This is a genomic window from Streptomyces sp. NPDC001514 (assembly GCF_053597075.1).
Genome location: NZ_JBSFHO010000015.1, coordinates 110472 through 167108, shown reverse-complemented (window position 1 = coordinate 167108; position 56637 = coordinate 110472). Strand labels below are relative to the sequence as shown.

52 protein-coding genes and 4 tRNA genes (2 of these 56 running past the window's edge) are annotated in these 56637 nt (G+C 69.8%); 37 read left to right on the top strand and 19 right to left on the bottom strand.

Going from position 1 to position 56637, the window contains the following annotated elements:
* The 6 genes from ACWCXB_RS18330 to ACWCXB_RS18305 form a co-directional block, all read left to right on the top strand.
* A protein-coding gene (locus ACWCXB_RS18330) for an NADH-quinone oxidoreductase subunit 5 family protein (RefSeq protein ID WP_450723984.1) crosses the window boundary here: on the top strand, window positions 1-1958 show its 3' portion. It extends 34 nt beyond the left edge of the window; 1958 of the gene's 1992 nt are visible here — the last part of the coding sequence; its start codon lies off the left edge, out of view; it ends in the stop codon at window positions 1956-1958.
* Window positions 1959-1961: 3 nt separating this feature from the next.
* The gene (locus ACWCXB_RS18325) at window positions 1962-3539 is read left to right on the top strand and encodes an NADH-quinone oxidoreductase subunit M (protein WP_450723982.1); all 1578 of its coding nucleotides are present in this window, start codon (window positions 1962-1964) and stop codon (window positions 3537-3539) included.
* Entirely contained in the window at window positions 3536-5080 is a 1545-nt protein-coding gene (locus ACWCXB_RS18320; protein ID WP_450723980.1) for an NADH-quinone oxidoreductase subunit N, read from the top strand. The genes ACWCXB_RS18325 and ACWCXB_RS18320 overlap by 4 nt, the downstream gene beginning before the upstream one ends.
* A gap of 113 nt (window positions 5081-5193) precedes the next feature.
* Window positions 5194-5652: a large conductance mechanosensitive channel protein MscL gene (gene mscL, locus ACWCXB_RS18315; protein ID WP_450723978.1), complete on the top strand. Its 459-nt coding sequence runs from the start codon at window positions 5194-5196 to the stop codon at window positions 5650-5652.
* A gap of 155 nt (window positions 5653-5807) precedes the next feature.
* Entirely contained in the window at window positions 5808-6671 is an 864-nt protein-coding gene (gene htpX, locus ACWCXB_RS18310; protein WP_450723976.1) for a zinc metalloprotease HtpX, read from the top strand.
* Window positions 6668-7060 (top strand): YccF domain-containing protein, encoded by a 393-nt coding sequence (locus ACWCXB_RS18305; protein WP_450723974.1) that lies wholly within the window; start codon window positions 6668-6670, stop codon window positions 7058-7060. Before htpX ends, ACWCXB_RS18305 begins: the two co-directional genes overlap by 4 nt.
* A 45-nt stretch (window positions 7061-7105) precedes the next feature.
* Here the strand turns inward: ACWCXB_RS18305 and ACWCXB_RS18300 are convergent, their stop codons facing one another.
* Window positions 7106-8353, bottom strand: coding sequence for an APC family permease (locus tag ACWCXB_RS18300; RefSeq protein WP_450723972.1), 1248 nt, complete (start codon window positions 8351-8353; stop codon window positions 7106-7108).
* A gap of 103 nt (window positions 8354-8456) precedes the next feature.
* Between ACWCXB_RS18300 and ACWCXB_RS18295 the strand changes: the two genes are divergently transcribed.
* A complete protein-coding gene (locus tag ACWCXB_RS18295) occupies window positions 8457-8726 on the top strand; it encodes a GlsB/YeaQ/YmgE family stress response membrane protein (protein ID WP_262006772.1) in 270 nt (89 codons plus the stop codon).
* Window positions 8727-8745: 19 nt separating this feature from the next.
* Here the strand turns inward: ACWCXB_RS18295 and ACWCXB_RS18290 are convergent, their stop codons facing one another.
* The 3 genes from ACWCXB_RS18290 to ACWCXB_RS18280 all read right to left on the bottom strand — a co-directional run bounded on the left by ACWCXB_RS18290 (window position 8746) and on the right by ACWCXB_RS18280 (window position 10595).
* Window positions 8746-9429, bottom strand: coding sequence for an alpha-ketoglutarate-dependent dioxygenase AlkB family protein (locus ACWCXB_RS18290; protein WP_450723970.1), 684 nt, complete (start codon window positions 9427-9429; stop codon window positions 8746-8748).
* Entirely contained in the window at window positions 9426-9938 is a 513-nt protein-coding gene (locus ACWCXB_RS18285) for a methylated-DNA--[protein]-cysteine S-methyltransferase (protein ID WP_450723968.1), read from the bottom strand. The genes ACWCXB_RS18290 and ACWCXB_RS18285 overlap by 4 nt, the downstream gene beginning before the upstream one ends.
* A gap of 168 nt (window positions 9939-10106) precedes the next feature.
* Window positions 10107-10595: a YajQ family cyclic di-GMP-binding protein gene (locus ACWCXB_RS18280; protein WP_450723966.1), complete on the bottom strand. Its 489-nt coding sequence runs from the start codon at window positions 10593-10595 to the stop codon at window positions 10107-10109.
* 203 nt (window positions 10596-10798) lie between these two features.
* Between ACWCXB_RS18280 and ACWCXB_RS18275 the strand changes: the two genes are divergently transcribed.
* Window positions 10799-10880, top strand: a tRNA-Tyr gene (locus ACWCXB_RS18275).
* Window positions 10881-11197: 317 nt separating this feature from the next.
* The gene (locus ACWCXB_RS18270; RefSeq protein WP_450723964.1) at window positions 11198-11365 is read left to right on the top strand and encodes a hypothetical protein; all 168 of its coding nucleotides are present in this window, start codon (window positions 11198-11200) and stop codon (window positions 11363-11365) included.
* Window positions 11366-11435: 70 nt separating this feature from the next.
* Here the strand turns inward: ACWCXB_RS18270 and ACWCXB_RS18265 are convergent, their stop codons facing one another.
* Window positions 11436-13202 (bottom strand): serine/threonine-protein kinase, encoded by a 1767-nt coding sequence (locus ACWCXB_RS18265; RefSeq protein ID WP_450723962.1) that lies wholly within the window; start codon window positions 13200-13202, stop codon window positions 11436-11438.
* Window positions 13203-13875: 673 nt separating this feature from the next.
* Here ACWCXB_RS18265 and ACWCXB_RS18260 point away from each other — a divergent pair.
* The 3 genes from ACWCXB_RS18260 (at window position 13876) to ACWCXB_RS18250 (ending at window position 16537) form a co-directional block, all read left to right on the top strand.
* On the top strand, window positions 13876-14001 hold the full coding sequence (locus tag ACWCXB_RS18260) for a hypothetical protein (protein ID WP_450723960.1): 126 nt from the start codon (window positions 13876-13878) through the stop codon (window positions 13999-14001).
* A 197-nt stretch (window positions 14002-14198) separates the two neighbouring features.
* Entirely contained in the window at window positions 14199-15524 is a 1326-nt protein-coding gene (locus ACWCXB_RS18255; RefSeq protein ID WP_450723958.1) for a PP2C family protein-serine/threonine phosphatase, read from the top strand.
* Between the two features lie 71 nt (window positions 15525-15595).
* Window positions 15596-16537, top strand: a complete 942-nt coding sequence (locus tag ACWCXB_RS18250) for a HEAT repeat domain-containing protein (protein WP_450723956.1) — start codon at window positions 15596-15598, stop codon at window positions 16535-16537.
* Window positions 16538-16707: 170 nt separating this feature from the next.
* Here ACWCXB_RS18250 and ACWCXB_RS18245 read toward each other — a convergent pair whose 3' ends face one another.
* The 6 genes from ACWCXB_RS18245 to ACWCXB_RS18220 form a co-directional block, all read right to left on the bottom strand.
* The gene (locus ACWCXB_RS18245; RefSeq protein ID WP_450723954.1) at window positions 16708-16890 is read right to left on the bottom strand and encodes a hypothetical protein; all 183 of its coding nucleotides are present in this window, start codon (window positions 16888-16890) and stop codon (window positions 16708-16710) included.
* A gap of 139 nt (window positions 16891-17029) precedes the next feature.
* The gene (locus ACWCXB_RS18240; RefSeq protein WP_450723952.1) at window positions 17030-17635 is read right to left on the bottom strand and encodes an alkaline shock response membrane anchor protein AmaP; all 606 of its coding nucleotides are present in this window, start codon (window positions 17633-17635) and stop codon (window positions 17030-17032) included.
* Between the two features lie 10 nt (window positions 17636-17645).
* On the bottom strand, window positions 17646-18302 hold the full coding sequence (locus ACWCXB_RS18235; protein WP_450723950.1) for a DUF6286 domain-containing protein: 657 nt from the start codon (window positions 18300-18302) through the stop codon (window positions 17646-17648).
* A gap of 166 nt (window positions 18303-18468) precedes the next feature.
* On the bottom strand, window positions 18469-18885 hold the full coding sequence (locus tag ACWCXB_RS18230) for an Asp23/Gls24 family envelope stress response protein (RefSeq protein WP_450723948.1): 417 nt from the start codon (window positions 18883-18885) through the stop codon (window positions 18469-18471).
* Window positions 18882-19049: a hypothetical protein gene (locus ACWCXB_RS18225; RefSeq protein WP_450723946.1), complete on the bottom strand. Its 168-nt coding sequence runs from the start codon at window positions 19047-19049 to the stop codon at window positions 18882-18884. Before ACWCXB_RS18225 ends, ACWCXB_RS18230 begins: the two co-directional genes overlap by 4 nt.
* A 101-nt stretch (window positions 19050-19150) precedes the next feature.
* Window positions 19151-19627, bottom strand: a complete 477-nt coding sequence (locus ACWCXB_RS18220; protein ID WP_450723944.1) for an Asp23/Gls24 family envelope stress response protein — start codon at window positions 19625-19627, stop codon at window positions 19151-19153.
* 213 nt (window positions 19628-19840) lie between these two features.
* Here ACWCXB_RS18220 and ACWCXB_RS18215 point away from each other — a divergent pair, with 213 nt between their 5' ends.
* From ACWCXB_RS18215 to ACWCXB_RS18200, 4 genes are all read left to right on the top strand, one after another.
* The gene (locus ACWCXB_RS18215; protein WP_450723942.1) at window positions 19841-20485 is read left to right on the top strand and encodes an RNA polymerase sigma factor; all 645 of its coding nucleotides are present in this window, start codon (window positions 19841-19843) and stop codon (window positions 20483-20485) included.
* 251 nt (window positions 20486-20736) lie between these two features.
* Window positions 20737-21213 carry an Asp23/Gls24 family envelope stress response protein gene (locus tag ACWCXB_RS18210; protein WP_450723940.1) on the top strand — a complete coding sequence of 159 codons (477 nt, stop codon included), beginning with the start codon at window positions 20737-20739 and terminating at the stop codon, window positions 21211-21213.
* Window positions 21210-21593: a hypothetical protein gene (locus tag ACWCXB_RS18205; RefSeq protein WP_450723938.1), complete on the top strand. Its 384-nt coding sequence runs from the start codon at window positions 21210-21212 to the stop codon at window positions 21591-21593. Before ACWCXB_RS18210 ends, ACWCXB_RS18205 begins: the two co-directional genes overlap by 4 nt.
* Before the next feature lie 350 nt (window positions 21594-21943).
* Entirely contained in the window at window positions 21944-23572 is a 1629-nt protein-coding gene (locus ACWCXB_RS18200) for an FAD-dependent monooxygenase (protein WP_450723936.1), read from the top strand.
* 42 nt (window positions 23573-23614) lie between these two features.
* On the opposite strand, the gene ACWCXB_RS18195 is transcribed toward ACWCXB_RS18200, so the two are convergent.
* From ACWCXB_RS18195 to ACWCXB_RS18185, 3 genes are all read right to left on the bottom strand, one after another.
* Window positions 23615-24133: a GyrI-like domain-containing protein gene (locus ACWCXB_RS18195; RefSeq protein WP_450723934.1), complete on the bottom strand. Its 519-nt coding sequence runs from the start codon at window positions 24131-24133 to the stop codon at window positions 23615-23617.
* Between the two features lie 56 nt (window positions 24134-24189).
* The gene (locus tag ACWCXB_RS18190) at window positions 24190-24846 is read right to left on the bottom strand and encodes an SDR family oxidoreductase (RefSeq protein ID WP_450723932.1); all 657 of its coding nucleotides are present in this window, start codon (window positions 24844-24846) and stop codon (window positions 24190-24192) included.
* Between the two features lie 138 nt (window positions 24847-24984).
* Window positions 24985-26220, bottom strand: coding sequence for an amidohydrolase family protein (locus ACWCXB_RS18185; RefSeq protein ID WP_450723930.1), 1236 nt, complete (start codon window positions 26218-26220; stop codon window positions 24985-24987).
* A 309-nt stretch (window positions 26221-26529) separates the two neighbouring features.
* Between ACWCXB_RS18185 and ACWCXB_RS18180 the strand changes: the two genes are divergently transcribed.
* From ACWCXB_RS18180 to ACWCXB_RS18155, 6 genes are all read left to right on the top strand, one after another.
* Window positions 26530-26602: transfer RNA gene (locus ACWCXB_RS18180), tRNA-Thr, on the top strand.
* Window positions 26603-26649: 47 nt separating this feature from the next.
* Window positions 26650-26722: transfer RNA gene (locus tag ACWCXB_RS18175), tRNA-Met, on the top strand.
* Between the two features lie 89 nt (window positions 26723-26811).
* Window positions 26812-26976: a 50S ribosomal protein L33 gene (rpmG, locus tag ACWCXB_RS18170; protein ID WP_028427720.1), complete on the top strand. Its 165-nt coding sequence runs from the start codon at window positions 26812-26814 to the stop codon at window positions 26974-26976.
* A gap of 157 nt (window positions 26977-27133) precedes the next feature.
* Window positions 27134-27586: an FAS1-like dehydratase domain-containing protein gene (locus tag ACWCXB_RS18165; protein ID WP_450723929.1), complete on the top strand. Its 453-nt coding sequence runs from the start codon at window positions 27134-27136 to the stop codon at window positions 27584-27586.
* Between the two features lie 5 nt (window positions 27587-27591).
* Window positions 27592-28020: a MaoC family dehydratase gene (locus ACWCXB_RS18160; protein ID WP_450723927.1), complete on the top strand. Its 429-nt coding sequence runs from the start codon at window positions 27592-27594 to the stop codon at window positions 28018-28020.
* Between the two features lie 92 nt (window positions 28021-28112).
* Window positions 28113-29168, top strand: a complete 1056-nt coding sequence (locus ACWCXB_RS18155; protein WP_450723925.1) for a UDP-N-acetylmuramate dehydrogenase — start codon at window positions 28113-28115, stop codon at window positions 29166-29168.
* Between the two features lie 44 nt (window positions 29169-29212).
* Here the strand turns inward: ACWCXB_RS18155 and ACWCXB_RS18150 are convergent, their stop codons facing one another.
* A complete protein-coding gene (locus ACWCXB_RS18150) occupies window positions 29213-29848 on the bottom strand; it encodes an NAD(P)-dependent oxidoreductase (protein WP_450723923.1) in 636 nt (211 codons plus the stop codon).
* A gap of 95 nt (window positions 29849-29943) precedes the next feature.
* On the opposite strand from ACWCXB_RS18150, the gene ACWCXB_RS18145 reads away from it, so the two are divergent.
* Complete coding sequence (locus ACWCXB_RS18145; RefSeq protein ID WP_450723921.1) at window positions 29944-30555, top strand: TetR/AcrR family transcriptional regulator; 612 nt, start codon at window positions 29944-29946, stop codon at window positions 30553-30555.
* Window positions 30556-31262: 707 nt separating this feature from the next.
* On the opposite strand, the gene ACWCXB_RS18140 is transcribed toward ACWCXB_RS18145, so the two are convergent.
* Both ACWCXB_RS18140 and ACWCXB_RS18135 read right to left on the bottom strand, forming a co-directional pair.
* Window positions 31263-32291, bottom strand: coding sequence for an adenosine deaminase (locus ACWCXB_RS18140; protein WP_450723919.1), 1029 nt, complete (start codon window positions 32289-32291; stop codon window positions 31263-31265).
* Window positions 32292-32527: 236 nt separating this feature from the next.
* Window positions 32528-33754 (bottom strand): pyridoxal phosphate-dependent aminotransferase, encoded by a 1227-nt coding sequence (locus ACWCXB_RS18135; RefSeq protein WP_450723917.1) that lies wholly within the window; start codon window positions 33752-33754, stop codon window positions 32528-32530.
* A 281-nt stretch (window positions 33755-34035) separates the two neighbouring features.
* On the opposite strand from ACWCXB_RS18135, the gene ACWCXB_RS18130 reads away from it, so the two are divergent.
* From ACWCXB_RS18130 to tuf, 13 genes are all read left to right on the top strand, one after another.
* Window positions 34036-34108, top strand: a tRNA-Trp gene (locus ACWCXB_RS18130).
* A gap of 106 nt (window positions 34109-34214) precedes the next feature.
* Window positions 34215-34502 (top strand): preprotein translocase subunit SecE, encoded by a 288-nt coding sequence (secE, locus tag ACWCXB_RS18125; RefSeq protein WP_450723915.1) that lies wholly within the window; start codon window positions 34215-34217, stop codon window positions 34500-34502.
* A 74-nt stretch (window positions 34503-34576) separates the two neighbouring features.
* The gene (nusG, locus tag ACWCXB_RS18120; RefSeq protein WP_450723913.1) at window positions 34577-35485 is read left to right on the top strand and encodes a transcription termination/antitermination protein NusG; all 909 of its coding nucleotides are present in this window, start codon (window positions 34577-34579) and stop codon (window positions 35483-35485) included.
* Window positions 35486-35646: 161 nt separating this feature from the next.
* Window positions 35647-36081 carry a 50S ribosomal protein L11 gene (rplK, locus tag ACWCXB_RS18115; protein WP_003956479.1) on the top strand — a complete coding sequence of 145 codons (435 nt, stop codon included), beginning with the start codon at window positions 35647-35649 and terminating at the stop codon, window positions 36079-36081.
* Between the two features lie 80 nt (window positions 36082-36161).
* The gene (rplA, locus tag ACWCXB_RS18110; RefSeq protein ID WP_450723911.1) at window positions 36162-36884 is read left to right on the top strand and encodes a 50S ribosomal protein L1; all 723 of its coding nucleotides are present in this window, start codon (window positions 36162-36164) and stop codon (window positions 36882-36884) included.
* Between the two features lie 439 nt (window positions 36885-37323).
* The gene (rplJ, locus tag ACWCXB_RS18105; RefSeq protein ID WP_450723909.1) at window positions 37324-37854 is read left to right on the top strand and encodes a 50S ribosomal protein L10; all 531 of its coding nucleotides are present in this window, start codon (window positions 37324-37326) and stop codon (window positions 37852-37854) included.
* A 113-nt stretch (window positions 37855-37967) separates the two neighbouring features.
* Window positions 37968-38351, top strand: coding sequence for a 50S ribosomal protein L7/L12 (gene rplL / locus ACWCXB_RS18100; RefSeq protein WP_361115027.1), 384 nt, complete (start codon window positions 37968-37970; stop codon window positions 38349-38351).
* Window positions 38352-38900: 549 nt separating this feature from the next.
* Window positions 38901-42386, top strand: coding sequence for a DNA-directed RNA polymerase subunit beta (rpoB, locus tag ACWCXB_RS18095; protein WP_450723907.1), 3486 nt, complete (start codon window positions 38901-38903; stop codon window positions 42384-42386).
* A 96-nt stretch (window positions 42387-42482) separates the two neighbouring features.
* Window positions 42483-46397: a DNA-directed RNA polymerase subunit beta' gene (locus ACWCXB_RS18090; protein ID WP_450723905.1), complete on the top strand. Its 3915-nt coding sequence runs from the start codon at window positions 42483-42485 to the stop codon at window positions 46395-46397.
* Between the two features lie 393 nt (window positions 46398-46790).
* Window positions 46791-47162 (top strand): 30S ribosomal protein S12, encoded by a 372-nt coding sequence (rpsL, locus tag ACWCXB_RS18085; RefSeq protein ID WP_003948652.1) that lies wholly within the window; start codon window positions 46791-46793, stop codon window positions 47160-47162.
* A 2-nt stretch (window positions 47163-47164) separates the two neighbouring features.
* Window positions 47165-47635 (top strand): 30S ribosomal protein S7, encoded by a 471-nt coding sequence (rpsG, locus tag ACWCXB_RS18080; RefSeq protein ID WP_450723903.1) that lies wholly within the window; start codon window positions 47165-47167, stop codon window positions 47633-47635.
* Window positions 47636-47674: 39 nt separating this feature from the next.
* Window positions 47675-49801 carry an elongation factor G gene (fusA, locus tag ACWCXB_RS18075; protein ID WP_450723901.1) on the top strand — a complete coding sequence of 709 codons (2127 nt, stop codon included), beginning with the start codon at window positions 47675-47677 and terminating at the stop codon, window positions 49799-49801.
* A gap of 153 nt (window positions 49802-49954) precedes the next feature.
* On the top strand, window positions 49955-51148 hold the full coding sequence (gene tuf, locus ACWCXB_RS18070) for an elongation factor Tu (protein ID WP_450723899.1): 1194 nt from the start codon (window positions 49955-49957) through the stop codon (window positions 51146-51148).
* A 118-nt stretch (window positions 51149-51266) separates the two neighbouring features.
* Here tuf and ACWCXB_RS18065 read toward each other — a convergent pair whose 3' ends face one another.
* Complete coding sequence (locus tag ACWCXB_RS18065) at window positions 51267-53360, bottom strand: PIG-L family deacetylase (protein ID WP_450724013.1); 2094 nt, start codon at window positions 53358-53360, stop codon at window positions 51267-51269.
* A gap of 306 nt (window positions 53361-53666) precedes the next feature.
* Between ACWCXB_RS18065 and ACWCXB_RS18060 the strand changes: the two genes are divergently transcribed.
* Complete coding sequence (locus ACWCXB_RS18060; protein WP_450723897.1) at window positions 53667-54641, top strand: phenylalanine 4-monooxygenase; 975 nt, start codon at window positions 53667-53669, stop codon at window positions 54639-54641.
* Here ACWCXB_RS18060 and ACWCXB_RS18055 read toward each other — a convergent pair.
* Window positions 54601-56637, bottom strand: partial view of a poly(A) polymerase gene (locus ACWCXB_RS18055; protein WP_450723895.1) — the 3' portion only. It continues 1194 nt past the right edge of the window; the window shows 2037 of its 3231 coding nt (coding positions 1195-3231); its start codon lies off the right edge, out of view — the gene reads right to left on this strand; it ends in the stop codon at window positions 54601-54603. The two genes, ACWCXB_RS18060 and ACWCXB_RS18055, sit on opposite strands and share 41 nt — an antisense overlap.

Sequence of the window (56637 nt, the reverse complement as noted above, 5' to 3'; positions counted from 1 at the left end):
TCCTTCCGTTCCTCGGCGCAGCCGCCGGCCTGCTCCTCGGCCGGACCGCACCCGGTTTCGTCCGCCCCCTGGCCGTCCTGCCGACGCTGGCCGCCGCCGTGCTCGCGGCCCTCGTCGCCGTGCGCCAGGGCGGCGGCAAGCCGATCGTCGCGTCCACCCAGCTCACCCCCACCGGCTCGATCCCCATCGACCTCGCCCTGTACCTCGACGGCTTCGCGGTGCTGGTCGCCGTCCTCGTCGGGGTCATCGCGTCATGCGTGCAGATCTACTCGACGGCCTATCTGCGCGACGACCCGCGCTACCCCTCGTACGCGGCGCTCGTCTCCCTCTTCACCTCCGCGATGCTGCTCGTCGTCTACTCCGGCGACCTGATGGTGCTGCTGGTCGGCTGGGAGATCATGGGCATCTGCTCGTACTTCCTGGTCGGGCACTACTGGGAGACGCCCGAGGCGCGCGCGGCCTCCCTGAAGGCCTTCCTGGTCACCAAGCTCGGCGACGTCCCCTTCCTCTTCGGTCTCTTCGCGCTCGCCGTGGACGCCGGAACGTTCCGCATCACCGGAATCCTCGGCGCCGTCGCCGCCGGCGCCATCGACCACCCGACGCTCGTCGCGCTGCTGCTGCTCGCGGGCGTCGCGGGCAAGTCCGCGCAGTTCCCGCTGCACACCTGGCTTCCCGACGCCATGGCGGGCCCCACTCCGGTCTCCGCACTGATCCACGCCGCGACGATGGTCGCCGCCGGTGTGTACTTCGTGGCCCGGCTCCTCCCTGTCTTCGCCGCGTCCGCGACCGCTCTGCTCGTGCTCGCCGTGATGGCCGCCGTCACGATGGTCGGCTCGGCGCTCGCCGCCCTCGCCCAGGACGACATCAAGCGGGTCCTCGCCTACTCGACCATCGGCCAGCTCGGCTACATGTCGGGCGCCCTGGCCGTCGGTGACCGCGGCGCCGCCGTCTTCCACCTCCTTGCGCACGGCGCGTTCAAGGCAGTGCTCTTCCTCGCCGCCGGCGTGATCATCCACGCCGCCGGCACCAACTCGCTGTCCGCCATGTCCCGCATGAGCGGCCTGGCCAGGCGGATCCCCGACGCGTACTGGACGATGACCATCGCCCTGCTCGCGCTCGCCGCCATCCCTCCCTTCGCCGGCTTCTTCTCCAAGGAGGCCGTGCTCGTGGCCGCCGAGCACACCGCTCTCGGCGAGTCCGCGTTCGCCCCGGCCGGGGCGGGCTGGACCGTCCTGGTCGCAGGACTGCTCACCGCCCTCCTCACCGCCGCCTATGCGACCCGCCTGTGGCTGCTTGCGTTCCGCGGCCACGGCGCCGAGGCCCCCGACCACGGCAGGCAGCCCCTCGCCATGAACGCGGTGCTCTGGGTGCTCGCCGTCCCTTCTCTCGGCTTCGGCCTGACAGCGGCGTACCTCGACGACTGGTTCGACGGACGGGCCCTCAGCCCGTCGCTCACCACCGCCGTCCTCGGCACGGGTGTCGCCCTCGTCGGCGGACTGCTCACCTACGGCGCCTGGCGGCACACCACGGCCCTCGCCGCCCGCGCCCGTGCCGGAGCGCCCGCCGTGGAGCAGCCCCAGCTCGTCGCCCACCCCGAAGCCGAGCCCGGCCTGGTAGAGGCGGAGGCCCTGCACATGCCGCACCCGCTGGCCGATCCCGCCGACCCGGGCCGGCTGCTGCTCGGCCCGCTGCACCGCCCCGCGGCCGCCGGCTTCCACCTCGACGCCGTCTACCGCACCCTCTTCGTCCGCCCCGTCCAGGCCGGCGCCGAGCTGGTCCGCTTCCTGGACCGCGAGGTCGTCGACACGTACGTACGCGGCGCAGGGACCGGCACCAACTGGCTGGGATGGCTCGTCCGCCGCGCCCAGACCGGCAATGTGCAGACCTACCTCAGCGCCCTGCTGGCCGGCTCCGTCGTCCTGGCGATCGCCGCCGTACTCGTCGCCGCCGGAGTGTGAGCCGTGATCGATATCAGCGAATCCGTGATGCAGTTCCTTCTCGCGTTCATCGTCGTCGGCCCGCTCATCGGCGCCGCCGCGGCTCTCCTGCCCGCCCCGCCCGGGCTGAAGGGGAAGTCCCCGGACCAGGCCGTGCTCCGCCACGGAGTGACCGTCACCGGCGCGGTCCTCGCCGCCGCGATCGTCCTCGCGCTCGGCTTCGACCACGACCAGCCGTCGAAGATGCAGGCCACGACGGACATCAGCTGGATCCCGGCACTGGACGTGCGGATCCACCTCGGCACCGACGGCATTTCCCTCCCCCTTCTGGTCCTGACCGCGCTGCTGACCTTCCTCTGCGCGCTGTACAGCTACTACAAGATGCCCGCGGGCCCGTCCCCGAAGGCCTTCGTCGCCCTGCTGCTCGTCCTCGAGTCCGGCACCCTCGCCACCTTCGCCGTCCTCGACCTGCTGCTCTTCTTCCTGGCCTTCGAGATCGTCCTCGTCCCGATGTACTTCCTCATCGCCCGCTGGGGCGGCGAGGGGCGCCGGGCCGCGGCCTGGAAGTTCATCCTCTACACGTTGCTCGGTTCGGTCGTCATGCTGCTCGGCCTGCTCCTCGTCGGAGTCAAGGCCGGCACCTTCGACATGGTGGCACTCGCCACTGACAACGGCCGGGGACTGAGCACATCCGTGCAGGTCATCGCCGTTCTCGCGATCGGGATCGGCCTCGCCGTGAAGACCCCGATGTGGCCGCTGCACAGCTGGCTCCCGGATGCCCACACCGCAGCCCCGACGGTCGGCTCGGTGCTCCTCGCCGGCGTCCTGCTGAAGATGGGTACGTACGGATTCGTCCGGATCATCCTGCCGATTGCGCCCGACGGCATGCAGGTCTTCGCCCCGTATCTCGCGGCCTTCGCCGTCGCCGGGATCATCTACGGATCGCTCGCCTGCCTCGCCCTCGCCAGGCCGGGCTCGAAGGGCGACCTCAAGCGCCTGATCGCGTACTCCTCCGTCGGCCACATGGGCTTCGTGCTCCTCGGCATCGCGACCATGACCCCGACCGGCGTCAACGGCGCGCTGTTCGCCAACATCGCGCACGGCCTCATCACCGGCCTGCTCTTCTTCCTGGTCGGAGCGCTGAAGGACCGCACCGGGACCACGGACCTCGACGCCCTGGCCCAGCAGACCGGCGCCGCGCTGTACGGCCGCGCCCCGCACTTCGGCGGACTGCTCGCGTTCTCCGCGGTCGCCTCGCTCGGCCTGCCCGGCCTCGCCGGGTTCTGGGGGGAGATGCTTGCCCTGTTCGGCGCCTTCGAACCCGCCGCCGGCCTCAGCCGCCCGGCCTTCCTGACCTTCATGGCGATCGGCGGCCTCGGCACGCTGCTGACGGCCGCGTACCTCCTCGTCGTCGTCCGACGCGTGTGCATGGGCGGCGAAAGGCCGACCGGCGAGGTGAAGATCGCCGATGTCCAGGGGTACGAGTTCGCCGCCTGGACGCCGCTCGTCGCCCTCACCGTCCTCGCCGGACTGTGGCCCGCGGTCCTCCTCGGTCTCACCGACCCGGCCGTGCAGAAGCTCCTCGCAGGAGGAAAGGCATGACCCCCCTGGCCACCGCCGCCACCCAGAGCCTGTCCGCGCCCGTCGTCCAGTCCGTCGACTGGCTCGCGATCGCCCCGCCCACCATCGCCGCGCTGGTCGGCATGCTCATCCTGGTCGCCGACCTCTTCGTACCGGAACGGCACAAGCCGCTCCTCGGCTACGCGGCCATCGCCGGTCTCGCCCTGTCGGTGCTCTCCCTCGCCCCGCTGCGCAAGGGCGACCGCTCCACCTTCTGCCTCACCACGGCCCCGGACGCCTGCAGCTACACGGCGGACCACTTCGCGCTGGTCATCCAGTTCCTGGTGCTCGGCGGCGCACTGCTCACGGCGCTGCTCTCGGTCACGGAGACCAAGGACCGGCTGCCGGCCGGCGAGTACTGGTTCCTGCTGCTGTCCTCGGCCGCTGGAGCCGCGCTGCTGCCCGCCTCGCGGGACCTGGCCACGCTCGTCGTCGCCCTCGAAGTGGCCTCGCTGCCCGCATTCGCCCTGGTGGGCATGCGGCGCGGCGACCGGATGTCGAGCGAGTCGGCGCTGAAGTTCTTCCTCTCCTCGGTGACCGCCACCGCCGTGATGCTGCTCGGCGTGAGCTTCGTGTACGCGTCGACCGGCACCCTGCACCTCACCCAGATCGCCACACGGCTGGACGACGTCCCGGGTCAGCTGGAGACCCTCGCCCAGGTGGGCGTCGCGCTCACCCTCGTCGGCTTCGCCTTCAAGACGGCCGCCGTCCCGTTCCACTTCTGGGTGCCCGACACCTATGTGGGCGCGCCGCTGCCCGTGGCCGCGTACCTCTCCGTCGTCGGCAAGGCGGTCGGCTTCTCCGGGCTCATCCTGGTGACCGTCGTCGCCTTCCCCGCGTACGCGGACGTCTGGGGCCCGGCCATGGCCATTCTCGCGGCTCTCACGATGACCGCGGGCAATGTGGCGGCTGTACGCCAGTCGGCCACGCGCGCGTTCAGCGCGGTCAGGCTCCTCGCCTGGTCGTCGGTCGCGCAGGCCGGCTACATCCTGGTGCCGATCGCGGCCGCCGCGTACTCCAGTGACGACCAGATCGGCTCCACGGTCGCGTACGCACTGATGTACGCCATCGTCAACCTCGGTGCCTTCGCCGTGGTCGCGCTCGTCGCCCGTACCAAGCCGCTGAACAGGATCGCCGACTACCGCGGTCTGTACGCGACCCGTCCGGTGACCGCCTTGGTGATGGGCTTCTTCCTGCTCTGCCTGGCCGGCCTGCCGCCCGGCATCATCGGGCTCTTCGCGAAGGTCACCGTCTTCTCCGCAGCCGTCGACGCGGGTCTGGGATGGCTCGCGGTCGTCATGGGCGCCAACGTCGTGATCGCGCTCTACTACTACCTGCAGTGGACGGCCCTCCTCTTCCGGGCACCCGAGGGCGCGCCCGAGGCGGCAGCGGAAGCCGCTCCGGAGCGGCACAGGGCGCCGGCCCTGGTCACCGCGACGATCGCGATCACGGCCGTAGCGGGCATCCTGCTGTCCGGCTGGCCCCAGCTGGTGCTGCGTTTCGCGGCGGTCAGCCTCTTCTGATCCGTTCCGACCTGGCGGTTCGACACGCCGTGCCCCTACAGGGCACGGTGTTCAGCTACAGGGAACGGTGTTCAGCGGATCTGACATCGGCAAGACACTGAGGAGAGCCAGCGGTGCTGAGCGGGTTCAAGGACTTCATTCTTCGCGGAAACGTGATCTCGATGGCGATCGGTCTGGCGATCGGTTCCGCCTTCACCGCGGTCGTCACCGGGTTCAGCAACGCCTTCATCACCCCGCTGATCGGCCTCGCCACCCGCGGTACCGGCGACTTCGGCAAGGCCACGTTCAGCGTCGACGACGTCACGTTCCCGTACGGACTCTTCGTCAGCGCGGCGATCGCCTTTCTGATCACGGCCGCGGTGCTCTACTTCCTCGTCGTCGTCCCGATGATGAAGGTGCAGAGCCGCTTCACCAAGGACGAGCCCGTCAGCATCAAGGCGGCCCTCCGTGACTGCCCCCGCTGCTACAGCGAGATCCCCGCGATCGCCAGCCGCTGCGCGCACTGCACCAGCGAGGTCGAGCCGGTCGCCGAGGCACTGGAGAGGGCCGGGCTGCTGCCCGCCCAGCGCTGACCCGCCTCGCATCACCCGAACGGCCCAACCCCCCACCTGGAGGGGCGGGGGAACCCGCGGCTCTCGCCTGGCGTTGACCAGTACGGGAGGGTCCACTGGAGAGCGGACCACGACCAGCAGAGGGTTCCCCTGCCGCACCACTTGGAGGGCGTACCGTGCACCGCCGGCACAACGGGTTGAGGACCGCTGTTCTCCTCGGGGGACTGTCCGCCCTCATCATCGTCATCGGCAGTCTCTTCGGCCGTACGGGCCTGATCGTCGCCGTCGTCGTGGCGCTCGGGACGAACGCGTACGCGTACTGGAACAGCGACAAGCTGGCGCTGCGTGCCATGCGCGCCCGCCCTGTCAGCGAATTCGAGGCGCCGGCCCTGTACCGGATGGTGAGGGAGCTCTCCACCCAGGCCCGTCAGCCGATGCCCCGGCTGTACATCTCGCCGACCCAGGCGCCGAACGCCTTTGCCACGGGGCGCAATCCGCGCAACGCGGCGGTCTGCTGCACCGAAGGCATCCTCCGGATACTCGACGAGCGGGAGCTGCGCGGCGTCATCGGCCATGAGCTGAGCCATGTCTACAACCGGGACATCCTCATCTCGTCGGTCGCCGGAGCCCTCGCCTCCGTGATCATGTTCCTGGTCAACTTCGCCTGGCTGATCCCGATCGGCCGCTCGGACGACGACGAGGGCCCCGGTCTGCTGGGCATGCTCCTGATCATGATCTTGGGCCCCCTCGCGGCCTCCGTGATCCAGCTGGCCATCAGCCGCAACCGCGAGTACGAGGCGGATGCGTCCGGCGCCCGGCTCACCGGCGACCCGCTCGCCCTCGCCAGCGCCCTGCGCAAGCTGGACGCGGGCACGAAGCAACTGCCCCTGCCGCCCGAGCCGAAGATCGAGACCGCGAGCCATATGATGATCGCGAATCCGTTCCGCCCGGGCCAGGGCTTCTCCAAGCTGTTCTCCACGCACCCTCCGATGCCCGAGCGCATCGCCCGACTCGAGCAGATGGCAGGTCGCCGATCATGAAGACCATCCTGAACGTCATATGGCTCATCCTGTGCGGCTTCTGGATGTTCCTCGGCTATCTGCTGGCCGGTGTGCTCCTGTGCATCACGATCATCGGCATCCCCTTCGGCCTGGCCGCGTTCCGCATCGGTATCTACGCGCTCTGGCCGTTCGGCTACACGGTGGTCGACCGGCGGGACGCGGGCGCGCCTTCCTGCGTCGGCAATGTGCTGTGGCTGGTTCTCGCGGGCTGGTGGCTGGCGCTCGGCCACATTTTCACGGGCATCGCGCTCTGCGTCACGATCATCGGCATCCCGCTGGGGATCGCGAACTTCAAGCTGATCCCGGTCTCGCTGCTGCCGCTCGGCAAGGAGATCGTCCCGACGGACGAGCCTTTCGCGACGCGGTAGTCCACTGCCCGACGTACGCGCTCGGCCGACGAAGTCGGGGCAGGCCTAGCGGTCGGCGCGCGCCCGCACCCGCACCCGGACTGCGTACGTCGCCGCGCCCGCCGCCAGTACCGCCGCACCCGACACCACCGAGGACAGCGGCAGGGCGAACGCCAGCGCCAGGCACCCCGCAAGCCCGCATCCGGCGAGAACTCGCCACCTGGAACTGAGCGTCCAGGCCGAGGCGTTGGCAATGGCGTAGTACACGAGCACGCCGAACGAAGAGAAGCCGATCGCGCCCCGCACGTCGGCCGTCGCCGCGACCACGGCCACCACCGCGCCCACCGCCAGTTCCGCGTGGTGCGGCACCTGGAAGCGGGGGTGGACGGCCGCGAGCGTACGCGGGAGGTGGCCGTCCCGGGCCATCGCCAGCGTCGTGCGTGAGACGCCGAGGATCAGCGCCAGCAGCGAGCCGAGCGCGGCCACCGCCGCGCCGACCCGCACCACCGGGGTCAGCCACTCCGCCCCGGCCGCCCGGACGGCATCCGCCAGCGGAGCCGTCGTCCGACCCAGCTCGCCCGCCCCCAGCACGGAAAGGACCGCCACCGCGACACATACATACACGACCAGCGCGATCCCGAGCGCCAGCGGAATCGCCCGCGGGATCGTTCGGGCCGGGTCCCTGACCTCCTCGCCGAGGGTGGCGATCCGCGCGTACCCGGCGAACGCGAAGAACAGCAGCCCGGCCGCCTGCAGCCCACCGCCCGCCCCGCTGCCGGAGCCGCCCGCCTCCAGCCGCCCCCAATCCGCAGACGACGACACGAGACAGGAGACGACCACCGCCGCCAGGACCGCGAGCACGACCGCCACGATCGCCCGGGTCAGCCACGCCGACTTCTGAACGCCCCCGTAGTTCACGGCAGTCAGCGCCACCACCGCGGCGACCGCGACCGCATGCGCCTGCCCCGGCCAGACGTATGCGCCGACGGTCAGCGCCATCGCCGCGCACGACGCGGTCTTGCCGACGACGAAACCCCAGCCCGCCAGATAGCCCCAGAACGGGCCGAGCCTCTCCCGCCCGTACACATAGGTACCGCCCGACGTGGGGTAGCGGGCCGCGAGCCGTGCCGACGCCATCGCGTTGCAGTACGCCACAACCGCGGCCAGCCCGAGCCCCACGAGCAGGAGCGGCCCGGAGCCGGCGGCCCCGGCCGCGGGCGCCAGTGCGACGAAGACACCCGCCCCGACCATCGAGCCCAGCCCGATGAGGACGGCGTCGAAGACCCCGAGCGACCGCCGCAGTTCCTGAGTCATGAGCCGCACCCTACTGACCGGCGCAACCGCGCCCCGCTCGCCGGTCGTCTGTGAGAACAGCATCGAACGAGAAATTGCGCACAAAGAAAGGCAGGTCACGGCCATGGGCATCATCAGCTGGATCATCCTCGGGCTGCTCGCCGGGGTGATAGCCAAGATCCTTCTTCCCGGCCGCGACCCGGGCGGTCTGATCGGCACGACGCTGATCGGTATCGCCGGTGCGTTCATCGGCGGCTGGATATCGTCCCGCTGGCTGGACCGGCCGATCACCAAGGACTTCTACGACGGTGCCACGTGGGTGTCCGCCATCGGCGGCGCGCTCGTTCTGCTGATCGCGTACCGGATCCTGTTCGGCCATTCGCGCTCGCGTTAGGCCGCCACGTCGGCCCTGGTCAGTCCCGGAGACCGGTCTCGCGCAGGGTGATGTTCAACCGGCCGGTCAGGCCCAGCGCAGGATCGGCCGTGCCCGGGTACACCTTCGGCACACCGTGGTACGCGAAGCGGGACGCCCCACCGAAGACGAAGAGGTCCCCGGACGCCAGCTCCACATCCGTGCAGGGACGCCCCCTGGTCTCGGTGTTCCCGAAGCGGAAGACGCACGTGTCGCCGATGCTCAGCGACACCACCGGGGCACCCGACCGCTCGTCCTTGTCCTGGTGCATGCCCATCTTCGCGTCGCCGTCATAGAAGTTGATGAGCGCGGTGTCCGGTGTGTACGGCTCACCCGCCGTGCCGCCGACCGCGTCGGCCATCTCGTCGTCCCCGTACGCCGCGTCGAGCGCCTCGCGCCCCAACCTCACGAGCCAGTCCGGGAATTCGGCGACGTGTGCGCCGTTGACGTCGTCGGCTGTGCGCGTGTAGCGGTAGGGCTGCCAGTGCCAGCCCACGCACACCGTCCGGACGGACATCCTCCCGCCGCGCGGCAGCCGGGTGTGCCGGATGGGCACCGGCCCGCGGGCCCAGTCCCGGCAGGCGTCGACGAGTTCCCGCTGCCGCCCGACCGTCAGCCACCCGGGGACATGCACCGCCCCGGGCGCCACGACCGCCCGCTCCCTCGGGAAGAGCCCGGCAGTCACGACACCAGCGCGCCTTCCAGGCCGAGCAGCCGCTCCTTGCGCTCCAGCCCGCCCGCGTAGCCGCGCATCTTGCCGTCGGCGCCGATCACCCGATGGCACGGTCGCACGACCAGCAGCGGGTTCCGCCCGATCGCGGTGCCGACGGCCCGTACGCCGGCACCCGCGGAGCCGACCCGCTCGGCGATCTGTCCGTACGTCACCGTCTCCCCGTACGGAATCTCCTCCAGCGCCCGCCAGACGCGCCGCTGGAAGTCGGTGCTCCCGCCGCCCCGCTCGGCGTACTCGATCGAGAAGCGCGTCAGCTCCCCGGCGAAATACGCCCGCAGCTGCTCGGCGATCTCCTCGAACGCCTTCGGGTCGTGACGCCAGCCCTCCTGGATGACCGCCGCGCCCTTCTGCCCCGGCACGGAGAGCGACGCGAGCGCCGTACCGCCCTGGGCGGTGACGGACTCCTCGCCGACCAACAGCAGCTCACCCAGCGGGCTGTCGACCGTCGCGTACACCGTCATGGCTCTGCCCCCTTCCTCTCCTCGTACCGTGGAGTTCCTTGCGGTGACGAGTCTGCTCCCGCGGCCCCGCGCCGGGCTGGCGGTATTCGGACATCGCATGCGGCGGGGGCGGCGCGGCCGCCCTGGCCACGTCCGCCCCCGAGTGCCGGGAACCGCCTGCAGGTCGATTCAGCGGTAGTTCACGAACTGCAGCGCGAAGTCGAAGTCCTTGCCCTTCAGCAGCGCGATCACGGCCTGCAGGTCGTCGCGGTTCTTCGAGCTGACCCGCAGCTCATCACCCTGCACCTGCGCCTTGACGCCCTTCGGGCCCTCATCGCGGATGATCTTCGCGACCTTCTTGGCGTTCTCCTGGGAGATGCCCTCCTCGATCGAGGCGAAGATCTTGTACTCCTTGCCGGAGAGCTGCGGCTCGCCCGCGTCCAGCGCCTTCAGCGAGATGCCGCGCTTGATCAGCTTGGTCTGGAAGACGTCGAGGATGGCATTGACGCGCTCCTCGGAGTTCGCCTGCATCAGGATCTTCTCGCCGGACCACGAGATCGAGGCGCCGACGTTCTTGAAGTCGTAGCGCTGCGAGATCTCCTTGGCGGCCTGGTTGAGGGCGTTGTCGATCTCCTGCCGCTCGACCTTCGAGACGATGTCGAAACTGGAGTCGGCCATGTGCTGTGGCTCCTTGAAGTCGGTGGCGAATCGGGTGCGTGGACAGACGGCCGGACTCCCGGACCGCTGTGGCAAGCCTAGTCACCCGGGCCCCGCCGAGGCGCTGATCAATCCAGTGGCGAAGCACCCCCGAGCATCAGGTATCGTTTACGTCGTTGCCACGGAGCACCGCCGAAAAGCGGCCGCCTTGGCAGCGATCCCATGGCGGTGTGCCCGAGTGGCCAATGGGAGCGGACTGTAAATCCGTCGGCTTAGCCTACCCAGGTTCGAATCCTGGCGCCGCCACGCGATGTGAGACCCCCGTTGACCTGCGGAAACGCAGGACGGCGGGGGTCTTCTCGTTGCTCGTGGGCGATCTTTCGAGCGGAATCGAAACTGGGTGGCCTGTCTCACTCTGTGCCGCCCGGACCCGGGCGCTGACCAGCGTGTGCGGGCCATACGCGGGCCAAGTGCTGAGGGAGGCGGCTCCGAGCCGAGCCGGAAGCGTCGCGCCTGGTTGGCCACCACAGCAGGCTGTCGGCCGAGAGCGACGGGATTTTCCCTACCTCATCAAGGGCTTGCTTCGCTCGCCGATGCTCCCGGCCCAGGAGGCGCCCTTTCGCATGCAGATGCTCACTGACGATGACGAGCTGAGCCGTACGGGGGAAGCCTTGCTCACCGAGATCACGGGCGTGCACACGACAGACAGCAGGTCAGAATTCGACAAGCGCAGAACCCGCACGCGGGACGGCATCAGCCAGCTGGTGCGGGCCGCCAAAGACCGCCTCTGAAGCGGTCCCGGGCCGTCGCGGGGCTACCACGTGGCGGCTTGCGCCCCTGTACAGCACTGGTTGGGAACGCCTAGCAGCGGGGCAGGGTGCCGCTCTCCTTGGTGAGTTTGGTGCTGTGGGCCCAGCCTTCGGTGTTCGTCCCATCGATACGGGCGTAGATCCACTTGTTGCCGTAGGCGTTGGTGATGAAGCAGTGGTAGTAGAGCTTCACACCGGTCTTGACCACGGTCACGTACTGGCATTCCGCGTACGGCCCGGTGTAGAGGTGGGACGTCTCGGCCAGGTAGCCGTAGCCGTCGCTGCGGTTCTCGTGGCCCCAGCCGGTGCAGGCCGTCGACACCGGGGTGGGCTCCTTCACCGTCGGGCTGGGCTTGGTCTCTGGGGAGGCCGACGGGCTCTCGGTCGGCTTGTCGCCTTCGACGCCGGGCTTCTTCGTGGGGCCCAGCTCCTCGTCCTCGTGACCGTCCGGCTCCTCCGAGGTCGACGGCTTCGAGGACGCGCCGGGAGAACCGGCGGACGACGGGGTGCTGCCCCCGGTCGGCCAGGGGCCGTCCGTGGGGGAGCCGACGCCGGGCGGCTTCGCCTGTGCGCCGTCCGTGGTCGTGCCGCCCTGTTGGGACGTCAGGGCGTAGGTGATGCCGCCGCCTGCGGCGAGGAGAACGACGGCGGCCGCTGCCGCGACGACGGTGCGGTTGCTGCGGCGCCGTGCGCGACGGGCTGCCGTCCGGCTCGTCTCGGGAGCGGGGACTCCGGCGTGGCCCGCGACCGGCGCGCCGTGTTGCGGCAGCGTCGGCGGCAGGTCGGGCTGCGCGTAGCCGGCGTGCGGAGGCTGAGGCTGAGGCTGCGGGGTGGGCTGGGGGAACAGCGGGGGACCGAACCCGGGGGCCGGTGCGGCGGCGGCCGCAGCCCCGGGACCCACCGTGGGAGCGGGAGCGGGAGCGGGTGTCGGCGTCGGAGCGGCGGATGCGAGGTGCACCGTCCCGCCCGAGGCGACGCGCTCCAGCATGCCGCGCGCCTGTTCCGCGGTGGGCCGGTTCTCCGGCTCCTTCGCCATCAGCGCCTGGAGCACCGGCGTGAGCGGTCCCGCCCGGCGGGGCTCCGGCAGGGGCTCGGTGACGATCGCCGACAGGGTGGACCACGCGGACGTGCGGCGGAACGGCGAAGTGCCCTCCACGGCCGCGTAGAGCGTCATGCCGAGCGACCAGATGTCCGACGCGGGACCGGGCTCCCTGCCCTGCGCGCGCTCCGGCGGCAAATAGTCGAGGGAACCGACGAGTTGACCGCTCTGGGTCAGCTTGGCCATGGCGTCGTCGCCGGAGGCTTCCATGCTGGCGATGCCGAAATCGGTGAGCACAACCCTGCCGCCGTGCTCGATCAGCACGTTTCCCGGCTTGACGTCCCGGTGGAGTACGCCGGCCCGGTGCGCGGCGTCGAGCGCGTCCATCAGCTTGGCGCCGATCGCGGCGGCTTCGTGCGGCTCCAGTGTGCCGCGCTCCATCAGCACGTCGTCGAGCGAGGGCCCGTCGACGAGTTCCATGACGATGACCGGGAGGCCCTGCTCCTCGGTCACGTCGTGCACGGTGACCACGCCGCTGTGCCGGATACGGGCGGCGGCCTGCGCCTCCCGCTGCATCCGGGTCCGCAGGTCGGCCAGTTCGGCTGCGGAGGCGTCGGTGAAAGCCCGCAGGACCTTGACGGCGACCTCTCGGTTCAGGAGTTCGTCCACCGCCCGGGCGACCACTCCCATGCCGCCGCGCCCGATCATGGAGGTCACCCGGTAACGCCCGCCGAGTACCTTGCCCGTCAGCTCTCCGCCATGCGCTTCCCCCGCGGTCACCGCACGCTCCGTTCCATCGTTGTTCGTGAACCATCAATCCGAGTCCTCCAGGGTAGATGCAGGGGCGTGAGGGGAAGCCGGCGGCCGTGCGCAGGTATGTGGCTGCCCATCAGGGTTGTCGCCCATGGCGGGCACAGCGTCCCGGGCCGTGCGTCTCGGCTGGCGTCAGATGTCAGAGCCGGGTGCCAACTTCCGCCGTCCAAGGGAAACAGGAAGGGGGCCAAGGAGGCCGGCACCCACTCGATCCTCGACATCTTCCGCGTCGTGGGACCTGACGACGCCTCGGACTACAACACCGTGAGACCCGTAACGGCCGAGGAAGCACGCAAGCTGCTGGGGGCAGACAAGTTGACCCGTGCGCACGTCAAGGATTTCGATGTCTTCCCCCGGTCACGATGGATCGGACGATGCGCAGTGCTGCACGACGACGAGCCCCAAAGAGATCCACTTCTGGGGCCACTCGGGCGACTGAACCGCAAGCCAAGCATGCTAGGGCGCCGCGGAAGGTCGCAGTCCTGGGCCCGCAGCCCGACCGTCTCGCCGGGCCGTGAAGCGGCGTAGTGGATGCACCCGAAGAATGCCCCCAGGTGGGGCGGCTGGAGGAGCGCGGAGTCATCGCGCGCAGCGGTCGGCGCCGGCGTTCCTGCCGTCTGGCCTGAGCGAACAGGCTGTCATGTCCGCATCCTCTGATCTGCCGCCCGACTTGGAGCGTCTTCGCGTGCAGGAGACCTTCCTGATCATCACGTCGGCTCGGGTCCGCGAGCAGATCGCACACCGCGAGCAGCAGGCCTGTTTCTGATCCCGGAGCGTCAAGGGGCGGTGGCCGGCTCGAGGCGATAGACAGGAGGGATGACCGATAGTGAACCGAATGTCGGCGGTTCGGGACAGGCTCAGCCCGAGCGGTGTGACCTGTGTGGGGTCGCCATGCCGGTGGGTGAGGGTGAGTAATGCACGCCCGCCACGTAGGACGGCTGTGCGGCGGCGTCGGGAGCGCCCATGGAACGTGATCAACCGCAACCTCCGAACATTTCTGACCTGCATGGCTTCCTGGACGACCACCTCGACCAGATCTCCGCGCAGCTCCGGGGGCTGGCCCGGACCAGGGACCGGTTGCAGGCGCTGCTGGACGCGGTCATGGCAGTCAGCCGGGAGTTGGAGCTGCCAGTGGTGCTGGACCGGATCGTCAGGGCTGCCATGGACCTGGTCCAGGCCCGCTATGGTGCGCTGGGCGTCCTCGATGAGGAGGGCAAGAGCCTTGCGCACTTCATTCCCGTGGGGCTGAGCGAGCAGGAACGGGCCGACCTGGGCGGTGTCGAGTTTCCGCGCGGGCGGGGTCTGCTGGGGACCCTGATCCGCCGTCCCGAACCGCTCCGGGTACAGGAGATTTCCTCGCATCCGCATTCCGCAGGGTTCCCACCCGGTCACCCGCCGATGCGCAGCCTTCTCGGGGTGGCGATCAGCGTCCGGGGCGAGGTCTACGGGGACCTTTACTTGGCCGACCGGCGTGACGGGAAGCCCTTCGATGCGTACGACGAGAACATCGTCTGTGCACTTGCCGGGGCCGCCGGAGTGGCCATCGAAAACGCGCGCCTGTTCGAGCATGCCCGGGCAGGCAGTGAGCTGTTCCAGCGTCTGCTGCTGCCGACGCTGTCCGACCTGCGACCGTATGAGGGCGCCGCCATCTACCGGCCGGCGACCACCCCGGCACAGGTCGGCGGTGACTGGTACGACGCGTTTCTGCTCCCGGACCGGGCGTGCGCAGCCGTCATCGGCGACGTCTGCGGCCACGACCTGAAAGCTGCGGCGGCCATGGCCCAGACCCGCAACATGCTGCGCGCCCTGTTCTACGACCGCCGCACCCCGCCCAGCGCAGTCCTCACCCAGCTTGACCACACTCTGCACGCCATCACCGACAACCCCGTCACCACCGCCTGCCTGGCCCGCATCGAACCCGAAGGCTCCACCTGGAACCTGCGCTGGAGCACCGCAGGCCACCTCCCGCCCCTGCTCATCACCCCCGGTCGGCGGCCGAAGTACCTGCATGCCGATCCCGGGATCCCCCTCGGAGTGGACGCCGACCAACCCCGCCCTGACCACACCCACCCACTCTCCACCGGCTCCACCGTGGTCTTCTTCACCGACGGACTGATCGAGCACCCCCAGCACCCCATCGACACCAGCCTCGACGCCCTCGCCCAAACCGCGGCCACCCACGGCGACCTGTCCCTGAACGACCTCTGCCAGGCCCTTGTCGACCACCATCCCAGCGACGGCCACGACGACATGGCCATCCTCGCCCTGCGCACACCCCTGCCGACGTAGCCCTTCCGCCGATGCGATCGAGAGGCCCAGGTGGAGCCGGCATGCCTGTCCGGGGCAGCCGTGGACGAGGTGTGGACGGCGGGCCCGCGCGACCTGCGCTCACCAACCTGTCTTTGGATCAGGCTCGACCGGCAGCCGGCCGGGGGACTCGATATGGTCCGGAAAGCGGCGAGGGGGGCGGAGTGGACGACCAGGAATCAGTAAGCGACCTCACCGTGCGCCTTGACGAACTCGCGGCTGGGCTCGCGGACCCGGACTGTGACCTCGACGCCTTGGCGGAGGTGGAGGGGGACCTCATCGCCGCCCGGGAGCCGGACCTGATCCCGCGGCTGGAGGAGCACCTGGCAGCCGCGGTGGAAGCAGGGAACTGGTATGCCCGTGCCGTGCTCGCCGGAATCCTGGCCGAAACAGCCGGCCGCACGTCCCTGGCCGCCCTGTTGCGCGCCTTCTGCCGTGATCTCGGCGACGACCAGGATTCCCTCTCGACGACGCTCTACGTGTTCGCGCAGGAGGACCCGGCCACCGCGCGCGGCATCCTCGTGCCGTGGACCGATGACCCCGACCAGGATCTGCGCAGGGCGGCGATCTGGCTGCTCGGCTTCGTACCTGACCCCGCTGACCTGACCCTGCTGACCCGCGCTGCCCAAGATTCGGACGAGCGGATCCGGACCGCGGTTGTGGGCACGCTCGGCAGTCACGATACGAACCCGGCGGCCGTCGACCTGCTGATGAGCCTGCTGGACGACCCATCCACACAGGTACGGGTCTCCACCCTCAGCTCCCTGGGCTTCCTCCAGCGACCTGAGACCTTGCCGAAGATCCGTCTCCTCGCGGACGACAGCAGCCCTCTCGTCCGCGCCTGGGTCGCCATCGCACTGGGGCGGTTCCCTGCCCCGGAGCCCGGCGATCTTGCGAGCTCGAAGGTGCTTGACCGACTTGGAGCGGACCCGGACCCGTACGTCCGCGAGCAAGCGGCCAACGCACGTCGGCTCACGCCACGCCGCGACCGCTGAACACAGCACTACCCTCGTCCCAAGTGGAGGTGCGCGCAGCTGCGCTTTGGCGGCCGGAGGCGTGCGCTCTTCAGCGGCGGCATGCTCAGGCACCGTCGGCTGTGCGGCCGCGGGGAGGGGTCGGTGTACCGGCTACGACGGACGCGGGAAATCCAACGGGACAAGAGGCCTCACCAGGCGCCCGGAGGCCATGGGCATCGTCGCTGACGGGACGGCCGGCGTAGCGCGGTGATCTGGTTGGTCAGGGACCGGTCATTCGCCCTGCGGGCTGCGGCCGCACGCCGGGCACGGGCGTCGATGAACTCCTCCGGCGGCAGTCCGTACAGCTCCTGCGCGATGCTCTCCAGATCCACGGTCCACCGGCACCCTCCATCCGATAACGGGAGTCTGCCCCTTCATGACTCGTCCTCGTAGCTCGGCGTGCGACGGGAGGCTCGTGTCACGGGGTCGGTAAAGCCGCCGTGTCAGTTTCACGTACCGGCGCGGTGCCGCTTACTCCGCGCGGCGGGGCTTGTGGCCGGTGACGTTCAGGCGTGCTTCGGTGGGCAGGCTCTGCCAGCCACAGGATCGGCGTGCGTCTTCCAGCGGGCCGCTGCAGAGGTCGTGGAGAACGGAGACCGGGGCGCCGTGCGGAGTGAGGGTGAGGTTCACGTGGAGCTGGGGATGGCCTGCGGAACCGGTGATGCGAGCCGTGGCCCGCCGGACGTCGGGGAGGTCGCCTGCCTCGGCGGCGATGGCGTCACTGAGGGCCCGGTCGCGTAGTTCGACGCCTTCGTGCGGGGGCGTGCCGCCCAGAGGCATGGCGCCGGGGTGATGCCGGCGCAGTTGCGCGACCAGCCAGGCCAAGGCGAGTAGCGCGACGAGTGCGAGGGTCGCGATGACCATGGGCCACCACCATCCCTGGCTGCTCCAGCGGGCCCGGTCGGCGGCGTTGAGCAGGACGTCGTTCGGCGTGGTCAGGGGCCAGCCGACGGGCGGCGTGAGGTGCCGGCGCCGGTACAGGTCCAGGCCGGGGGTGAGTACCAGGAGGCCGCCGCCGAGCAGTACGAGGCCGAAGAGGCCCAGCAGGAGGCGGTTCAGCGCCGATCGGGGTTCCATGGCGTGCTCCTCAAGACCGGACAGGCATAAGCGAGCGAGTGCTTCGCCGTACGCGTACCACCAGTCTTGGCGGACGCGAGAGGGCGAGGCGGTCGCACTCCTCGCGCAGGAGGGCGTAGAGGTCCTCCTGGACCTGGGACGACTCGCGGAAGCGGACGTCCGCCCGGGCCTTGACGCGATGGCGCCGCACCCGGACCCGGGCACGGGCGACGCCTGGGACACGCATGGCGGCATCGCGCAGCAGCACGGCGGCGCCGTCGCGGTCCAGCGATACGCGCAGCGGTGCACAGGCGTTCGGTGCGCGCAGCGGTAGCTGGTGGCGAAGGCCGGGGGTGAGAGCCAGGGTGAGCAGCCACAGGCCGGCGACCGTGGCGACCGCGGCGCCGGTGAGCATCCAGACGTCGTCGAGCGGGCGGGTGGCGAACTCGTCGGCGAGGTGCTTGCGCCATGCTCCCGCCTCACGCCCGACGCGCACCGCGACCACGTCGTACAGCGCTGTGCCCGCGGCGCAGAACGTCAGGAGGGCGACCACCGCCGCCGGGACCCGACGGGCGGACCAGGGGCGATGTGATCGCTGCGTGCGGCCGTCGTCCGCGATGGCGTTCGGCGCCGGGGCCTGCGCCGCCGGCGGGCCAGGATCGCCCCTCGTCCTGTCTGGTGGCGCCATGCCGGAAAGCACGGTCCGCTCGGGGCTCGGGGATGACGAGCCCGGGGATGACGAGCTCGGGGATGAGGGGCTCGGGGAGGAAGTCATGGTGCCCACCCTTCATGAGCGGCCGGTGGCCGGTACCGGGGACGGCCCGGTGCGGCAGGTCGTTCGGGAGCAGTGGGGGTCACTGGACACGTCGGCGGCGCGGGCCGCCGGCATGCACCAGCCGTCGGACGGTCAGGGTCACCTCGCTCACGTGAAGGCCCGTCAGTCCGGCTACGTCGTCGGCGATCTCGCTGCTCAGCCGGCGGCAGGCTCCGACAAGGTCGGCGGGGTAGGGCATATCCAGAGTCAGGGCGAGCCGTGTGCTCTGGCCGTGTGTGCTGGCGGAGACGTCGGGCTCGGTCAGGCCCCGACGGGAGAGCGGCCCGCCGATCTGCCGGCTGAGTGCCGTACGCGCCGCCTTGGCGGCGACACGGGTCACGGCCCTCTCGGAGATCACGGTGGCGCCGCGCTCGGCGGCGGGCGGAAGCGGCGGGGCACTGGTGTGCCGTCCCGCCTCGGCTCCGTGGGAGTCGGCCTGGGTGGCGTTGGTGCTCACCGCTGCCGCCGTGAGAAGAAGTCCACGTCGCCCTGTACGGAGAGACCGGCCAACAGTCCCGCCGCGCCCAGGACCAGCACCAGGAGGAAGGCCCAGAAGCCGCCGAAGAAGCCGGCGAAGCCGAGGGCGATCCCCGCCAGCAGCCCCAGTGTCGCTGCGTTCATCACTTACTCACCCCATCCTGTCGTGCGGGGGCCCATCTGTTGTGCAACTGTGCGGGGTACGACCACCGCTCCACCGCGCCGGGGCAGTCCGCTGCGGCCGGTCATGTCACGCGGCTCCCGGCCGGCTCGGACTCTTCCTCCTCGGGCAGGTGCACGTCGCCGACGACCAGGTTCACCTCGACCACCTCCAGGCCGGTCATCCTCTCCACGGCGGAGATCACGTTGACGCGCACGTCGCCGGCGACTTCGACGATCGAGTACCCGTACTCGACCACGACGTCCAGGTCGAGGGCCGCCTGGCGTTCGCCGACCTCGGCCTTCACACCGCGTGTGACACCGGACGCCCCACCGCCGGGGACGCGGTCGCGCACAGCGCCGAGCGCCCGTGCCATCCCGGCGCCGAGACTGTGGACACCGGGTACCTCGCGAGCTGCCATCCCGGCGATCTTCGCCACCACGCCGTCGGCGATGGTGGTCTTCCCGCGCGTCTCGGGCGACGTCCCGGGGCCGGGCCGGCCCTGCAGGATTCCTCCCTGGTTCTGGTCACCGCCCGTGGGGCGGTCGGTGGTTTCCGTCATGGCACTCGCCTCGATCGTTTGATGCGGGCATCGCCGTGGTGCCCTCGAAGGATTGGACACACGCCGACGGCAATCCTCACGCGGCACAGACATGCATCACGTGCGCTGATGCGGGCACGCGCAGCACGACACGCGCAGCACGACACGCGAGACGCGAGACGCGCGGCATCGGACGCGACGGTGCTGGAGGCGTCCGAAGGAGGTGGAGCGACCATGATCAAGTGCGCTCGGCTTTCCCCCCCGCAACCGGCCGATCTCCCTCTCCGCGAAGCTGTCACGGCGCCCGGGCACCGCGACGGGACGGTGGCGAACAGCCCCCTGCGCATACCCGACGATCTGTTGGCCGTACGGGCCGGTGAAGGAGACGCGGAAGCGTTCGCCCTGCTGGTGCGGCGCCACAGTCCCTCACTGCTCGCCCTGGCCTTTCGCATGCTCGGCAACGTCCAGGACGCCGAAGACGCCGTGCAGGACGCCTTCGTCAGCGCCTGGCAGCGTTTGCCGGACTTCCGGCACACAGCGGCGTTCAGGACCTGGATGTACCGCATCACCGTCAATCGCTGCCTCAACGCGCGGCGCCACCGCAGGCCGACGCTCCCGCTGACCACCGTCGCCGAGCCCGCCGCCGGAACGGGCAGCTCCCCGAGCGGCCTCGCGGAACAGGACGCACTCACGGGCGCCCTGACGAACGCGCTCGCCGCCCTGGACGCCGAGCAACGGGCATGCTGGATCCTGCGGGAACTGCACGGGCTCGCCTACGAAGAGATCGCCCGCGTGACGGGCACCAGCGAGCAGACGGTGCGCGGGAGACTGTATCGAGCGCGCCGGTACCTGAAGGAGGCGCTGAAATCATGGCGCTAGACGACCGTCGCCCTCGGTCCGCGGGCACTCGGTACGGGGGCACTCGGTCCGCGGGCACTCGGCCCGCGGGCGCCGTCGGACGGCGCCCGCAGCAGCCCACCGCAGGCGCGGTCTTGGAAAGCGTCTCCCGACTCACCGGCGACGAGCTCTTGACCTGCGGGCGCCCGCTTCGTCACGCCTGGGAGCAGACCCGCGACGCCGGGCCCGTCGCCGATCCCCACACCGCCCGCTGCCCGTACTGCCGTGATGCCGTGGCCGGGCTGTCGGCGCTCGACGAGGCGACCCGAGCCCTGCGCGCGCAGGAACCGCCCAGCGCACACACGCTTGTCGACCGCGTCATGGACATCGTGCGAGCGGAGGTGAGGCTCGGCCGGCTGCTGCCGATGGACGATCCGGTACGTGATCTGTACATCGCGGAAACGACGGCCGCGAAGGTTTTGCGGCAGGCCGCGGACACGGTGGCCGGTGCCGGCGCGGCGAGTTGCCGTCTGACGCCCACCGGCGCCGACACCGGCGTGCATGTGGCCATGACACTCGCCGTGGACCTCAGCCGCCCGCTGACCGAGACGGCCGATCTGGTGCGTTCCCTGGTCGGGGAAGCCGCAGCCCTGAGCCTCGGCCTTGCCGTGGCGGCAATCGATCTTGAGGTGCTCGACGTGCTGGGCCCGCTCTCCGAGCAGCCCTGCACGACGGACGCCGAGCGGGACAGGCAGGAGGGAACGCCGTGACCTCGGGCGACGCCGCCGCCGCCGTCCGTCAGGCCGCCGCCGAGGCCGCGCTCGCGGTCCCAGGAGTGGTGTCCCTGCAGCCCACCCTCGCCGGCCGCCTGGCCGGGGCAGTCGCGCGGGTATGGCCGGACGCGGCAAGCCTCTCCCGGCCCGGCTCGGGCGTCCGTGCCGAACCCGCGGCCGACGATTCCGGCTGGCACGTGGAGGTGCGCTGCATCCTGGGCGAGGGGCACCGTGTCGTGGACATCGCGCGGGAAGTCCACGACGAGGCGAGCTCGGCCGTGGCCGCCCTTCTCGCTGCGCACGGCACGCCTGGGGCGGTCGCCGTGACGGTCACCGTCACCGGCGTCACCGGCATCACCGCACACGCCGCGCAGTGACCGGATGGCCCCGGCTGCACGCCCCGGGGAGCGCCGGCCGCGAAACCGTCCCAGCCGTCGCGTCCTGCGACTGGGGAGCGGCCGGTGACAGCCGGAGCGGACAGTGGCCTCGGCTGGGAGGCGACGGTTCTTTCCTGGTGGATCGTGAGAATCACCGGCTGATCCGAACTGCGCGCAACAGGAGGGGCGGGTGACGCGACCTGTCGTGGGGGCGCAGGCGCCCCGGTCGCTGGAGATGCCCCACCGGGCCACGATGGAGGAGCGAGGCGCGGCACACGGCGCGCCTCGCGCGTACGCCGGATGCAGGCTCGGGGCCTGTCCGCACAGGGGGCTCTCGGCGGGAGACGCCAGTGGTGCACACAGACGTACTGATCGTGGGCGCCGGCCCGGTCGGGCTGACCGCGGCCGCGGAGCTCCGGCGATATGGCGTCGACTGCCGCATCATCGACAAGCTCCCCGCCCGGCTGCCGTACGCGAAGGCCGTGGGCATCCAGCCCAGAACCCTGGAGGTCTGGGACCGGATGGGCCTGGTGCGCGCCGCCCTGGAAGCTGCCGTGCCGATGCGCGGGCAGCTGCTGTACGTCAACGGCGTCGAACAGGGACGCATCGACCTCCGGCTTCCGCCCGACGTCCCCTACGGTTTCGCCGCCCTGCCTCAGTACGAGACCGAGCGCATCATCGAGGAGCACCTGACCCGATTCGGAACCCGGATCGAGCGCGGCACCGAACTGGTGTCGTTCACGCAGGACAACGACGGGGTGCTCAGCCGGCTCACCACATCCTCCGGTGAGGGGCAGGAACTCCGGTCCCGCTTCCTCGTCGGCTGCGACGGAGCGCACAGCATCGTGCGCAAGACGCTCGGGCTCACCTTCGAAGGCGGCGCGTTCCCCGACGAGTACATGCTCGCGGACGTGGAGGTCGACTGGAGCCTGCCGCAGGGATACGGCGTACGTGCCATGCACCGGGGCGAGGACGGAACCACCGACGACCTCCTGGTCTGCATCCCGCTGCCCGGACGTTGCCGCTACCGCATGTCCATGCTGGTTCCGCCCGAGCTCTCCACCGAGGGGCAGGAGGCGCAGGGCGGCCAGGACGAGGTCGCGCACGGACTGGAAGGCGGCCGCGCACCCCGGCTCGAACACATACAGGCGGTCCTCGACCGGCTCTCACCGCAGCCGACCACCGCCTCGGCCATGCGCTGGTCCTCCGTCTTCCGCATCAGCCACCGCATGGTCGACCGCTACGCGGACGGCCGGGTCTTCGTCGCAGGCGACGCCGCGCACATCCACCCGCCGACGGGCGCCCAGGGCATGAACACCGGGATCCAGGACGCCTGCAACCTGGCCTGGAAGCTGGCTCTCGCCGTGGCCGGCACCGCGCATCCCCGGCTGCTCGCCAGCTACGACGCCGAACGCCGGCCCGTCGGCGAGGAAGTCGTGGGCCGCACCGTCCGGCACGCGGCCGAAGGCATCCAGGCAGACCCGGACGAACCCGAGACGATCATGATGCGGGAAGCCCAACTCCTGGTCGCCTACCGGAACAGCCCCATCGTGGGCCCGGGCACACCGGGACAGGCAGGCCCCGGCGCCGGCGACCGGGCCCCCGACTGCGGCGGCCTCACCGGCACGATCGCCACCTTCCCCCTGCGCCTGTACGACCTGTTCCGCGACCGCAGCCATCTGCTGCTGCTCTACGCGGACACGGAGGAACCGGTGGCAGGGTTCGACGAACTGGCAGCCACGGCAAGGGACCTGACCCATGGGCAGGTGGACGTCTGTGTCGTCCTCGCCCCCGGCGTGGGCGCCGACGGGGTGCACCTGCCGGTCTGCCGTGACAGCGGAGGAGAGTTGCGGCGCGTCTACCAGGTCGACGGCCCCACGGCGCTCCTGGTGCGCCCCGACGGTTACCTGGGCGCCCGGCTCACCCCTGCGGCCATCCCGGAGCTGACCGCTCACCTCGCCGGCGTCTTCCGCACCTGACCCGTCTTCCGCACCTGACCGCCGCATGCCCCGGGCCCAGGCTCAGTCGGCGAGGCGGAAGGCCAGTTCCATCTCCCACTTGTTCATGTCCGGCTCGACCCGGGGGTCCGTCAGGTAGGACTCGATGCGGCAGCCCCAGCGCTCCACGCCGCTCGGGTCGGTGATCACGTCCCACTCCAGGCCCGCGGCCGTCCCCCATTCGCGCAGCCGGGTGATGGTGTCGAACAGGCCGTCGGGGTGGCCGACGTGGCGGAGGGTCGCGTAGCGGCCCGCGGGGAGCGCGCCCACGATGATGTCGCCCTCGGGTTCGGGCGGTTCGGTGACCGGGACGCCCGCCTCGACCTCCGACTCGCCGGCCATGTCGATGGCGTAGAAGCGGAAGAACGGGGCTCCGGCCATGGGGGTGTCGTGGGAGGCGAGCCAGCCGACGATTTCGGGGAGGCGGTCGGCGATGACGCCGAAGGCGTCCATCCGTACGGACCTTCTGACGCCGACGTAGGTCTGCTCGGGGCGTTCCACGACGGTGGGTTCGGGGTGCATCTGCTGCCTCACTACGTTCATGGCGGCAAAGACCGTTTCCCTGACCGGAATTCATCGGTCGGCGGTCAATTGCGCGGTCAGTTCCCGGCGATGGCCTTCACCGCGACCGCCACCGGCACCGATCCGCTGATCAGCTCCAGTGTCAGTCCGGCCGTCGCCGGGGTCTCCACGAGCTCCGCGATGACCGCCGCGACGTCGTCACGGGGCACGGGCCCCCGTCCGGTCCTGGCTTCCAGGCGGACCAGGCCCGTTCCGGCATCGTTCGTCAGCATCCCCGGACGCAGGACCGTCCAGTCCAGCCCGCTCCTGGTCCGTACGTACGCGTCCGCCGCGCCCTTCGCCCGCAGGTACGCGTCGAAGACGTCGTCGCCCTTGTGGTCCGGGTCCGCCCCCATCGCCGAGATGACGATGTACCGGCGTGTGCCCGCGCGTTCGGCCGCGTCCGCGAAGAGCACCGCCGCGCCGCGGTCCACCGTGTCCTTGCGGGCGGCGCCGCTGCCCGGGCCCGCGCCCGCCGCGAAGACCGCGGCGTCCGCGCCCTGCAGGACCGCGGCCACCTGCTCGACCGAGGCCGACTCGAGGTCCAGCAGGACCGGCTCGGCGCCGGCCGCTCGGAGGTCGGCGTCCTGTTCCGGGCTGCGGACGATGCCCACGGCCTCGTGCCCGGCGGCGGAGAGCAGCCGCTCGAGGCGCAGCGCGATCTGACCATGTCCTCCAGCGATGACAATGCGCATGCTCACGACCGTACGCCGGTCGCGTGCGCCTCGCTCGCGACGCCCACGCTCAGGCCACGGATCCGGTCATGGTCACTGGTGCGGGCTGGTTCCCGGCCGCGCCCTTGGGCCCGGCCGCACCCATGGTCCCGGCCATCGTCACGGTCCCGCATCCGGCCGCCCCTGGCGCGGCAGTTCGAGCGCGAAGGCCGCCGCCGAGTCGCAGTACTCCCTTACCGCGCTCGTCCGTGTCACCACCCGCCCCCGGTGCACGACGATCCTGCTGTACGCGAGCGACAGCACGCCCGCCAGCTCCTCCCCGCGCACGGCGAGCAGTTCGGCCGGGAAGCCCGCCTCCACCCGCACCTCGGGCAGGCCCATCGCCTTTCGTGCCGCCGCGCTGACGGCCTCGTACGCGTCCTGGACGCGCAGCCCGCCCTGCGAGGCCAGCAGGAAAGCGGCCTCCAGCGGATCCCCGCGACCCACGGGGTTCGCCACGTCGCGCATCGCCCCGCTGCCCGCGGCGACCCGTACCCCGGCCGTCCGCAGCAGCCGCACCGGTGCGCTCCCGCGCAGTTCCGCGCCGGCGCAGCCGCCCTGGGGCAGGCAGACCACCGTCACGCCCGCCGCGGCCAGCTGGTCCGCCGTGCGGGACGCGATCTCGGCGGGCAGCCGGGCGAGGCCCGCGCACGGGCCGATCGACACGCCGGGCCGCAGCCCGCCCGCCATGGCGGCGAGCCGGGCGAGGCGCGCCGGATCGTCGCCGTCGATGTGGAGATCGACGGGGCAGCCGTGCTCGGCGGCCACTTCGAGGACCGCCTCCGTGTACCCCGCCGGGTCCGGGTCCAGGTCCGGGGAACCACCCACCACGGACGCGCCCATCTTCACCGCGTCGCGCAGCATCGCGAGCCCGTCGGCCCCGGCCACGCCCGTGAGCAGCCGCGGCATGGCGACCGCGGTCAACTCGGCCAGCCCGCGCAGCGAACGGCGTGCCTGCAGCACCGCCTCCAGGTGGCCGAGACCGTGCACGTCCCCGATCCGCACGTGCGAGCGGAGCGCCGTCGCGCCGTGCCCGAGCTGGAGCAGCGCGGCCTCGGTGGCGCGCCGCTGGACGTCCTCGACGGCGTACGACACGGGCCCCTCGGCCGCCGGCGCCGTGAGCGCCGTGTCGCTGTGGGCGTGCGGCTCGGCGGGTGCGGCCAGCAGCAGGAAGCCGCTCAGATCCACCCGCGCGGAGTGGGCGGTGAGGCTCCCGGCGGTGCCGACGGCCTCGATACGGCCGCCGCTGAGCCGTACGTCGACCGTGCGGCCGTCGGTGAGGCGGGCGCCGCACAGGAGCAGGGCGGTGGTGTCGGCGGTTGCGCCGTCGGGCGGCTGCGCCTGGCTGTCGGGCATCGCGCTCCTGAAGGGGCGGGGGGCGAGCGGCCTGGACCTCGACCCGGTCCGGCCTGCGGACGATCAAGATCACCCGGCGTGGTCGAGCCTAGGGGCGCTCGGACTGCGCTTCGAGGAGGAGCGCAATAGTCGTACCGGTGTGACCACGAGTGGCGTACGGGACGCGCGTGGCGGTGCGCCGAAACCCGCGGTGCACCCCCGCCGCACCCGTCCGCACCCGCGCCCCACGTACGCCCCCGAAGGTGGTGAACGTGCCCCGTAAACGGATTTGGGCGATCGGCGGCCGACCGTGTAATGTCTTCATCGCTCGCCCCAATAGCTCAGTCGGCAGAGCGTCTCCATGGTAAGGAGAAGGTCTACGGTTCGATTCCGTATTGGGGCTCTGGTGCTGGAAGATCCTCGCCTTCGGGCGAGGTGATCCGACATCAAAGCGGTGTAGCTCAGTCGGTAGAGCAAGCGGCTCATAATCGCTGTGTCACCGGTTCAAGTCCGGTCACCGCTACACACAGTAGCCGATTGTGGGGTCGGTCCTTCGATCGGCTACTCTTTCTTGCGTTCATCCGTCCATCCGTCCGTCATAGGAGCACTCACGTGGCTGCCACCGACGTCCGCCCGAAGATCACGCTGGCCTGCGTGGAGTGCAAGGAGCGGAACTACATCACCAAGAAGAACCGGCGTAACAACCCGGACCGTCTTGAGATGAAGAAGCACTGCCCGCGCTGCAACCAGCACACGGCGCACCGCGAGACGCGCTGAATCAGGCTCGTATGCGAGGCCGCCCCCACCACGGGGGCGGCCTCGTGTCGTTTGTTCCGGCTCGGGGGTCCGGAGGCCACGCGGCGGAGCCGCACATGTCAAGGGCCCCGGAAAGCACAGCACCGGCAAGGCAAGAAATCCAGGAGGTACCGAGTCCATGGCGCTCGACCAGTCCTTCGTCGGGCGGACCTATCCGCCCACCGCGCCGTACGAGGTCGGCCGGGAAAAGATCAGGGAGTTCGCGGAGGCGGTGGGCGACGCGAATCCCGCGTACACCGATCCCGAGGCCGCCAAGCAGCTCGGCCACTCCGATGTGATCGCTCCGCCGACCTTTGTGTTCGCGATCACCTTCAAGGCGGCGGGACAGGTCGTCGCCGACCCGCAACTCGGCCTGGACTACAGCCGAGTGGTGCACGGCGACCAGAAGTTCGCGTACACCCGCCCGGTGCGGGCCGGGGACCGGCTCACGGTCACCTCGACCATCGAGGCGATCAAGTCCCTCGCGGGCAACGACATCCTGGACATCCGCGGTGAGGTGCACGACGAGGCGGGCGAGCACGTCGTGACCGCGTGGACCAAGCTCGTGGCGCGCGGCGCCGAGGAGGCCTGATCGTGATGGCGGCGAAGATCGCATACGCGGACGTCGAGGTCGGCACCGAGCTGCCGGCGCAGAGCTTTCCGGTGACCCGGGCGACGCTCGTGCAGTACGCGGGCGCCTCCGGGGACTTCAACCCGATCCACTGGAACGAGAAGTTCGCCAAGGAGGTCGGGCTGCCGGACGTCATCGCGCACGGCATGTTCACGATGGCCGAGGCGGCGCGGGTCGTCACGGACTGGGTGGGCGACCCGGCTGCGGTCGTCGAGTACGGGGTCCGGTTCACGAAGCCCGTGGTCGTGCCGAACGACGACGAGGGCGCGGTCATCGAGGTCAGCGCCAAGGTCGCGGCGAAGCTGGACGACAACCAGGTGCGGGTCGACCTGACGGCGATGTCGGCCGGGCAGAAGGTGCTCGGGATGTCGCGGGCGGTCGTACGGCTCGCCTGACACCGACGACCGGCGTGAGTCCGGGCACACCTGCGGTCCGGGTCGCCCCTGCCCTCCCGGGCCGGGGCGACCCGGACCGTACTCTTGTCCCCGTGCAGGAACTCCATGACGCTCCCCTCGCCCCGCTGACCACCTTCCGCCTGGGCGGACCGGCCACCCGCCTCGTCACCGCCGGCACGGACGACGAGGTGATCGCGGTCGTCCGCGAGGCGGACGCCGCCGGTACGCCGCTGCTGCTGATCGGCGGCGGGAGCAACCTCGTCATCGGCGACAAGGGGTTCGACGGGACGGCACTGCGCATCGCCACCACCGGATTCCGGCTGGACGGTACGAGGCTGGAGCTCGCCGCGGGCGAGGTGTGGACCGACGCCGTGGCCCGGACCGTGGAGGCGGGCCTCGCGGGCCTGGAGTGCCTGTCCGGCATCCCCGGCTCCGCCGGCGCCACCCCGATCCAGAACGTCGGGGCGTACGGCCAGGAGGTGTCCAGCACCATCACCGAGGTCGTGGCGTACGACCGCCGCAGCGGGGAGACGGTTACCGTCCCGAATGCCGAATGCGGCTTCTCGTACCGGCACAGCCGTTTCAAAGCCGAGCCGGACCGCTACGTCGTGCTGCGGGTCCGGTTCGAGCTGGAGGACGCGGGGGGCATGTCCGCGCCGATCAAGTACCCGGAGACCGCGCGCGTCCTCGGCGTCGAGGCGGGTGACCGGGTCCCGGCGGCCGTCGCGCGCGAGGCGGTGCTGAAGCTGCGCGCGGGCAAGGGCATGGTCCTGGACCCCGAGGACCACGACACCTGGTCGGCCGGTTCGTTCTTCACCAACCCGATCCTGACGGCCGCCGCGTACGAGGACTTCCTCGGCCGCGTACGGGACCACCTCGGCGACGGCGTCACGCCGCCCGCGTACCCCGCGGGCGACGGGCACACCAAGACCTCCGCCGCCTGGCTCATCGACAAGGCGGGCTTCACCAAGGGGTACGGCGAGGGTCCGGCACGTATCTCCACCAAGCACACGCTCGCCCTGACCAACCGGGGCGAGGCCACCACCGAGGATCTGCTCGCGCTCGCCCGCGAGGTCGTCACGGGCGTACGCGACGCCTTCGGGGTCACCCTCGTCAACGAGCCGGTGACGGTCGGCGTGAGCCTGTAGAGCGGCTCAGAAACCGCCGCGAGCTCCGGCAGGCCACCACGAGCTCAGTAGGCCACCGCGACCGGCTGCTTCACCGTGGCCGGGTCGTCCACCATCGCGAGCATCGCGTGCGCGACGTCCGCGCGGGAGATCTTCGCCCCGCCGCGCAGGCTCGTGCCGATCGCCGTGCGGTAGCGCCCGGTCAGCGGGCCGTCGGTCAGCCGCGGAGGGCGCACGGACGTCCAGTCCGTCGCGCTGCGGCGCATGTCGGCCTCCATGATCCGCAGGTCGTCGTAGTGCTTGCGCAGCACACGCGACACGAGCGGCGTCCCGATGTGGCGCAGGAAGAACGTCTCGTTCTCCGGTACGGGACCCAGCGGCGCCGCGCTCACCGCCAGGAAGCGCCGCGTCCCCTCCGCCTCCATGGCCTGCAGGACCGGGCGGGTGAGGCGGGAGGCGACGCCGACCTGCTTGGTGCTGCGCGGGCCGAGGCCCGAGAGGACCGCGGCCCGGCCTGCGACCGACTGCCGCAGCGCCTCCGGGTCGTCGAAGCGGACCGTGAGGACCTCCAGCCCCGCGCCCGTGACCGGCAGCCGCGCCGGGTCCCGGACCACCGCCGTGACCTCGTGCCCCGAGGCCAGGGCCTGCCGGACGATCTCCTGGCCGATACCGCCGGTCGCGCCGAAAACTGTGAGCTTCATGGTGATGATCCCTCTCCGCCAGGGGTGGGTGAGTACTTACTCACCACTAGAGTGGGTAAGTACTCACCCACCCGTCAAGCCCGGATGGAACGCCCATGCAGAAGCCGGCCCGCGAGCGCATCCTCGACGCCGCCCATGAACTGATGCTCACCGTCGGTCTGGCCCGCGCCACCACCAAGGCCATCGCCGCGTCCGCCGACTGCTCCGAGGCGGCGCTCTACAAGCACTTCGCGAGCAAGGAAGACCTGTTCGTGAGCGTCCTGCGGGAACGGCTGCCCCAGCTCGCCCCGCTGCTGGATCGCCTCCTCGCCGACCCGGGGGAGCGAACCGTCGAGGAGAACCTCACCGAGATCGCCCGCCGGGCCACCCTCTTCTACGCCGAGAGCTTCCCGATCGGCGCGTCTCTCTACGCCGAAACCAAGCTGAAGGCCCGCCACGACGACGCCATGCGGGAGATGGGCGCCGGACCGCACAAGCCGATCGAGGGCCTCGACGCCTATCTGCGCGCCGAGCGGGAAGCGGGCCGCATCGACCCCGGCGCGGACACCTTCGCCGCGGCCTCACTGCTGCTCGGCGCCTGCGCGCAGCGGGCCTTCGCCTACGACGCGACCGTCGGCAAGCAGCCCCCGCAGTCCGTCGACGCGTTCGCCGCGGCCCTCGCCCGCACGCTGCTGCGCGGAATCTCCGCTGCGGCGGGGCCGCGCTGAGCGTCAACCTGGGGACCATGTCCGCCAACCTGTCCGACCTCGTATGCGGCTGAGGCTCTACGAGTTCAGACCGCGCACCGGCCCGCACACGTACCGGATCGTGCAGCCCCGGTATCCCCTCCGGCACACGACGCCGAACGACCCCCTGCACGACAGATGGGGGTATCTGCTCGGCGACCACGACGGGCTGTCCCGGCTCGCGGGACTGTTCGCCTTCGCCGCGTTCTCACGCCACACGGTGGTGCACGTGCCGCTGCGCGAGAGCCTGCCGAGGACGTTCTTCCCGGGTGTTCCGGTCGACATCGTCCTCGTCCAGCACTCACTCGGCCTGCGGCCCTCCCGTCGGCCCGGGCTCCGCGCCGGACTACGCCACGGCACACCGCTGACGGTCCGGACGGACGAGCGTCGCACCGCGGCCCACGCCGCCGCCTGGCGGATGGAATGGGAGGACCACAACCGGCGCGGCTCCCAGTGGCTGCGCCCGGCCGTCCACGCACGCACCCTGTTCCTCTTCGGCAGCCGCGACGTCTTCGCCGAGGCCGCCACCTGCTTCGAGGAGGCGGCGGGCAACGCTCCCCTGTCGAAGCATGCGGCGAAGGGCCACGACGTCCTGGGGTCCTCACTCAGCCCATTGTTCGAGCCCGACCACCCCTGGGACCGGCCGGAACTGGACATCGGCTTCCAGGCGTATCCGCCCTACCGCCATTTCAGGCCACCGGGCCGGCCAGCCAGTCGTCGATCCCGGCCAGCAGTTTCGCCCGCACCCCGTCCGGCGCCGCGGAAGCGCGCACCGACTGGCGGGCAAGCTCCGCCAGCTCCGCGTCCGTGAAACCGTGGTGGCGCCGCGCGATCCCGTACTGCGCCGCCAGCCGCGACCCGAAGAGCAGGGGGTCGTCCGCGCCCAGCGCCATCGGCACCCCCGCGTCCCACAGCGTCCGCAGCGGCACGTCCTCCGGCTTGTCGTAGACGCCCAGCGCCACGTTCGACGCCGGGCACACCTCGCAGGTCACCCCGCGCTCGGCCAGCTTCCGCAGCAGCCGCGGATCCTCCGCCGCCCGCACACCGTGGCCGATGCGCGAGGCGTGCAGATCGTCCATACAGTCCCGCACGGACGCGGGCCCGGTCAGCTCGCCGCCGTGCGGGGCCGCCAGCAGCCCGCCCTCCCGGGCGATCGCGAACGCCCGGTCGAAGTCGCGGGCCATGCCCCGCCGCTCGTCGTTGGAGAGCCCGAAGCCGACCACGCCCCGGCCCGCGTACCGCACGGCGAGCCGCGCCAGCGTGCGCGCGTCCAGGGGGTGCTTCATACGGTTGGCGGCGACCACGACCCGGATCCCGAGCCCGGTCTCGCGCGCCGCGCCGTCCACCGCGTCCAGGATGATCTCCAGAGCCGGGATCAGCCCGCCCAGCATCGGCGCGTACGACGTGGGGTCGACCTGGATCTCCAGCCAGCCGGAACCGTCCCTGACGTCCTCCTGAGCCGCCTCCCGCACCAGCCGCTGGATGTCCTCGGGCTCGCGCAGACAGGACCGCGCGCTGTCGTACAGCCGCTGGAAACGGAACCAGCCCCGCTCGTCCGTCGCCCGCAGCTTCGGCGGCCGGCCGCTGGTCAGCGCGTCGGGCAGATGGACGCCGTACTTGTCGGCGAGTTCGAGCAGAGTCGTGGGCCGCATCGACCCGGTGAAGTGCAGATGCAGATGAGCCTTGGGTAGCAGGCGAACATCACGAACCATCTCCATGGACTCTCCGTAAGCGATAGGCTCCGCTCTGTGCCGTGAGGCGCCGGGCAGGGCTTGTCCGTCATGAGGCCGCTCAAGTGGCCGAGTGAGAAGCCCCCCAGGGGGAGGAGTCACTCAAGGATCTTGCCGCAAACGATCCTTCCCAGGCAGCCGAGTTCCCCGAACGAGCGCGTGCCTGAACGCGCAAGCGGGCCCCTGGCCGAAGGCCGGGAGCCCGCTTGCGCGCACCGAAAGCGCTAGTCGCGCGCTTCCGCGAGCAGCTTCTGCATCCGCGAAACACCCTCGACCAGGTCCTCGTCGCCGAGCGCGTACGACAGCCGCAGATAGCCCGGGGTGCCGAAGGCCTCGCCCGGGACGACCGCGACCTCGGCTTCGTCCAGGATCAGTGCCGCCAGCTCGACGGAGGTCGCGGGGCGCTTGCCGCGGATCTCCTTGCCCAGCAGACCCTTCACCGACGGGTACGCGTAGAACGCGCCCTCGGGGGTCGGGCAGACCACGCCGTCGATCTCGTTCAGCATCCTCACGATCGTCTGGCGGCGGCGGTCGAAGGCCTCGCGCATCTCCGCGACGGCGTCCAGGTCGCCGGAGACGGCGGCCAGGGCGGCGACCTGCGCCACGTTCGACACATTGGAGGTGGCGTGCGACTGCAGGTTGGTGGCGGCCTTCACCACGTCCTTGGGGGCGATGAGCCACCCGACCCGCCAGCCGGTCATCGCGTACGTCTTCGCGACACCGTTGACGACGATGCACTTGTCGCGCAGTGCAGGGACGAGCTGGGGGAGCGAGGTGAACGTCGCGTCGCCGTAGACCAGGTGCTCGTAGATCTCGTCCGTCAGCACCCACAGACCGTGCTCGGCGGCCCACTCACCGATCGCACGGGCGTCGGCCTCGCTGTAGACCGCGCCGGTCGGGTTGGAAGGGGAGACGAAGAGGACGACCTTGGTCCGCTCCGTGCGCGCGGCCTCCAGCTGCTCCACCGACACCCGGTAACCGGTGGTCTCGTCGGCGACGACCTCCACCGGAACGCCGCCCGCGAGGCGGATCGACTCGGGGTACGTCGTCCAGTACGGCGCCGGGACGATGACCTCGTCACCCGGGTCCAGGATCGCGGCGAACGCCTCGTAGATCGCCTGCTTGCCGCCGTTGGTCACCAGCACCTGGGCGGGGTCGACCTCGTAGCCGGAATCGCGGAGCGTCTTCTCGGCGATGGCCTTCTTCAGCTCGGGGAGGCCGCCCGCCGGCGTGTAGCGGTGGTACTTGGGGTTCTTGCAGGCCTCGATGGCGGCCTCGACGATGTAGCCGGGCGTCGGGAAGTCGGGCTCGCCCGCGCCGAAGCCGATCACCGGGCGGCCGGCGGCCTTGAGGGCCTTGGCCTTGGCGTCGACGGCGAGGGTCGCGGACTCGGAGATCGCGCCGATGCGGGCGGAGACCCGGCGCTCGGTGGGAGGAGTTGCAGCGCTCATACGGCCATGCTCCCAGACCCGGGACGCCCGGGGCACAAGGGTTTCGAGAAGCGGACAGAGTCGCACGGGAGCCGGACAGGTGTGCGGCCGCGCACCGGACAGGACCGCCGGCGGACACCGGACAGGACCCTGACGGAACCCGACAGAACACTGAAGGAACACGGACCGGAACCGTCGCGGAGCTATCTGTTCGACGCACGGCCGCTGACCACGTACACTCTTGGCTCGTTGGCCCTCACCGACCACCTCCACCCATGGGGTAGGTTTGGGGGGAACCACAAAGGGTCGTAGCTCAATTGGTAGAGCACTGGTCTCCAAAACCAGCGGTTGGGGGTTCAAGTCCCTCCGGCCCTGCTACACACACCTTCGCCAGGCTGTGTGCGCAGGTACGTATCTTCATGCACCGCCGTGCGGCTCCACCGGGCGCGGCACGGCCACGACCCGGAATCAGGTGAGAGACGTGACGGACGCCGTAGGCTCCATCGACATGCCTGATGCCGAGGACGAGGCGCCGGAGACCCGGAAGAAGACCCGGAAGGGCGGCAAGCGCGGGAAGAAGGGCCCCCTCGGGCGCCTCGCGCTGTTCTACCGTCAGATCGTCGCCGAGCTGCGCAAGGTCGTCTGGCCTACTCGCAGCCAGCTGACGACGTACACCTCAGTGGTGATTGTCTTCGTTGTCATCATGATCGGCCTTGTGACCGTGATGGACTATGGCTTCCAGGCAGCAGTCAAGTACGTCTTCGGCTGATCCCGCGGAGGGCGCCTCACCGGCGCCCCTTTCGCACGTTCCACCCCATCTGTATCCAGGAAGAAGCAGCCACCGTGTCTGACCCGAACGTGAACGACGCCATCGAGTCGGCAGAGTCCGCTGAGGACCAGCTCGACATCGTCGAGGCTGCCGACGAGGACCAGGCGGAAGCTGCTGACGCCTCGGAGGGCCTGCCCGCCGAGGAAGTCGCGATCCACATCGAGGACGAGGACGAGGCCTTCTCCGCCGCCGCCGAGGACGCCGAGGAAGCCGACGACGAGGAAGCCTCCGAGGCGGTCGCCGACGAGACGGACACCGAGGCCGCCGAGGACGAGGCCGAGGTCGAGGCCGAGCCGGAGGCTCCCGTCGACCCGATCGCCGCGCTCCGCGACGAGCTCCGCGGTCTGCCCGGGGAGTGGTACGTGATCCACACCTACGCGGGCTACGAGAAGCGCGTGAAGGCCAACCTGGAGCAGCGTGCCGTCTCGCTGAACGTCGAGGACTTCATCTACCAGGCCGAGGTCCCCGAGGAAGAGATCGTCCAGATCAAGAACGGCGAGCGCAAGAACGTCCGGCAGAACAAGCTGCCCGGCTACGTGCTCGTCCGCATGGACCTGACGAACGAGTCCTGGGGCGTCGTCCGCAACACCCCGGGCGTCACCGGCTTCGTGGGCAACGCCTACGACCCGTACCCGCTGACCCTGGACGAGATCGTCAAGATGCTCGCCCCGGAGGCCGAGGAGAAGGCCGCCCGCGAGGCCGCCGAGGCCGAGGGCAAGCCGGTTCCGGCCCGCAAGGTCGAGGTCCAGGTGCTGGACTTCGAGGTCGGCGACTCGGTCACCGTCACCGACGGTCCGTTCGCCACCCTGCAGGCCACGATCAACGAGATCAACGCCGACTCGAAGAAGGTCAAGGGCCTCGTCGAGATCTTCGGCCGCGAGACCCCGGTCGAGCTGAGCTTCGACCAGATCCAGAAGAACTGACCGGCACATAAGTTTCCGACCAGGTCAGAACGGCCCTCGTGGCCGTTCTGACCTGCTCGGTTTTTGGCCGTGCACCGATACCCGTTATCGTTGTGCGGTATGCCTCCATCCGGATGATCGGGTGGAAGGCGGAAAACTCTCACTAGGACCCGGAGAGAGCAATGCCTCCCAAGAAGAAGAAGGTCACGGGGCTTATCAAGCTCCAGATCCAGGCCGGTGCGGCCAACCCGGCTCCGCCGGTCGGCCCCGCGCTGGGTCAGCACGGCGTCAACATCATGGAGTTCTGCAAGGCCTACAACGCCGCGACCGAGTCGCAGCGTGGCATGGTCGTGCCGGTGGAGATCACGGTCTACGAGGACCGTTCCTTCACCTTCGTCACCAAGACTCCGCCGGCCGCCAAGCTGATCCTCAAGGCCGCGGGTGTGGACAAGGGCTCCGGCGAGCCGCACAAGACCAAGGTCGCCAAGCTGACGCGCGACCAGGTCCGTGACATCGCCACCACCAAGATGCCCGATCTGAACGCCAACGACCTGGACGCCGCCGAGAAGATCATCGCCGGCACCGCCCGTTCCATGGGCATCACGGTCGAGGGCTGATCAGCTCCCGTTCGACCAGTGGTAGGGCCACGCGCCGGCCCGCACCACGACTCCACGCCTGAAACACCACAGGAGAAGAAGTGAAGCGCAGCAAGGCTCTCCGCAACGCGGACGCCAAGGTCGACCGGGAGCGTAACTACGCCCCGCTCGAGGCCGTCCGTCTTGCGAAGGACACCGCCACCTCCAAGTTCGACGGCACCGTCGAGGTCGCCTTCCGCCTGGGCGTTGACCCGCGCAAGGCCGACCAGATGGTCCGTGGCACCGTGAACCTTCCGCACGGCACCGGTAAGACCGCCCGGGTCCTGGTCTTCGCGACCGGTGACCGTGCTGCGGCCGCGGAAGCCGCTGGCGCCGACATCGTCGGCTCCGACGAACTGATCGACGAGGTTTCGAAGGGCCGTCTGGACTTCGACGCCGTCGTCGCCACCCCCGACCTCATGGGCAAGGTCGGCCGCCTCGGCCGTGTGCTCGGTCCCCGTGGTCTCATGCCGAACCCCAAGACCGGCACCGTGACCATGGACGTCGCCAAGGCTGTCAACGACATCAAGGGCGGCAAGATCGAGTTCCGCGTCGACAAGCACTCGAACCTGCACTTCATCATCGGCAAGGTCTCCTTCGACGAGACGAAGCTGGTCGAGAACTACGCCGCGGCGCTGGAGGAGATCCTCCGTCTCAAGCCGTCCGCCGCGAAGGGCCGCTACATCAAGAAGGCGACCCTGACCACCACCATGGGCCCCGGCATCCCGCTGGACTCCAACCGCACCCGTAACCTCCTCGTCGAGGAGGACCCGGCAGCTGTCTGACCGGGTCGAGCCTGACCGGCTCGCGTGCTGTGGGACCGGCCCCCGCGCCTCTTCGGAGGTGCGGGGGCCGGTCCTGTTTCCCGTGGCGCCTGTGGCGCCCGTGGCGCCCGTGAGGGCCGCGCAGGGGCTGTCCGGGGTGTGGAGAGCCGCCCGGGCCGGCAGCCCCGGACGGCCCGATTTGCCTGACGAGGATTCCCTCCCGTACTCTTCCACGGAAGCCAAAGACCGCTGGTCGTTGCTGTGCCCCTTGCGGGTGCGGTGGCCGAAGGATCCGCTAGCTGCGGACGACCCGCGCAGGTGACTGTGGATGAGCTCCCGGACGTCGCTCTTTAGAGGGCGCAGTCGGTCGAGCCACGCCCCGTGCGCCTGCGCCGGGGCGTTTCGTTTTGTTCAGCCCCTTCTGAGCGGTCCTCATCACCCGGAAGGAGGCCGACGCTCTATGGCAAGGCCCGACAAGGCTGCCGCGGTGGCCGAGCTCGCGGACCAGTTCCGTAGCTCGAACGCCGCCGTGCTGACCGAGTACCGGGGTCTCACCGTGGCGCAGCTCAAGACGCTGCGTCGTTCGCTCGGTGAGAACGCCCAGTACGCCGTGGTGAAGAACACGCTGACCAAGATTGCGGCCAACGAGGCCGGGATCACTGCGCTCGACGACCAGTTCACTGGTCCGACGGCTGTCGCCTTCATCACCGGTGACCCGGTGGAGTCGGCGAAGGGTCTTCGTGACTTCGCCAAGGAGAACCCGAACCTCATCATCAAGGGCGGTGTCCTTGACGGTAAGGCGCTGTCCGCCGATGAGATCAAGAAGCTTGCGGACCTCGAGTCCCGCGAGGTTCTGCTCGCCAAGCTGGCGGGTGCCTTCAAGGGCAAGCAGACGCAGACTGCTCAGCTCTTCCAGGCGCTCCCCTCGAAGCTCGTCCGCACCGTGGACGCTCTTCGTGCCAAGCAGGCCGAGCAGGGCGGTGCCGAGTAACTCGGCTCGCGCATTGATCCGCGCCGCCTAGAGCGCGGGTCGCAGCGGGCCCAACGTACGCCCGCCGACATGTACACCCGGCACCAGCCGAATTAGTGGAAGGATCGCCCATCATGGCGAAGCTCAGCCAGGAAGACCTGCTCGCGCAGTTCGAGGAGATGACCCTCATCGAGCTCTCCGAGTTCGTGAAGGCGTTCGAGGAGAAGTTCGACGTCACCGCCGCCGCCGCGGTCGCCGTCGCCGGTCCGGCCGGTCCGGCCGCCGCCGCCGAGGCCGAGGAGGAGAAGGACGAGTTCGACGTCATCCTCACCGGTGCCGGCGACAAGAAGATCCAGGTCATCAAGGTCGTGCGTGAGCTGACCTCCCTGGGCCTGAAGGAGGCCAAGGACCTCGTGGACGGCGCCCCGAAGCCCGTTCTCGAGAAGGTCGCCAAGGACGCCGCCGAGAAGGCCGCCGAGTCCCTCAAGGGCGCCGGCGCCTCCGTCGAGGTCAAGTGACCTTTGAGAGTCCTCTGACTCTCGCGCTGTAACGCGCACACACTGAAGGGCGATCACCTATCCGGGTGGTCGCCCTTCGGCGTTCCCGGGCACACAGGGTGGCTGCCTTGCGCTCTCCGCTGCGGAGAGTAAGGTGATCTTCGCCGTGCGCCAGGTGACGATCTCCACGGAGTGGGGGGCCTTGACGAACCGCACGCAGCGCGCAATTCTCAGGACGCGTCGTCACAACGATCCGAGTTCGAGGCATGGATCGACGACGGAACGGGCAGGATCGGTGTGCGCCTTCCAGCGCACGGCATACCGCGGAGTTGAGAACAACGAGGGTCCCGGAAAACCCGCCCTGGACATCAGTGGGCCAAGTGGCTACACTGACCCTTTGCGCTGCCTGTTAGCTGCCCCCTGCCCGTCACCAGGGGCATACCCTCGCAAGAGCATCGTTGACCGAACAGCCCTGACCTGGCTTTTTGACCAATCAGGAATGTCTGTCTCCGTGCCCGGCTTGGGACCGGTACGCGCGTAGTGAGTCCGAGCCCTCGGAAGGACCCCCTCTTGGCCGCCTCGCGCAACGCCTCGACCGCGAATACGAACAACGGCGCAAGCACTGCCCCGCTGCGCATCTCCTTTGCAAAGATCAAGGAGCCCCTCGAGGTTCCGAACCTCCTCGCGCTGCAGACCGAGAGCTTTGACTGGCTGCTCGGCAATGCCGCCTGGAAGGCTCGTGTCGAGGCGGCTCTGGAGTCCGGACAGGACGTCCCCACCAAGTCCGGTCTGGAGGAGATCTTCGAGGAGATCTCGCCGATCGAGGACTTCTCCGGGTCGATGTCGCTGACCTTCCGCGACCACCGCTTCGAGCCCCCGAAGAACTCGATCGACGAGTGCAAGGAGCGGGACTTCACGTACGCCGCCCCGCTCTTCGTCACGGCCGAGTTCACCAACAACGAGACCGGTGAGATCAAGTCCCAGACGGTCTTCATGGGCGACTTCCCGCTCATGACCAACAAGGGCACCTTCGTCATCAACGGCACCGAGCGTGTCGTCGTGTCGCAGCTGGTCCGCTCGCCGGGTGTCTACTTCGACTCCTCCATCGACAAGACGTCCGACAAGGACATCTTCTCCGCCAAGATCATCCCCTCCCGGGGTGCCTGGCTGGAGATGGAGATCGACAAGCGCGACATGGTCGGTGTCCGTATCGACCGCAAGCGCAAGCAGTCCGTCACCGTCCTCCTGAAGGCGCTCGGCTGGACCACCGAGCAGATCCTCGAGGAGTTCGGCGAGTACGAGTCGATGCGCGCCACCCTGGAGAAGGACCACACCCAGGGCCAGGACGACGCGCTGCTCGACATCTACCGCAAGCTGCGCCCGGGCGAGCCCCCGACGCGTGAGGCCGCGCAGACGCTGCTCGAGAACCTGTACTTCAACCCGAAGCGCTACGACCTCGCCAAGGTCGGCCGCTACAAGGTGAACAAGAAGCTCGGCGCGGACGAGCCGCTGGACGCCGGCGTGCTCACCACCGACGACGTCATCGCGACCATCAAGTACCTGGTCAAGCTGCACGCCGGTGAGGTCGAGACGGTCGGCGAGAACGGCACGCAGATCGTCGTCGAGACCGACGACATCGACCACTTCGGCAACCGTCGTCTGCGCAACGTCGGCGAGCTCATCCAGAACCAGGTCCGCACGGGTCTGGCTCGTATGGAGCGCGTCGTGCGCGAGCGCATGACCACCCAGGACGTCGAGGCGATCACGCCGCAGACCCTGATCAACATCCGGCCGGTCGTCGCCTCCATCAAGGAGTTCTTCGGCACCAGCCAGCTGTCCCAGTTCATGGACCAGAACAACCCGCTGTCGGGCCTGACCCACAAGCGCCGTCTGTCGGCGCTGGGCCCCGGCGGTCTGTCCCGTGAGCGGGCGGGCTTCGAGGTCCGAGACGTGCACCCGTCCCACTACGGACGCATGTGCCCGATCGAGACCCCCGAAGGCCCGAACATCGGTCTGATCGGTTCGCTCGCCTCGTACGGCCGCGTCAACGCGTTCGGCTTCGTCGAGACGCCGTACCGCAAGGTCGTCGAGGGCCAGGTCACCGACGAGGTGGACTACCTGACCGCCGACGAGGAGGACCGCTTCGTCATCGCGCAGGCCAACGCCGCGCTGGGCGAGGACCTGCGCTTCTCCGAGTCCCGCGTGCTCGTCCGCCGTCGTGGCGGCGAGGTCGACTACGTGCCGCCGTCGGACGTGGACTACATGGACGTCTCGCCGCGCCAGATGGTGTCGGTCGCGACCGCCATGATCCCGTTCCTCGAGCACGACGACGCCAACCGTGCCCTCATGGGCGCGAACATGATGCGCCAGGCCGTTCCGCTCATCAAGGCGGAGGCCCCGCTCGTCGGCACCGGCATGGAGTACCGCTGTGCCACCGACGCCGGCGACGTCATCAAGGCGGAGAAGGACGGTGTGATCCAGGAGGTCTCGGCCGACTACATCACCGTCGCCAACGACGACGGCACGTACACCACGTACCGCGTCGCCAAGTTCTCCCGCTCGAACCAGGGCACCTCGGTCAACCAGAAGGTCGTCGTCGCCGAGGGCGACCGGGTCGTCGAGGGCCAGGTCCTCGCCGACGGCCCGGCCACCGAGAACGGTGAGATGGCGCTCGGCAAGAACCTGCTGGTCGCGTTCATGCCGTGGGAGGGTCACAACTACGAGGACGCGATCATCCTGTCGCAGCGCCTCGTCCAGGACGACGTCCTCTCCTCGATCCACATCGAGGAGCACGAGGTCGACGCCCGTGACACCAAGCTGGGCCCCGAGGAGATCACCCGGGACATCCCGAACGTCTCCGAGGAGGTCCTCGCCGACCTCGACGAGCGCGGCATCATCCGTATCGGTGCCGAGGTCGTCGCCGGCGACATCCTGGTCGGCAAGGTCACGCCCAAGGGTGAGACCGAGCTGACCCCGGAGGAGCGCCTGCTCCGCGCGATCTTCGGTGAGAAGGCCCGTGAGGTCCGTGACACCTCGCTGAAGGTGCCGCACGGCGAGACCGGCAAGGTCATCGGCGTCCGCGTCTTCGACCGCGAGGAGGGCGACGAGCTTCCCCCCGGTGTGAACCAGCTCGTGCGCGTGTACGTCGCGCAGAAGCGCAAGATCACCGACGGTGACAAGCTCGCCGGCCGTCACGGCAACAAGGGCGTCATCTCCAAGATCCTGCCGATCGAGGACATGCCGTTCCTGGAGGACGGCACCCCGGTCGACATCATCCTCAACCCGCTGGGTGTCCCGTCCCGAATGAACCCGGGACAGGTCCTGGAGATCCACCTCGGCTGGCTCGCCAGCCGCGGCTGGGACGTCTCCGGTCTCGCCGACGAGTGGGCGCAGCGCCTGCAGTCCATCGGCGCGGACCAGGTTGCACCGGGCACCAATGTCGCGACCCCGGTCTTCGACGGTGCGCGCGAGGACGAGCTCGCGGGTCTGCTGCAGCACACCATCCCGAACCGGGACGGCGAGCGCATGGTGCTCCCGACCGGCAAGGCCCGGCTGTTCGACGGCCGCTCCGGTGAGCCGTTCCCGGACCCGATCTCGGTCGGGTACATGTACATCCTCAAGCTCCACCACCTGGTCGACGACAAGCTGCACGCCCGGTCGACCGGCCCGTACTCGATGATCACCCAGCAGCCGCTGGGTGGTAAGGCTCAGTTCGGTGGCCAGCGGTTCGGTGAGATGGAGGTGTGGGCGCTGGAGGCTTACGGCGCCGCGTACGCCCTCCAGGAGCTGCTGACCATCAAGTCCGACGACGTCACCGGCCGCGTGAAGGTCTACGAGGCCATCGTCAAGGGCGAGAACATCCCCGAGCCCGGCATCCCCGAGTCCTTCAAGGTGCTCATCAAGGAGATGCAGTCCCTGTGCCTCAACGTGGAGGTGCTGTCCTCGGACGGCATGTCCATCGAGATGCGCGACACCGACGAGGACGTCTTCCGCGCCGCGGAGGAGCTCGGTATCGACCTGTCCAGGCGAGAGCCGAGCAGCGTCGAAGAGGTCTGACGGGTCTGACCGGGGGCTTCCACGTGAAGCTCCCGGTCTCCCCCGGACCCGTACAGACCATGATTGAGACACGACCCTGAGAGGGATTGACGCATAGTGCTCGACGTCAACTTCTTCGACGAGCTCCGGATCGGCCTGGCCACCGCTGACGACATTCGTCAGTGGTCCCACGGCGAGGTCAAGAAGCCCGAGACCATCAACTACCGCACGCTCAAGCCCGAAAAGGACGGACTCTTCTGCGAGAAGATCTTCGGTCCTACCCGGGACTGGGAGTGCTACTGCGGCAAGTACAAGCGTGTCCGCTTCAAGGGCATCATCTGTGAGCGGTGTGGCGTCGAGGTCACCCGCGCCAAGGTGCGCCGTGAGCGGATGGGCCACATCGAGCTGGCCGCTCCCGTCACCCACATCTGGTACTTCAAGGGCGTTCCGTCCCGGCTGGGCTACCTGCTCGACCTCGCCCCGAAGGACCTCGAGAAGGTCATCTACTTCGCCGCGTACATGATCACGTACGTCGACGAGGAGCGCCGCACCCGCGACCTGCCCTCGCTGGAGGCTCACGTCTCAGTCGAGCGCCAGCAGATCGAGAACCGCCGCGACGCCGACCTCGAGGCCCGCGCCAAGAAGCTCGAGGCCGACCTGGCCGAGCTGGAGGCCGAGGGTGCCAAGGCCGACGTGCGCCGCAAGGTGCGCGAGGGTGCCGAGCGTGAGATGAAGCAGCTGCGCGACCGTGCGCAGCGCGAGATCGACCGTCTCGACGAGGTGTGGAACCGCTTCAAGAACCTCAAGGTCCAGGACCTCGAGGGCGACGAGCTGCTCTACCGCGAGCTGCGTGACCGTTTCGGCACGTACTTCGACGGCTCGATGGGTGCCGCGGCGCTGCAGAAGCGCCTGGAGTCCTTCGACCTCGAGGAGGAGGCCGAGCGTCTCCGCGAGATCATCCGTACCGGCAAGGGCCAGAAGAAGACCCGTGCGCTCAAGCGCCTCAAGGTCGTCTCCGCCTTCCTGCAGACCAGCAACAGCCCCAAGGGCATGGTGCTGGACTGCGTCCCGGTGATCCCGCCGGACCTGCGTCCGATGGTGCAGCTGGACGGTGGCCGCTTCGCGACCTCCGACCTGAACGACCTGTACCGCCGGGTCATCAACCGGAACAACCGTCTGAAGCGTCTGCTCGACCTCGGTGCCCCCGAGATCATCGTGAACAACGAGAAGCGGATGCTCCAGGAGGCCGTCGACGCGCTGTTCGACAACGGCCGCCGCGGCCGCCCGGTCACCGGTCCCGGTAACCGCCCGCTGAAGTCCCTCAGCGACATGCTGAAGGGTAAGCAGGGTCGCTTCCGTCAGAACCTGCTCGGTAAGCGAGTCGACTACTCGGCGCGTTCCGTCATCGTCGTCGGCCCGCAGCTGAAGCTGCACCAGTGCGGTCTGCCCAAGGCCATGGCGCTGGAGCTCTTCAAGCCGTTCGTGATGAAGCGCCTGGTCGACCTGAACCACGCGCAGAACATCAAGAGCGCGAAGCGCATGGTCGAGCGCGGCCGCACCGTCGTGTACGACGTCCTCGAAGAGGTCATCGCCGAGCACCCGGTGCTGCTGAACCGTGCGCCCACGCTGCACCGCCTCGGTATCCAGGCCTTCGAGCCGCAGCTGGTCGAGGGCAAGGCCATCCAGATCCACCCGCTCGTCTGCACCGCGTTCAACGCGGACTTCGACGGTGACCAGATGGCCGTGCACCTGCCGCTGTCCGCGGAGGCGCAGGCCGAGGCCCGCATCCTGATGCTGTCCTCGAACAACATCCTCAAGCCGGCCGACGGCCGGCCGGTCACCATGCCGACCCAGGACATGGTGCTGGGCCTCTTCTTCCTCACCACGGACGAGGAGGAGCGCGAGGTGCGCGGCGAGGGCCGTGCGTTCAACTCCACCGCCGAGGCGATCATGGCCTTCGACGCCCGGGAGCTCTCGCTCCAGGCGAAGGTCGACATCCGCTTCCCGATCGGCACCGTCCCGCCGCGTGGCTGGACCCCGCCGGTGGAGGAGGAGAGCGACGACAGCGTCGGCGCAGGTGCGTGGCAGCAGGGTGACTCGTTCCGTCTGCGGACGACCCTGGGCCGTGCGCTCTTCAACGAGCTGCTGCCCGAGGACTACCCGTTCGTCGACTACTCGGTCGGCAAGAAGCAGCTCTCCGAGATCGTCAACGACCTCGCCGAGCGCTACCCCAAGGTCATCGTGGCGGCGACGCTCGACAACCTGAAGGCGGCCGGCTTCTACTGGGCGACCCGTTCCGGTGTCACCGTCGCCATCTCCGACGTCGTCGTTCCCGAGGCGAAGAAGGAGATCGTCGCGGGCTACGAGGCGCAGGACGAGAAGGTCCAGAAGCAGTACGAGCGCGGTCTGATCACCAAGCAGGAGCGCACGCAGGAGCTCATCACCATCTGGACCAAGGCGACCAACGAGGTTGCCGAGGCGATGAACGCGAACTTCCCGAAGACCAACCCCATCTTCATGATGGTCAACTCGGGTGCTCGCGGAAACATGATGCAGATGCGTCAGATCGCCGGTATGCGTGGTCTGGTGTCGAACGCCAAGAACGAGACGATCCCGCGTCCCATCAAGGCGTCGTTCCGTGAGGGTCTGTCCGTGCTGGAGTACTTCATCTCCACGCACGGTGCCCGTAAGGGTCTCGCCGACACCGCTCTGCGTACCGCCGACTCCGGTTACCTCACGCGTCGTCTGGTCGACGTCTCGCAGGACGTCATCATCCGCGAGGAGGACTGTGGCACCGACCGCGGTCTGAAGCTGCGGATCGCCGAGAAGGACGCCGGCGGTGTCCTGCGCAAGGCGGAGGACGTCGAGACGTCCGTGTACGCGCGGATGCTCGCCGAGGACGTCGTCGTGGACGGCAAGGTCATCGCGCCGGCCAACGTCGACCTCGGTGACGTGCTCATCGACGCCCTGGTGGCGGCCGGTGTGGAGGAGGTCAAGACCCGCTCGGTCCTGACCTGTGAGTCCGCGGTCGGTACGTGTGCGTACTGCTACGGCCGTTCGCTCGCCACCGGCAAGCTGGTCGACATCGGTGAGGCGGTCGGCATCATCGCCGCCCAGTCCATCGGTGAGCCCGGTACCCAGCTGACGATGCGTACCTTCCACACCGGTGGTGTGGCCGGTGACGACATCACCCAGGGTCTGCCGCGTGTTGTCGAGCTCTTCGAGGCCCGTACCCCGAAGGGTGTCGCCCCGATCTCCGAGGCCAACGGCCGCGTGCGGATCGAGGAGACCGAGAAGACCAAGAAGCTCGTCGTCACCCCGGACGACGGCAGCGACGAGACGGCGTTCCCGATCTCGAAGCGTGCCCGTCTGCTGGTCGGCGAGGGCGACCACGTCGAGGTGGGCCAGAAGCTCACCGTGGGTGCCACCAACCCGCACGACGTGCTGCGCATCCTCGGCCAGCGGGCCGTCCAGGTCCACCTGGTCGGCGAGGTCCAGAAGGTCTACAACTCGCAGGGTGTGTCGATCCACGACAAGCACATCGAGATCATCATCCGGCAGATGCTGCGCCGTGTGACGATCATCGAGTCCGGCGACGCGGAGCTGCTGCCGGGCGAGCTCGTGGAGCGCTCGAAGTTCGAGACCGAGAACCGTCGTGTGGTCACCGAGGGCGGTCACCCCGCCTCCGGCCGTCCGCAGCTGATGGGTATCACCAAGGCCTCGCTCGCCACCGAGTCGTGGCTGTCGGCGGCGTCCTTCCAGGAGACGACCAGGGTCCTCACCGACGCGGCGATCAACGCCAAGTCGGACTCCCTGATCGGCCTCAAGGAGAACGTCATCATCGGTAAGCTCATCCCGGCCGGTACGGGCCTGTCCCGCTACCGCAACATCCGGGTCGAGCCGACCGAGGAGGCCAAGGCCGCGATGTACTCGGCCGTCGGCTACGACGACATCGACTACTCGCCGTTCGGCACGGGCTCCGGCCAGGCCGTTCCGCTGGAGGACTACGACTACGGTCCGTACAACCAGTAAGGCGTAGGTCTGACGAAGGGCGGCCACCCCGTTTCGTACGGGGTGGCCGCCCTTCGGCGTTGTTCCGGCTGCGGGGGCCCAGGAGGGGGCTTGTGGCGCTCGTGCGGCGCTCCTGGGCGCTTGGGGGCATCCTGGTGGCGTACCTGCGTGTCGGGCCCGCTTGCATTTGTTTTGACCGAACTCGGTGAGGTAGGTACGCTCAGACCTTGTGCCTGGGGTGTGCCTGGGCTCATGTGTGTGTCCTCAACCGCACAGCGAGCCAAGACCGGCCACCGTAATCTGCGCCCTTTCCGTCTTCGGGCGGAAGTCTGCAGCATTCGACACACCCGACCGCGTGGGTCGGCGACGTTCCAGGTTAGCTTTACTACACGGCACACAGAAACCGGAGAAGTAGTGCCTACGATCCAGCAGCTGGTCCGCAAGGGCCGGCAGGACAAGGTCGAGAAGAACAAGACGCCCGCACTCGAGGGTTCCCCTCAGCGCCGCGGCGTCTGCACGCGTGTGTTCACGACCACCCCGAAGAAGCCGAACTCGGCCCTCCGCAAGGTCGCGCGTGTGCGTCTGACCTCCGGTATCGAGGTCACGGCCTACATTCCGGGTGAGGGACACAACCTGCAGGAGCACTCCATCGTGCTCGTGCGTGGTGGCCGTGTGAAGGACCTGCCGGGTGTTCGCTACAAGATCATCCGCGGCTCCCTTGACACCCAGGGCGTCAAGAACCGCAAGCAGGCCCGCAGCCGCTACGGCGCCAAGAAGGAGAAGTAAGAATGCCTCGTAAGGGCCCCGCCCCGAAGCGCCCGGTCATCATCGACCCGGTTTACGGTTCTCCTCTGGTGACCTCGCTCATCAACAAGATTCTGCTCAACGGCAAGCGTTCCACCGCTGAGCGCATCGTCTACGGCGCCATGGAAGGCCTCCGCGACAAGACCGGCGCTGACCCGGTCATCACGCTGAAGCGCGCCCTCGAGAACGTCAAGCCGGCGCTCGAGGTCAAGTCCCGCCGTGTCGGTGGTGCCACCTACCAGGTGCCGATCGAGGTCAAGCCGGGCCGCGCCTCCACGCTGGCTCTGCGCTGGCTGGTCGGCTACTCGCGCGCCCGTCGCGAGAAGACCATGACCGAGCGCCTCATGAACGAGCTGCTGGACGCCTCGAACGGCCTCGGCGCTTCGGTCAAGAAGCGCGAGGACACGCACAAGATGGCCGAGTCCAACAAGGCCTTCGCGCACTACCGCTGGTAGTCGCTACCCACATCGAGAACCGAGAGAAGACTGAGCCTTATGGCCACCACTTCGCTTGACCTGGCCAAGGTCCGCAACATTGGGATCATGGCCCACATCGACGCGGGCAAGACGACGACCACCGAGCGCATCCTGTTCTACACCGGTGTGTCGTACAAGATCGGTGAGGTCCACGACGGCGCCGCCACGATGGACTGGATGGAGCAGGAGCAGGAGCGCGGCATCACGATCACGTCCGCCGCGACGACCTGTCACTGGCCGCTCGAGGACGTCGACCACACCATCAACATCATCGACACCCCGGGTCACGTCGACTTCACCGTCGAGGTGGAGCGTTCCCTGCGTGTGCTCGACGGTGCCGTGACGGTGTTCGACGGCGTCGCCGGCGTCGAGCCGCAGTCCGAGACTGTCTGGCGTCAGGCGGACCGCTACGGCGTTCCGCGTATCTGCTTCGTCAACAAGCTGGACCGCACGGGTGCCGAGTTCCACCGCTGCGTGGACATGATCAGCGACCGCCTTGGCGCGCAGCCGATCGTCATGCAGCTCCCGATCGGTGCCGAGGCCGACTTCAAGGGCGTCATCGACCTGGTCCGCATGAAGGCCCTGGTCTGGTCCGCCGAGGCGGCCAAGGGCGAGATGTACGACGTCGTCGACATCCCGGCCACCCACACCGAGGCTGCCGAGGAGTACCGCGGCAAGCTCGTCGAGGCCGTCGCCGAGAACGACGAAGAGATCATGGAGCTGTACCTGGAGGGCCAGGAGCCTTCCGAGGAGCAGCTGTACGCCGCGATCCGTCGTATCACCATCGCCTCCGGCAAGGGCAAGGGCACCACGGTCACCCCGGTGTTCTGTGGCACCGCGTTCAAGAACAAGGGCGTGCAGCCCCTGCTCGACGCGGTCGTGCGCTACCTCCCGTCCCCCGTCGACATCGAGGCCATCGAGGGCCACGACGTCAAGGACGCGGACCTGGTCGTGAAGCGCAGGCCGTCCGACGACGAGCCGCTGTCGGCGCTGGCGTTCAAGATCATGAGCGACCCGCACCTCGGCAAGCTCACGTTCGTGCGCATCTACTCCGGCCGTCTGGAGTCCGGCACCGCCGTGCTGAACTCCGTGAAGGGCCGCAAGGAGCGCATCGGCAAGATCTACCGCATGCACGCGAACAAGCGTGAGGAGATCGAGTCGGTGGGCGCCGGTGACATCGTCGCCGTCATGGGCCTGAAGCAGACCACCACCGGTGAGACGCTCGCGGACGAGAAGAACCCGGTGATCCTGGAGTCCATGGACTTCCCGGCGCCGGTCATCGAGGTCGCGATCGAGCCCAAGTCCAAGGGTGACCAGGAGAAGCTGGGTGTCGCCATCCAGCGTCTCGCGGAGGAGGACCCCTCCTTCCAGGTGCACACCAACGAGGAGACCGGCCAGACCGTCATCGGCGGTATGGGCGAGCTTCACCTCGAGGTGCTCGTCGACCGTATGAAGCGTGAGTTCAAGGTCGAGGCCAACGTCGGCAAGCCGCAGGTCGCGTACCGCGAGACCATCCGCAAGGCGGTCGAGCGCGTGGACTACACCCACAAGAAGCAGACCGGTGGTACCGGTCAGTTCGCCAAGGTGCAGATCGCGGTCGAGCCGATCGAGGGCGGCGACGCCGCTTACGAGTTCGTGAACAAGGTCACCGGTGGCCGTATCCCGAAGGAATACATTCCTTCCGTGGACGCCGGCTGCCAGGAGGCGATGTCGTTCGGCATCCTCGCCGGTTACGAGATGACGGGCGTTCGCGTCACGCTTCTCGACGGTGCCTACCACGAGGTCGACTCCTCCGAGCTCGCGTTCAAGATCGCTGGCTCGCAGGCCTTCAAGGAGGCCGCGCGCAAGGCGTCCCCGGTTCTCCTCGAGCCGATGATGGCCGTTGAGGTCACCACGCCCGAGGACTACATGGGCGATGTCATCGGTGACATCAACTCCCGCCGTGGCCAGATCCAGGCCATGGAGGAGCGTGCCGGTGCCCGTGTCGTCAAGGGCCTGGTGCCGCTGTCGGAGATGTTCGGCTACGTCGGCGACCTCCGCAGCAAGACCTCGGGTCGCGCAAGCTACTCGATGCAGTTCGACTCCTACGCCGAGGTTCCGCGGAACGTCGCCGAGGAGATCATCGCGAAGGCCAAGGGCGAGTAACTCACCCGAGTACACGCTTTAGGCTTGACGCCGTAACCGTCGGGGCGTTCCCCGCGAACCCGTGAGGCTCGCCCCGACGGCCGGCACCACCAGCAAAGATCACCCTGGCGCCGATGAGTAAGGCGTACAGAACCACTCCACAGGAGGACCCCAGTGGCGAAGGCGAAGTTCGAGCGGACTAAGCCGCACGTCAACATCGGCACCATCGGTCACATCGACCACGGTAAGACGACCCTCACGGCCGCCATTACCAAGGTGCTGCACGACAAGTACCCGGACCTGAACGAGGCCTCGGCCTTCGACCAGATCGACAAGGCTCCTGAGGAGCGTCAGCGCGGTATCACCATCTCCATCGCGCACGTCGAGTACCAGACGGAGTCGCGTCACTACGCGCACGTCGACTGCCCGGGTCACGCGGACTACATCAAGAACATGATCACCGGTGCTGCCCAGATGGACGGTGCCATCCTCGTGGTCGCCGCCACCGACGGCCCGATGCCGCAGACCAAGGAGCACGTCCTCCTGGCCCGCCAGGTCGGCGTTCCGTACATCGTGGTCGCCCTGAACAAGGCCGACATGGTGGACGACGAGGAGATCCTGGAGCTCGTCGAGCTCGAGGTCCGTGAGCTCCTCTCCGAGTACGAGTTCCCGGGCGACGACGTTCCGGTCGTCAAGGTCTCGGCGCTCAAGGCGCTCGAGGGCGACAAGGAGTGGGGCGAGTCCGTCCTCAACCTGATGAACGCCGTCGACGAGGCGATCCCGCAGCCCGAGCGTGACGTCGACAAGCCGTTCCTGATGCCGATCGAGGACGTCTTCACGATCACCGGTCGTGGCACCGTCGTCACCGGTCGTATCGAGCGTGGTGTCCTCAAGGTCAACGAGACCGTCGACATCATCGGTATCAAGACCGAGAAGACCACCACCACGGTCACCGGCATCGAGATGTTCCGCAAGCTGCTCGACGAGGGCCAGGCCGGTGAGAACGTCGGTCTGCTCCTCCGTGGCATCAAGCGCGAGGACGTCGAGCGCGGCCAGGTCATCATCAAGCCGGGTTCGGTCACGCCGCACACCGAGTTCGAGGCCCAGGCCTACATCCTGTCGAAGGACGAGGGTGGCCGTCACACCCCGTTCTTCAACAACTACCGCCCGCAGTTCTACTTCCGTACCACGGACGTGACCGGCGTCGTGACCCTCCCCGAGGGCACCGAGATGGTCATGCCGGGCGACAACACCACCATGTCGGTTCAGCTGATCCAGCCGATCGCCATGGAGGAGGGCCTGAAGTTCGCCATCCGTGAGGGTGGCCGGACCGTCGGCGCCGGCCAGGTCACCAAGATCACCAAGTGATTGCTGATCTGACCTGGTAGCTCCTGCGAGCACCAAGTGAGAGGCCCCGCACCGGAAGGTGCGGGGCCTCTTGCTTTCTGATGTGCCTTGCGCTCTCCAGCCCGTCCTGCGCGTGCCGTCAGCTCGCGGTGGCGGTCTCCGGGTGCCAGATCCACGGGTGCGCGTCCGCGCCCATGCCGACCGCCGTCGCGCCGGAGCGGCCCGGATGAAGCGTGGGGAAGTCCAGTGCCTCGGCTCCCTGGCGACGTGTCACAGCCCTTCCGTCCACGTGGAGTTGGACCCGCCCCTGCAGATCCTTGCCGAGCAGCACCGGCCCGTTCGGGGTGGCGGCCGTGCTCACGGTGCCGTAGCCGTCGAAGCGTTCCTTGCGCGGCCGGGCGGGGGAGCCACCGGCCCGTACGGCGATCAGCGCCGCGGCCGCGGGCTTGCGGTAGTAGACCTCGACGCCGCCGTCGTGCGTCGGAAGCGCGGCGAGTGGACCACCCGGCGCCGGCAGCCCGCTGCCGCCGTCCGGCTTGAAGGTGATCTCCTCGCCGAGGACGTCCTGCGCCCAGTGGTGCACGGTGTCGTGGCCCGCCCCGAAGACATGGACCCGCCCGGCGCCGTCCACGACCGCCGTCAGTCCGTCCTGGATCTCGCCGCCGCCGAGATCGCGCCAGGCGTCCCAGCGCCCGTCCGTGTCCCGCACCCGCGTACTGAGGCCCTTGTCCGCGTTGCGTACGAAGAGATGGACGCGCCCGTCGGGGGCGGTCACCGCGACCGGCACACCGATACGGCGGCTCCGGTCGTCGTCCCGCTCCGGACTGCCGAGCCCGGTCCAGGCCGCGAAGTCGCCTCCCGCGGAGCGCTGTTCGAGCAGCACCACCTCGCGCCGGTTCGCCCCGCCGTGCCCGCCGAGCGCGGCGAACCGCAGCCCGAACAGCAGCAGACGGCCGTCCTCCAGCACCGCCGAGCCCAGCGCCGGCGCGAGCGGCCCGCCGCCGAGGTCGTCCGGGGCGCCCCACTGCCCGCTGCCCGGCGCGGTCTCGCGCCAGCGCACGGCCCGCAGGCCCAGCACCCCGTACGCGGCGAGCCGCCCGTCCGCCTCGGTGACGACGACGGGCCGGGCGCCCGGGTAGCGGTGGTGCGTCGAGCGGACCCAGCCCTTCTTGTTCGTCAGCGGACGCGTGCCGCCCACGTTGTAGTCGCCGCAGCCCGAGGGATTGCCGCAGTCCCAGCCGGGGTCGCCGCCGTACGGGACGAGGTGCGCGGCCTTCTCGCGCAGGACCGCCGGCGGGAGGTTCTTCGGCCAGTGGCGGTTGTAGTAGCCGCGGAACGCCGTGGCGACGAAGCCGGGCACCTGACCGCCGTCCTTCGTCGACTCCGCGACCCAGCGCAGCATCGCGGCCCAGCTGAAGCAGGCCACGGCGGTGTGGTCGGCGTGGTCCGAGTAGCCGGGCTGCTCGCTGTCCTTCTTGCGGGTGGTCTCGTCGCTGTGCTGGATGTCGGGGTCCGGGTCCAGGGTCTGGATCACGGTCGGCCGGTACTGCTCCATGAGCCCGACGAGTACGTCGATGAGCTGGTCGTAGTCGTACGAGACCGTCCTGCGCAGCGGCGAGTCCGCGGCGACGACGGTGTGCAGGCCGAGTGCCCGGTCGTGCCAGAGGCTGGGCAGGGCCTCCCAGCGGCGGGGCGTGTGCATCGGGAGGTTGAGGAAGATCAGCTCGACCCGGCGGTGTCCGTTGGTGAGGGTGTTGATCTCGGCGCGGTGGTCGCCGCGGAGGGTGGCCACACCCTTCTGCCAGTCGGTGAACCCGTCCAGGCCGAGGAGGGTGGCGTACGCCTGCCGCAGGCCCTGGTGACGTGCCGAGGAGTAGGCGGGGCGGTCGGCGGGGACCTCCCAGCTCCCGGGTATGTGGTTCTTGCCGTCGTGCTCGCCCGCGGTGACGTAGACACAGACGAGGGGCACACCGGAGTCCAGCATCCGCTGGGTGTCCGGGTTCATGAAGTACAGGTCGTCGTCCGGGTGCGCCAGGATCTGCATCAGCTGCGCGCGGCGCGTGCTGGCGATCGGGATGCCGGGCGCGGGGTCCGCGGTGGGGGTGGGGCGCCGGGGCGCGGGCACCGAGCAGGCGCCGAGGGCGGTGGTGCCGGTCAGGGCGGCGATGGCGGCGAGGACGGAGCGGCGGCGGGGGCGCGTGCGCCGGGCCCGGCCGACCTGCCCGTCCGGCATCACGCCCGGTGTGACCCCGGCGTCCGGCTCGCCCCCGAGGGCGTACGCGGGCATGCTTCGCGCAGCGCTGTCGTCCACTTGTCGTGCTCCGTCCGCTTCCCCCGCAGCGGGCGGGCATGGGCCCCCGTCTGCGTACCGTGATCTCCCCAGGCGCGGAGGGCCGGGCCGGTCGAGCCGCCCTTCCGCGATCAGCTAGACGGATTATCGGCGTGTCGGGTTGCCCTGATGTCGTGGGGGATGTCGGGTGCCGTGCGCAACGGCGCGTTGGCTGGGGCGGGCCCGGCGAAGCGGATCATGATGGGGGGCATGGTCGATCCGCTCGCTCAGACACCTGTGACGCCGGACGGGCGGCTCGGCCCGGCCGACCGGCATCCCGGACTGAGCGACGCCGGCTATCTCGAGCGGCGCAACGCGCTCGTCGAGCTCGTGCGCGACCACCGGGTGGGTGACCCGTCGCCCCACGTCACGTACACCGACGAGGAACACGAGACCTGGCGCAAGGTCCACGCCGCCCTTCTCGTCGCCCACCGCGGCAGGGTCCCCCGCGAGGTCCTGGAAGCCCGTGAGATGGCGCCCATCCCGTCCGACCACGTCCCGCAGCACGCCGAGGTCGGCTCCCGGCTGCGGGAACTGACCGGCTTCGCCTTCACCCTGGCCGGCGGGATCGTGCCGAACAAGCGGTTCCTGGGGTCCATGGCACGCGGCTACTTCCACGCGGTGCAGTACGTGCGCCACCCGGCGATGCCGCTCTACACCCCCGAACCGGACGTCATCCACGACGTCTTCGGCCACGGCACCCACCTCGCGTCACCGTGGTTCGCGGACCTGTACCGCCTGTTCGGGGCGGCCGCGACGAGGGTGGAGAGCGACGACGCCCTCGACCTGATCAGCCGGGTGTACTGGTTCAGCCTGGAGTACGGCGTCGTCGCGGCGCCGCGGGGCGTGCAGGCGTACGGCGCGGCCCTGCTCTCCTCGTACGGCGAACTCGACCGCCTGCACCTGGCCCGGATCCGGCCGTGGGACATCGCCGAGATGGCCCGCGTGCCGTACCAGGTCGCGGGCTACCAGCCCTTTCTGTTCGGGGTGCGGTCGCTGGGCCGGCTCGCCGATGAGCTGCACGGCTTCCTCGACACCTTCGACGAGGAGACGGTGGCCCGGCTGGGGCTTCCGCCGCTGGGGGAGCGGGGGTTCATGGGCCGGCCGCCCGCCGGGGCGACGGCGATCGGCGGAGTCTCGCCGGTCAGCGGAGGCTCGGAACCTCGCCGCACGCCGCCCAGGTGACGGTCGTACCGGTCAGGCCCCGCAGCCATCGCTCGGCGATCTCCGCGAGACGGGCCTTGTCCGGGGGAGTGGCGCCGAGGCCGATGGCGTACCGGGCCGAGGCCGCGGCGGAGGCCGGGGCTGACGCGGATGCGGATACGGATGCGGATGCGGATACGGATGCGGATGTGAAAGCGAACGGGCGGGGCCAGGCGTGGGCGTCCCGCGCACCCGCGGTCTCCAGCGCGGTGAGCAGGGCACGGACACGGCCCCGTACGCGCCCCTCGTCGGGGCCCGTGGGGACGGTCACGACCGCCCAGGCGGCGTGGCGGCGGTGCAGGGGCGGTGGGGACAACAGCTCGGGCCAGGGGATGGCGGCGCCCGATTCCGCCGTCGTCTCCAGGAGGTCCCAGGCCCGGTAGAGCTCCTGGGTGAGGAGGTCCCGGCCACCGGCACCGAGCTGGTCGGTGCAGGGCCGGACCGGCTCGGTCGGGGTCAGGACCGGCTCGTCCCAGTCCCGTACGGCCCAGGTCGCGAAGAAGTGCCGCAGCAGGTCGTCGGGCGGCAGCTCACCGACCTCGCGGGCGGTACGGGCCGCGAGCACGGACCAGGCAAGGCCCGGCAGCCCGCCGAAGGGGGCCGAGTCCAGGCCGCGGGCCTTCGCCCACGCCTTGACCTCCCTGGCGAGGCGGGCGAACGCGGCCCGGTGGGCGCCGGCCGCGGCGAGTACGGCATCCGCGTCGCTGACCGCACTGAGCGCGACCGCGGCGGCCTCGCCCAGCGCGACGCGGCGCGTGACCGCCTCGGCAGGGGCGAGGCTTCCCGTGGCGACGACGACCACGTCCACGCCGAGAGCGCCGACCCGCAGCCGCAGCCCCGGCACCCTCGCCCCGACCACCTCCCGCACGCCGGAGGCCTCCGGCAGGGCCGCCTCGATCCGGGCCCGTACCTCCACGATCCCGGCCTCACCCGGCAGCGCCGCCACCAGATCCAGGTCCGCGCCCGGCAGCGCACAGCCCATGCGCCGCGAGCCGACGACGTACACGACCCCGTCGGCCAACGCGTCGGACACGCGCTGTGCGACCCGGCGGGCGTGGTCGGCAGCGGCCCCGTCCTCGGCGGTGGCGTCGGCGGTCGGCGGAGCCGCCTCGTGCGTGGCGATCCGGCCGGGTGCGGCTGCCTGGTGCGACTCGGTGGATGCGGCGGTGCCGTGTGCCGCGCCTGCCGCGCCTGCCGCGGCTGCCGTGGCCCCGGCGGTTGCGGCAGCGGCAGCCACAAGGCCTCCAGCGGTGTCCAGGCTGCCGCGAGGCGTGTCCTCAGCAGCTGCCCGGTCCGGCCCGGGCAGTGCGTCCGTGCTTGCAGGCGCGTCTGCGGCCATCCGCGCCCCGGACTCGCCCGTCCCGCCGACCCCGCGCTCGCGCCCGCGCCCGGGCGCGGGCCGCGACTCGCTCACCGCGTCGGCGGCCGGGCCGCTCGCGGGTGGGTCGGACGTCGCCGGCCCCAGGTCGAAGTCGCCGCCGCCCGGCTCGCGGGCCCAGCGCACCTCGCCCGTTCCCAGGGCGACGGTCGCCCGTACCTGCATCGGTTCGTCGCCGCGCCGCGACAGCAGGACCAGTTCGTCGACGCGGGCGTGCAGCGGCCCGCCGAGCCGCGATGCGCACTCGGCGACGAGGCGGTGCGGATCCTGGGTGCGACCGAGGCTCAGATGCGGGGTGAAGCCGTGGTGGTGGCCCCGGCAGCGCGGGAAGCGCTGTTCCAGGGCGCGCCGCAGGTCGACCCAGGGCTGTTCGCCCGCCGCCGCCGGGTCGAGCCAGACCGTCGCGTACTCCCGGTGGCCGAAGCTGTGGACGCCGTCCAGCCGGACCGCGAAAGGGGCCACACCCGCGGCCGCGGCCGCCAGCAGCGGAGCCGCTGCCTCGAAGTCCGACTCCGGTACGAAGCCGAAGAGCACGTTGACGTGCGGCGGCCAGCGCCGGATCTGGGGGTCGTGATCGCGGCGGATGGCCTGGACCGGCGG

Bases quoted from the DNA above. Each gene is read 5' to 3' on its own strand.
- ACWCXB_RS18320 (WP_450723980.1), top strand. From the start codon at position 3,536: ATGACCCCCCTGGCCACCGCCGCCACCCAGAGCCTGTCCGCGCCCGTC.
- ACWCXB_RS18305 (WP_450723974.1), top strand. From the start codon at position 6,668: ATGAAGACCATCCTGAACGTCATATGGCTCATCCTGTGCGGCTTCTGG.
- ACWCXB_RS18300 (WP_450723972.1), bottom strand. From the start codon at position 8,353: ATGACTCAGGAACTGCGGCGGTCGCTCGGGGTCTTCGACGCCGTCCTC.
- ACWCXB_RS18295 (WP_262006772.1), top strand. From the start codon at position 8,457: ATGGGCATCATCAGCTGGATCATCCTCGGGCTGCTCGCCGGGGTGATA.
- ACWCXB_RS18285 (WP_450723968.1), bottom strand. From the start codon at position 9,938: ATGACGGTGTACGCGACGGTCGACAGCCCGCTGGGTGAGCTGCTGTTG.
- ACWCXB_RS18280 (WP_450723966.1), bottom strand. From the start codon at position 10,595: ATGGCCGACTCCAGTTTCGACATCGTCTCGAAGGTCGAGCGGCAGGAG.
- ACWCXB_RS18270 (WP_450723964.1), top strand. From the start codon at position 11,198: ATGCAGATGCTCACTGACGATGACGAGCTGAGCCGTACGGGGGAAGCC.
- ACWCXB_RS18260 (WP_450723960.1), top strand. From the start codon at position 13,876: ATGTCCGCATCCTCTGATCTGCCGCCCGACTTGGAGCGTCTTCGCGTG.
- ACWCXB_RS18255 (WP_450723958.1), top strand. From the start codon at position 14,199: ATGGAACGTGATCAACCGCAACCTCCGAACATTTCTGACCTGCATGGC.
- ACWCXB_RS18240 (WP_450723952.1), bottom strand. From the start codon at position 17,635: ATGGAACCCCGATCGGCGCTGAACCGCCTCCTGCTGGGCCTCTTCGGC.
- ACWCXB_RS18235 (WP_450723950.1), bottom strand. From the start codon at position 18,302: ATGGCGCCACCAGACAGGACGAGGGGCGATCCTGGCCCGCCGGCGGCG.
- ACWCXB_RS18225 (WP_450723946.1), bottom strand. From the start codon at position 19,049: ATGAACGCAGCGACACTGGGGCTGCTGGCGGGGATCGCCCTCGGCTTC.
- ACWCXB_RS18220 (WP_450723944.1), bottom strand. From the start codon at position 19,627: ATGACGGAAACCACCGACCGCCCCACGGGCGGTGACCAGAACCAGGGA.
- ACWCXB_RS18215 (WP_450723942.1), top strand. From the start codon at position 19,841: ATGATCAAGTGCGCTCGGCTTTCCCCCCCGCAACCGGCCGATCTCCCT.
- ACWCXB_RS18195 (WP_450723934.1), bottom strand. From the start codon at position 24,133: ATGAACGTAGTGAGGCAGCAGATGCACCCCGAACCCACCGTCGTGGAA.
- ACWCXB_RS18190 (WP_450723932.1), bottom strand. From the start codon at position 24,846: ATGCGCATTGTCATCGCTGGAGGACATGGTCAGATCGCGCTGCGCCTC.
- ACWCXB_RS18185 (WP_450723930.1), bottom strand. From the start codon at position 26,220: ATGCCCGACAGCCAGGCGCAGCCGCCCGACGGCGCAACCGCCGACACC.
- ACWCXB_RS18165 (WP_450723929.1), top strand. From the start codon at position 27,134: ATGGCGCTCGACCAGTCCTTCGTCGGGCGGACCTATCCGCCCACCGCG.
- ACWCXB_RS18160 (WP_450723927.1), top strand. From the start codon at position 27,592: ATGGCGGCGAAGATCGCATACGCGGACGTCGAGGTCGGCACCGAGCTG.
- ACWCXB_RS18150 (WP_450723923.1), bottom strand. From the start codon at position 29,848: ATGAAGCTCACAGTTTTCGGCGCGACCGGCGGTATCGGCCAGGAGATC.
- ACWCXB_RS18145 (WP_450723921.1), top strand. From the start codon at position 29,944: ATGCAGAAGCCGGCCCGCGAGCGCATCCTCGACGCCGCCCATGAACTG.
- ACWCXB_RS18140 (WP_450723919.1), bottom strand. From the start codon at position 32,291: ATGGAGATGGTTCGTGATGTTCGCCTGCTACCCAAGGCTCATCTGCAT.
- ACWCXB_RS18135 (WP_450723917.1), bottom strand. From the start codon at position 33,754: ATGAGCGCTGCAACTCCTCCCACCGAGCGCCGGGTCTCCGCCCGCATC.
- rplK (WP_003956479.1), top strand. From the start codon at position 35,647: ATGCCTCCCAAGAAGAAGAAGGTCACGGGGCTTATCAAGCTCCAGATC.
- rplJ (WP_450723909.1), top strand. From the start codon at position 37,324: ATGGCAAGGCCCGACAAGGCTGCCGCGGTGGCCGAGCTCGCGGACCAG.
- rplL (WP_361115027.1), top strand. From the start codon at position 37,968: ATGGCGAAGCTCAGCCAGGAAGACCTGCTCGCGCAGTTCGAGGAGATG.
- rpsG (WP_450723903.1), top strand. From the start codon at position 47,165: ATGCCTCGTAAGGGCCCCGCCCCGAAGCGCCCGGTCATCATCGACCCG.
- fusA (WP_450723901.1), top strand. From the start codon at position 47,675: ATGGCCACCACTTCGCTTGACCTGGCCAAGGTCCGCAACATTGGGATC.
- ACWCXB_RS18065 (WP_450724013.1), bottom strand. From the start codon at position 53,360: ATGCCGGACGGGCAGGTCGGCCGGGCCCGGCGCACGCGCCCCCGCCGC.
- ACWCXB_RS18060 (WP_450723897.1), top strand. From the start codon at position 53,667: ATGGTCGATCCGCTCGCTCAGACACCTGTGACGCCGGACGGGCGGCTC.